This is a genomic window from Steroidobacter sp., from assembly GCF_036406195.1.
Classification (GTDB): domain Bacteria; phylum Pseudomonadota; class Gammaproteobacteria; order Steroidobacterales; family Steroidobacteraceae; genus Steroidobacter.
Genome location: NZ_DASWVW010000007.1, coordinates 57,672 through 115,185, shown reverse-complemented (window position 1 = coordinate 115,185; position 57,514 = coordinate 57,672). Strand labels below are relative to the sequence as shown.

Annotated in this window: 51 protein-coding genes and 2 pseudogenes (2 of these 53 only partly in view); 41 read left to right on the top strand and 12 right to left on the bottom strand. The window is 62.5% G+C overall.

The genetic code is table 11. The annotated features are described in order from the left end of the window. The 8 genes in view from VGE08_RS02620 to VGE08_RS02585 are tightly spaced (at most 39 nt apart) and all read left to right on the top strand, a layout consistent with a single transcriptional unit that may run on beyond the window. Positions 1 to 38, top strand: the final stretch of a protein-coding gene (locus VGE08_RS02620) for a class I SAM-dependent methyltransferase (protein WP_331066296.1). It extends 754 nt beyond the left edge of the window; 38 of the gene's 792 nt are visible here — the last part of the coding sequence; its start codon lies beyond the left edge, outside the window; the stop codon is at positions 36 to 38. A gap of 39 nt (positions 39 to 77) precedes the next feature. Next, a complete protein-coding gene (locus tag VGE08_RS02615; protein ID WP_331066295.1) occupies positions 78 to 1,103 on the top strand; it encodes a radical SAM protein in 1,026 nt (341 codons plus the stop codon). Further along, on the top strand, positions 1,100 to 1,795 hold the full coding sequence (locus tag VGE08_RS02610; protein WP_331066294.1) for a class I SAM-dependent methyltransferase: 696 nt from the start codon (positions 1,100 to 1,102) through the stop codon (positions 1,793 to 1,795). Before VGE08_RS02615 ends, VGE08_RS02610 begins: the two co-directional genes overlap by 4 nt. Further along, positions 1,777 to 2,949: an amidohydrolase family protein gene (locus VGE08_RS02605; protein ID WP_331066293.1), complete on the top strand. Its 1,173-nt coding sequence runs from the start codon at positions 1,777 to 1,779 to the stop codon at positions 2,947 to 2,949. The genes VGE08_RS02610 and VGE08_RS02605 overlap by 19 nt, the downstream gene beginning before the upstream one ends. Beyond that, on the top strand, positions 2,946 to 4,382 hold the full coding sequence (locus VGE08_RS02600; RefSeq protein ID WP_331066292.1) for a B12-binding domain-containing radical SAM protein: 1,437 nt from the start codon (positions 2,946 to 2,948) through the stop codon (positions 4,380 to 4,382). Before VGE08_RS02605 ends, VGE08_RS02600 begins: the two co-directional genes overlap by 4 nt. Beyond that, positions 4,379 to 5,890, top strand: a complete 1,512-nt coding sequence (locus VGE08_RS02595; RefSeq protein ID WP_331066291.1) for a B12-binding domain-containing radical SAM protein — start codon at positions 4,379 to 4,381, stop codon at positions 5,888 to 5,890. Before VGE08_RS02600 ends, VGE08_RS02595 begins: the two co-directional genes overlap by 4 nt. 10 nt (positions 5,891 to 5,900) lie before the next feature. Next, positions 5,901 to 7,037 carry a glycosyltransferase family 4 protein gene (locus VGE08_RS02590; RefSeq protein ID WP_331066290.1) on the top strand — a complete coding sequence of 379 codons (1,137 nt, stop codon included), beginning with the start codon at positions 5,901 to 5,903 and terminating at the stop codon, positions 7,035 to 7,037. Continuing rightward, entirely contained in the window at positions 7,034 to 8,140 is a 1,107-nt protein-coding gene (locus tag VGE08_RS02585; RefSeq protein ID WP_331066289.1) for a glycosyltransferase, read from the top strand. Before VGE08_RS02590 ends, VGE08_RS02585 begins: the two co-directional genes overlap by 4 nt. On the opposite strand, the gene VGE08_RS02580 is transcribed toward VGE08_RS02585, so the two are convergent. The 3 genes from VGE08_RS02580 to VGE08_RS02570 are packed head-to-tail and all read right to left on the bottom strand — an operon-like array spanning position 8,124 to position 12,233. After that, positions 8,124 to 9,374, bottom strand: a complete 1,251-nt coding sequence (locus VGE08_RS02580) for a nucleotidyltransferase family protein (RefSeq protein ID WP_331066288.1) — start codon at positions 9,372 to 9,374, stop codon at positions 8,124 to 8,126. The genes VGE08_RS02585 and VGE08_RS02580 overlap by 17 nt on opposite strands. Positions 9,375 to 9,376: 2 nt before the next feature. Then, entirely contained in the window at positions 9,377 to 10,756 is a 1,380-nt protein-coding gene (locus VGE08_RS02575; protein ID WP_331066287.1) for a B12-binding domain-containing radical SAM protein, read from the bottom strand. Between the two features lie 16 nt (positions 10,757 to 10,772). After that, positions 10,773 to 12,233 (bottom strand): radical SAM protein, encoded by a 1,461-nt coding sequence (locus tag VGE08_RS02570; RefSeq protein WP_331066286.1) that lies wholly within the window; start codon positions 12,231 to 12,233, stop codon positions 10,773 to 10,775. Positions 12,234 to 12,447: 214 nt separating this feature from the next. Between VGE08_RS02570 and VGE08_RS02565 the strand changes: the two genes are divergently transcribed. From VGE08_RS02565 to VGE08_RS02530, 9 genes and pseudogenes are all read left to right on the top strand, one after another. After that, on the top strand, positions 12,448 to 13,386 hold the full coding sequence (locus tag VGE08_RS02565) for a hypothetical protein (protein WP_331066285.1): 939 nt from the start codon (positions 12,448 to 12,450) through the stop codon (positions 13,384 to 13,386). 86 nt (positions 13,387 to 13,472) lie between these two features. Then, positions 13,473 to 13,553 (top strand): annotated as a pseudogene (locus tag VGE08_RS26470) (Fic family protein); the annotation flags it as partial. A gap of 6 nt (positions 13,554 to 13,559) precedes the next feature. Then, on the top strand, positions 13,560 to 14,021 hold the full coding sequence (locus VGE08_RS02560; protein WP_331066284.1) for a hypothetical protein: 462 nt from the start codon (positions 13,560 to 13,562) through the stop codon (positions 14,019 to 14,021). A gap of 151 nt (positions 14,022 to 14,172) precedes the next feature. Then, on the top strand, positions 14,173 to 14,964 hold the full coding sequence (locus VGE08_RS02555; protein WP_331066283.1) for a VIT1/CCC1 transporter family protein: 792 nt from the start codon (positions 14,173 to 14,175) through the stop codon (positions 14,962 to 14,964). A 103-nt stretch (positions 14,965 to 15,067) separates the two neighbouring features. Beyond that, positions 15,068 to 15,541, top strand: a complete 474-nt coding sequence (locus VGE08_RS02550) for an OsmC family protein (RefSeq protein WP_331066282.1) — start codon at positions 15,068 to 15,070, stop codon at positions 15,539 to 15,541. Positions 15,542 to 15,559: 18 nt separating this feature from the next. Beyond that, on the top strand, positions 15,560 to 16,015 hold the full coding sequence (locus VGE08_RS02545) for a universal stress protein (protein ID WP_331066281.1): 456 nt from the start codon (positions 15,560 to 15,562) through the stop codon (positions 16,013 to 16,015). A 17-nt stretch (positions 16,016 to 16,032) separates the two neighbouring features. Continuing rightward, positions 16,033 to 16,551, top strand: a complete 519-nt coding sequence (locus tag VGE08_RS02540) for a beta-lactamase hydrolase domain-containing protein (protein ID WP_331066280.1) — start codon at positions 16,033 to 16,035, stop codon at positions 16,549 to 16,551. A 23-nt stretch (positions 16,552 to 16,574) separates the two neighbouring features. Further along, positions 16,575 to 16,790 (top strand): annotated as a pseudogene (locus tag VGE08_RS02535) (SDR family oxidoreductase); the annotation flags it as partial. A gap of 48 nt (positions 16,791 to 16,838) precedes the next feature. Next, a complete protein-coding gene (locus tag VGE08_RS02530; RefSeq protein WP_331066278.1) occupies positions 16,839 to 17,441 on the top strand; it encodes a DUF6151 family protein in 603 nt (200 codons plus the stop codon). Here the strand turns inward: VGE08_RS02530 and VGE08_RS02525 are convergent. Continuing rightward, positions 17,438 to 18,088: a hypothetical protein gene (locus VGE08_RS02525; protein WP_331066277.1), complete on the bottom strand. Its 651-nt coding sequence runs from the start codon at positions 18,086 to 18,088 to the stop codon at positions 17,438 to 17,440. The genes VGE08_RS02530 and VGE08_RS02525 overlap by 4 nt on opposite strands. Before the next feature lie 238 nt (positions 18,089 to 18,326). On the opposite strand from VGE08_RS02525, the gene VGE08_RS02520 reads away from it, so the two are divergent. Genes VGE08_RS02520 through VGE08_RS02495 form a run of 6 tightly spaced genes read left to right on the top strand, consistent with a single transcriptional unit; the run spans position 18,327 to position 25,720 of the window. Then, positions 18,327 to 19,028, top strand: coding sequence for a c-type cytochrome (locus VGE08_RS02520; protein WP_331066276.1), 702 nt, complete (start codon positions 18,327 to 18,329; stop codon positions 19,026 to 19,028). Next, positions 19,010 to 20,194 carry a cytochrome-c peroxidase gene (locus VGE08_RS02515; RefSeq protein WP_331066275.1) on the top strand — a complete coding sequence of 395 codons (1,185 nt, stop codon included), beginning with the start codon at positions 19,010 to 19,012 and terminating at the stop codon, positions 20,192 to 20,194. Before VGE08_RS02520 ends, VGE08_RS02515 begins: the two co-directional genes overlap by 19 nt. A 29-nt stretch (positions 20,195 to 20,223) precedes the next feature. Then, positions 20,224 to 21,216, top strand: a complete 993-nt coding sequence (locus VGE08_RS02510) for a hypothetical protein (protein ID WP_331066274.1) — start codon at positions 20,224 to 20,226, stop codon at positions 21,214 to 21,216. Position 21,217: 1 nt separating this feature from the next. Further along, positions 21,218 to 22,624, top strand: coding sequence for a parallel beta-helix domain-containing protein (locus VGE08_RS02505; protein ID WP_331066273.1), 1,407 nt, complete (start codon positions 21,218 to 21,220; stop codon positions 22,622 to 22,624). A gap of 33 nt (positions 22,625 to 22,657) precedes the next feature. Then, positions 22,658 to 24,931 carry a TonB-dependent receptor gene (locus VGE08_RS02500; protein ID WP_331066272.1) on the top strand — a complete coding sequence of 758 codons (2,274 nt, stop codon included), beginning with the start codon at positions 22,658 to 22,660 and terminating at the stop codon, positions 24,929 to 24,931. 15 nt (positions 24,932 to 24,946) lie between these two features. Continuing rightward, a complete protein-coding gene (locus tag VGE08_RS02495) occupies positions 24,947 to 25,720 on the top strand; it encodes an SDR family oxidoreductase (RefSeq protein WP_331066271.1) in 774 nt (257 codons plus the stop codon). A gap of 27 nt (positions 25,721 to 25,747) precedes the next feature. Here VGE08_RS02495 and VGE08_RS02490 read toward each other — a convergent pair whose 3' ends face one another. Further along, positions 25,748 to 28,129 (bottom strand): winged helix-turn-helix domain-containing protein, encoded by a 2,382-nt coding sequence (locus VGE08_RS02490; RefSeq protein WP_331066270.1) that lies wholly within the window; start codon positions 28,127 to 28,129, stop codon positions 25,748 to 25,750. A gap of 134 nt (positions 28,130 to 28,263) precedes the next feature. Here VGE08_RS02490 and VGE08_RS02485 point away from each other — a divergent pair, with 134 nt between their 5' ends. After that, positions 28,264 to 28,794 carry a hypothetical protein gene (locus VGE08_RS02485; RefSeq protein WP_331066269.1) on the top strand — a complete coding sequence of 177 codons (531 nt, stop codon included), beginning with the start codon at positions 28,264 to 28,266 and terminating at the stop codon, positions 28,792 to 28,794. A gap of 20 nt (positions 28,795 to 28,814) precedes the next feature. On the opposite strand, the gene VGE08_RS02480 is transcribed toward VGE08_RS02485, so the two are convergent. Further along, positions 28,815 to 30,980 (bottom strand): amylo-alpha-1,6-glucosidase, encoded by a 2,166-nt coding sequence (locus VGE08_RS02480; protein ID WP_331066268.1) that lies wholly within the window; start codon positions 30,978 to 30,980, stop codon positions 28,815 to 28,817. A gap of 9 nt (positions 30,981 to 30,989) precedes the next feature. Then, complete coding sequence (locus tag VGE08_RS02475; RefSeq protein WP_331066267.1) at positions 30,990 to 32,042, bottom strand: glycosyltransferase family 4 protein; 1,053 nt, start codon at positions 32,040 to 32,042, stop codon at positions 30,990 to 30,992. 306 nt (positions 32,043 to 32,348) lie between these two features. Between VGE08_RS02475 and VGE08_RS02470 the strand changes: the two genes are divergently transcribed. After that, complete coding sequence (locus VGE08_RS02470) at positions 32,349 to 32,819, top strand: SET domain-containing protein (RefSeq protein WP_331066266.1); 471 nt, start codon at positions 32,349 to 32,351, stop codon at positions 32,817 to 32,819. 82 nt (positions 32,820 to 32,901) lie between these two features. Here the strand turns inward: VGE08_RS02470 and paaK are convergent, their stop codons facing one another. After that, positions 32,902 to 34,170 carry a phenylacetate--CoA ligase PaaK gene (gene paaK / locus VGE08_RS02465; protein ID WP_349258600.1) on the bottom strand — a complete coding sequence of 423 codons (1,269 nt, stop codon included), beginning with the start codon at positions 34,168 to 34,170 and terminating at the stop codon, positions 32,902 to 32,904. A gap of 262 nt (positions 34,171 to 34,432) precedes the next feature. Between paaK and VGE08_RS02460 the strand changes: the two genes are divergently transcribed. The 6 genes from VGE08_RS02460 to VGE08_RS02435 all read left to right on the top strand — a co-directional run bounded on the left by VGE08_RS02460 (position 34,433) and on the right by VGE08_RS02435 (position 42,369). Then, complete coding sequence (locus VGE08_RS02460) at positions 34,433 to 35,848, top strand: aldehyde dehydrogenase family protein (RefSeq protein ID WP_331066264.1); 1,416 nt, start codon at positions 34,433 to 34,435, stop codon at positions 35,846 to 35,848. Positions 35,849 to 36,008: 160 nt separating this feature from the next. After that, entirely contained in the window at positions 36,009 to 38,273 is a 2,265-nt protein-coding gene (locus VGE08_RS02455; protein ID WP_331066263.1) for a TonB-dependent receptor, read from the top strand. 143 nt (positions 38,274 to 38,416) lie between these two features. Then, a complete protein-coding gene (locus VGE08_RS02450) occupies positions 38,417 to 39,157 on the top strand; it encodes an SDR family NAD(P)-dependent oxidoreductase (protein ID WP_331066262.1) in 741 nt (246 codons plus the stop codon). After that, positions 39,154 to 40,329, top strand: coding sequence for a thiolase family protein (locus tag VGE08_RS02445; protein ID WP_414717441.1), 1,176 nt, complete (start codon positions 39,154 to 39,156; stop codon positions 40,327 to 40,329). Before VGE08_RS02450 ends, VGE08_RS02445 begins: the two co-directional genes overlap by 4 nt. Then, positions 40,326 to 41,570: an SDR family NAD(P)-dependent oxidoreductase gene (locus VGE08_RS02440; protein WP_331066260.1), complete on the top strand. Its 1,245-nt coding sequence runs from the start codon at positions 40,326 to 40,328 to the stop codon at positions 41,568 to 41,570. Before VGE08_RS02445 ends, VGE08_RS02440 begins: the two co-directional genes overlap by 4 nt. 16 nt (positions 41,571 to 41,586) lie before the next feature. Further along, positions 41,587 to 42,369 carry a cyclase family protein gene (locus VGE08_RS02435; RefSeq protein WP_331066259.1) on the top strand — a complete coding sequence of 261 codons (783 nt, stop codon included), beginning with the start codon at positions 41,587 to 41,589 and terminating at the stop codon, positions 42,367 to 42,369. Here the strand turns inward: VGE08_RS02435 and VGE08_RS02430 are convergent. Beyond that, a complete protein-coding gene (locus VGE08_RS02430; protein WP_331066258.1) occupies positions 42,366 to 43,775 on the bottom strand; it encodes an MFS transporter in 1,410 nt (469 codons plus the stop codon). The genes VGE08_RS02435 and VGE08_RS02430 overlap by 4 nt on opposite strands. Before the next feature lie 142 nt (positions 43,776 to 43,917). Continuing rightward, positions 43,918 to 44,454 (bottom strand): MarR family winged helix-turn-helix transcriptional regulator, encoded by a 537-nt coding sequence (locus VGE08_RS02425; protein WP_331066257.1) that lies wholly within the window; start codon positions 44,452 to 44,454, stop codon positions 43,918 to 43,920. Between the two features lie 252 nt (positions 44,455 to 44,706). On the opposite strand from VGE08_RS02425, the gene VGE08_RS02420 reads away from it, so the two are divergent. From VGE08_RS02420 to VGE08_RS02375, 10 genes are all read left to right on the top strand, one after another. Further along, positions 44,707 to 45,633, top strand: a complete 927-nt coding sequence (locus VGE08_RS02420) for a helix-turn-helix domain-containing protein (protein WP_331066256.1) — start codon at positions 44,707 to 44,709, stop codon at positions 45,631 to 45,633. 177 nt (positions 45,634 to 45,810) lie between these two features. Then, on the top strand, positions 45,811 to 46,977 hold the full coding sequence (locus VGE08_RS02415) for an amine dehydrogenase large subunit (protein ID WP_331066255.1): 1,167 nt from the start codon (positions 45,811 to 45,813) through the stop codon (positions 46,975 to 46,977). Positions 46,978 to 46,986: 9 nt separating this feature from the next. Beyond that, positions 46,987 to 47,517 (top strand): MauE/DoxX family redox-associated membrane protein, encoded by a 531-nt coding sequence (locus tag VGE08_RS02410; protein WP_331066254.1) that lies wholly within the window; start codon positions 46,987 to 46,989, stop codon positions 47,515 to 47,517. 3 nt (positions 47,518 to 47,520) lie between these two features. Continuing rightward, positions 47,521 to 48,129, top strand: coding sequence for a methylamine dehydrogenase accessory protein MauD (gene mauD / locus VGE08_RS02405; protein WP_331066253.1), 609 nt, complete (start codon positions 47,521 to 47,523; stop codon positions 48,127 to 48,129). A 7-nt stretch (positions 48,130 to 48,136) separates the two neighbouring features. After that, entirely contained in the window at positions 48,137 to 48,646 is a 510-nt protein-coding gene (locus tag VGE08_RS02400; protein ID WP_331066252.1) for a methylamine dehydrogenase light chain, read from the top strand. Position 48,647: 1 nt separating this feature from the next. Continuing rightward, positions 48,648 to 49,049 (top strand): hypothetical protein, encoded by a 402-nt coding sequence (locus tag VGE08_RS02395; RefSeq protein WP_331066251.1) that lies wholly within the window; start codon positions 48,648 to 48,650, stop codon positions 49,047 to 49,049. Positions 49,050 to 49,333: 284 nt separating this feature from the next. Continuing rightward, on the top strand, positions 49,334 to 50,953 hold the full coding sequence (locus tag VGE08_RS02390) for an AMP-binding protein (protein WP_331066250.1): 1,620 nt from the start codon (positions 49,334 to 49,336) through the stop codon (positions 50,951 to 50,953). 45 nt (positions 50,954 to 50,998) lie between these two features. Then, positions 50,999 to 52,318, top strand: a complete 1,320-nt coding sequence (locus tag VGE08_RS02385; protein WP_331066249.1) for an aromatic ring-hydroxylating dioxygenase subunit alpha — start codon at positions 50,999 to 51,001, stop codon at positions 52,316 to 52,318. Next, positions 52,315 to 52,800: an aromatic-ring-hydroxylating dioxygenase subunit beta gene (locus VGE08_RS02380; RefSeq protein ID WP_331066248.1), complete on the top strand. Its 486-nt coding sequence runs from the start codon at positions 52,315 to 52,317 to the stop codon at positions 52,798 to 52,800. The genes VGE08_RS02385 and VGE08_RS02380 overlap by 4 nt, the downstream gene beginning before the upstream one ends. Before the next feature lie 232 nt (positions 52,801 to 53,032). Next, positions 53,033 to 53,305 (top strand): DUF4351 domain-containing protein, encoded by a 273-nt coding sequence (locus VGE08_RS02375; protein WP_331066247.1) that lies wholly within the window; start codon positions 53,033 to 53,035, stop codon positions 53,303 to 53,305. Between the two features lie 73 nt (positions 53,306 to 53,378). Here the strand turns inward: VGE08_RS02375 and VGE08_RS02370 are convergent, their stop codons facing one another. Together VGE08_RS02370 and VGE08_RS02365 are read right to left on the bottom strand one after the other, a co-directional pair. After that, the gene (locus VGE08_RS02370) at positions 53,379 to 55,136 is read right to left on the bottom strand and encodes an amidohydrolase (protein ID WP_331066246.1); all 1,758 of its coding nucleotides are present in this window, start codon (positions 55,134 to 55,136) and stop codon (positions 53,379 to 53,381) included. A 16-nt stretch (positions 55,137 to 55,152) separates the two neighbouring features. After that, positions 55,153 to 57,514, bottom strand: the 3' portion of a protein-coding gene (locus tag VGE08_RS02365) for a TonB-dependent receptor (RefSeq protein WP_331066245.1). The gene runs 35 nt beyond the window's last position; the window shows 2,362 of its 2,397 coding nt (coding positions 36-2,397); the start codon falls outside the window, past its right edge; its stop codon occupies positions 55,153 to 55,155.

The window sequence follows — 57,514 nt, the reverse complement described above, 5'->3', positions numbered from 1 at the left end:
TTCTGCAGGCCGCTCGTCTGCCCGCGGGGACGAGATGACTGTCATGAGAATCGTCGGCGGAGTCGAGTCTTGTCACGATGGTGACGCCAGAATTGTCACAAGCAGGCCGCCTTCGATCGGTGCCGCTGATCACGCTGCACCTCACGGAGCGCTGCAACTCGCGGTGTGTGAGCTGCGATTACTGGCGTCATGGCCGCGATGATCTGACGCTGGAATCCGTGTCGCGTTTGTTGCCGAGCTTGCATGAGCTGGGCACGCGAGCAGTCTTGATCTCGGGCGGCGAACCGCTGCTCCATGCCCAGTGGGCACAGATCGCTCAGTTGTTGCGAGAACAGCGCCTGCAGCTTTGGCTGCTCACCTCTGGCTTGTCGCTGGCGAAGCATGCCGCCCGAGCTGCCGAGTTGTTTCAGTCTATTACCGTGTCGTTGGATGGCACGGATCGGCGAATGTACGCCGCGATTCGTGGCTTGGACGCCTTCGACAAGGTTTGTGCAGGCATCCGTGCGGCCCGGCGCTCGGGCTCTTTGCTAAGCGCACGAGTGACCGTTCAACGTTCGAACTACAACGCGTTGCCTGCGTTCGTCACGCTGGCTCGGGAGTTGGGCGTTCAGCAGGTTTCATTTCTTGCTGCCGACGTTCGCAATTCGCATGCCTTCGGCAGGACGAATGACATCAATGCCGGCATCGCTTTACAGGCCAGCGATCTGCCTCGGTTCGAGGAGACGTTGCGGCGGATGGAACAGGAGCATGCGGAAGCATTTCGCTCCGGCTTCATTGCCGAGAGTCCGGCAAAGTTGCATCGCCTCCTCGAGTACTACCGTGCTCTATGCGGTCTCGGTCCCTTCCCGGCGGTTCGTTGCAATGCTCCAGAATTCTCCGCGGTGCTTGAAGCGACCGGCCGCGTGAGCCCGTGCTTCTTCATCGCCGGGCCGTCGGCGCCCGTGGCGAGCGATTTCGAGGCCGCGTTGAACAGCGAAGCCATGTTGACGCTGCGCCGGGACATTCGCGCAGGCCGGCGCCCGGAATGCGCTACCTGCGTGTGCTCGTTGTGGCGGGACGTGAGTCATGTTTCCAGGTTGAGCCTGGGGGATCATCGACCGTGACGGTGAACTGCTCATTGTCGACGCTCGAAGCTTACGACCGCTGGGCCGCGAGCTATCCGCCCGAGGCCCACAATCCCTTGATGCGCATCGAGCAGCGAGCGATGTTGGCTCATTGGCCGGATGTGACGGACTGTTGCGCGCTCGATCTTGCTTGCGGCACCGGCCGGTATTCGAGCTTGTTGATGCGGTCCGGTGCGCGTGAAGTGATCGCAGCGGATTTCTCCACTGCCATGTTGCGGCAGGTCTCGGCTGGTACGCCAGTTCGCGCCAACATGGTGCAACTGCCATTCGCTGCCAGTGCGTTCGACGTGGTTGTCTGCGGGCTCGCGCTTGGTCATGCGCCCGATCTACACCGCTGGGTGGGCGAAGTCGCTCGAGTGCTCGATGACGGCGGTGTTCTGCTGTACTCGGATTTTCACCCCGAGGCCGCGCGCGCCGGATTGACACGCTCCTTCAAGGACGAGCACAACCGCAGCGTGGTGCTGCCTCATTGCGACTACGACGTGAGCGAGCAACGCGAAGCGATCGAAGCAGCGAATCTCACGCTTGAAGTCGTGCAGGAGCTGCGAGCCGGAATGGATTGTCAGGAGTCGTTTCCAGGTTCGGACACCTTCTATCGCCAGTGGCACGGTCTGCCGCTGGTGTTGATCGTGCGGGCTCGAAAGTGTGCGCCATGTCAGCGCAAGGCGTGACATTCATCAACGGCGCCATCGAGAGCGGAGCCTCCACATTGCGCATCGTCGGGTCGAGAATGGCGTCGGTGGGCGAGGGACCCGAACCTGGCGATGTGGTCATCGATCTGCACGATGCCCGATTGTTGCCGGGCCTGATCAACGCGCACGATCACCTGCAGTTGAACAATTTTGGCCGTCTCAAGTATCGATCGCATTACACAGCCGTCGGGGACTGGATCGCCGACGTGGCCGCGTACTTGCAAACGAACGCCCAACTGAAGGCGTTCGAGGCGGTACCGCGAGAGCAGCGTGTGCTGCTCGGTGGCATCAAGAACCTGCTCAGTGGCGTCACTACAGTGGCTCACCACGATCCGTTGTATGGATGCCTGATCAGCGATGCATATCCGGTGTCTGTAGTGAGTCAGTATGGCTGGTCACACTCATTGCTAATCGATGGCGAGGAGAGAGTGCGACGCTCGTACCAGGCGACGCCCGCTGCGTGGCCGTGGATCATTCATGCCGCGGAGGGGATCGACGAAACAGCGACTGCCGAGTTCGAGCAGCTCGATGCGCTCGGCTGCATTGCGCAGAATACATTGATCGTTCACGGAATCGCGTTGAAGCGTGTGCAACGTCAGCGTCTGATCGAGGCAGGCGCCGGATTGATCTGGTGCCCTGCATCGAATCTGCATTTGTTCGACCATGCCGCCGAGGTTGGCGATCTCATCGAGCGCGGACGGGTCGCCTTGGGTACCGATTCGCGCCTCAGTGGCTCGCGGGACTTGCTGAACGAACTAAAGGTCGCGCGCGAAATTGCTGGGCTGGACGATAGAACCTTGCAAGCACTGGTGACCACCAACAGCGCGCAACTGCTTCGGCTGACGGATCGGGGCGTGCTGCGTGCAGGTGCCGCCGCCGACATTCTTGTTGTTCCGAGAATGCCCCTTGCGGATGCCAGCCGTGCGGATATTTGCCTCGTCATGAGCAGAGGAAAAATGCTGTACGCGGATCGGCACTATGCCGGCGCTCTGGCGCCGCCTTCGTCGTGGGTCGAAGTGAGCGTGGACGGCCGGCCCAAAGCCATGGACCGGCGGCTTGCGATGCTCTGGGCGCAGTCGGGGCTGCAGGAGCCCGGCTTGGACGTCTCGGCCGCGGGATGGAGAGCCGCATGATCATCACGAGCGGACCATCAGGCAGTCGGTTGAAGGTGGTGCTCTACAACCCACGCGCGGTCTTTTTCACGATGCCGTTGGCATTGCTCGCCATCGGCTCGGAGCTCGATCCGGAGATCTACGAGGTCGTGATCGTCGACGGGCGTCTCGAATCGCAGGATGCGCTTCTTTCTCATCTCGACGGAGCGCTGTGCCTCGGCGTGACCGTGCTCACCGGCGCACCGATCGCAGATGCGTTACGGATTTCGCGTGCTACCAAGCGCGCCCGTCCCGGCTTGCCCATCATCTGGGGCGGGTGGCATCCATCCATGTTCGCTACCGAGTGTCTGAATGAATCTGCGGTTGATGTCACCGTGCAAGGGCAGGGAGAAGCAACGTTCGCGGAGATCGTTGGCCGCCTTGCTGAAGGCCAGTCCCTCGCTGGCGTGGCAGGCTGCACGGCGCGGCTCGCTGATGGCACGATCTGCAGGAATCCACCGCGAGAGTTGCAATCGATCGAGAACTTTCGCGCGCACGATTACGGTTTGATCCCTGTCGAGCGTTATTTTGGGCTCAAGGGCAAGCGGCAGCTCGACTTCATCTCGTCGCAGGGCTGCAACTTCCGCTGCGCATTCTGTTCCGACCCCTTCGTTTACGGTCGCAAATGGGTCGGGCTCGATCCCACGCGTATGGCGCTACGCCTGCAAGAGTTGTGGGAGCGGTACGCATTCGATGACGTGAACTTTCAGGACGAGACTTTTTTTACGCGGCGCGATCGCATCAAGGCGCTGGCCGATCGGATTATCGCCGCCAGGATGAACATCACCTGGGCCGGCACCATGCGCGCGGATCAAGGCGTGCGTCTGCCTGATGAGCTATGGCGACGATGTAAGGAATCCGGTCTGCGCAGGTTGCTGGTCGGAGTCGAGTCCGGTTCCGATGAAATGCTGCGGCGGATTCGCAAGGACATCCGGATCGAGCAAGTCTTCCATACCGCGCAGAAGATGCGCGAGTACGGCATCGCTGGCCAGTTTCCTTTCATCGTCGGCTTCCCCGGCGAGAGCGACGACAGCATCAAGGCGACGCTGGTATGCGCCAAGCGGCTGCGTGCGATGAGCGTCGATTTTCAGACGCCCATCTTCTATTTCAAGCCCTATCCGGGCAGCGACATCGTGAGCGAGGAAGTGGCTCGCGGCTTCCAGTTGCCGCAGACGCTGGCAGCCTGGGCCGGGTTCGACTTCGTCGATGGCCTGCCGGGGCCGTGGGTTTCGCGGGAAAAATTCCAGCTCATCGAGCGCTTCAAGTTCTTCCATGAGCTGGCGTGGCAAAGGGCCTCCGCTGGCAAACGGCTGCTGCAGCAACTGGCGCGCTATCGATGCAGTCGCGACGATTATCGTTGGCCAGTCGAGATGGCGCTCATGCAATGGGGCAGGTCGGAGCCGAAATTGTCATGAGCACGCGACGCCACATTCTGCTGATCAACCCGACCATCACATCTCGGCGCAGCGCGCGCTTTCCGTTGGCAGTCATGAGTCTGGCTGGCGCGCTCGATGGCCGCTACTCGACCAGCATCATCGACGGCAATATCGATCGCGATTTCATCGCGACGACAGTGCGCAAGATCACTGAAGAATGGGTCGATGCGGTCGGAATCACGGTCATGGGCGGGCCTCAGTTACCAACTGCCATTGCGGTGTCGAGCGTCATTCGGGAGAGGTTTCCCAGCGTGCCGATCATTTGGGGCGGCTACTATCCAACGATCTGTGCCACGCCCAGCATCACCTCGCCGTACGTTGATTACGTGGTGCGTGGCCAGGGGGAAGAGACGCTTGCCGAGTTGCTGGAAGCCATCTGCGCGGGCCAGCGCCATGAGCTGAGTGCGATCACGGGCCTTACTTGGAAGCGCGAGGACGAGGTCATGCACAACCAGGATCGTCCGTTCTCCGCTGCGCGCCTCGCCACGATGCTGCCGTTCGACAAGCTCGACAATCCCACGCAGTACTTGAGCAGGACCTATCTGGGCCGCCGCACCGCCGGCTATCAAGCTGCTTTCGGCTGCCGCTTTCGTTGCACGTTCTGTGGCGTTGCGCGGATGTTCAACGGCAAGACGGCGCTGCCCAGCGACGCGCGATTGCAACAGGATCTGCGGTTTCTCAAGCAGCAACTCGGCGTCGACGCCATCCAGTTCTACGACCACAACTTCTTCGACCGCGAAGTCGACATGGTGCCGTTGCTCGAAATACTGGCGAAGTATCAGTTGCCATGGTGGTGCTTCGCTCGCTCCGATGCTTTGTTGAACCTGTCGGAACGATCCTGGGGGCTGGTCGGAAAGAGTCGGCTGCGCATGGCCTATATCGGTGCGGAGTCGCCGAGCGACTGGTTGCTGCACGACATTCGCAAGGGCACACGGCGCGACCAGACGCTGGAAGTGGTGGAGCGATGTCGTAGCCAGGGCGTGATTCCCGAATTGTCTTTCATGCTGGCGCCACCTCAGGACCCCGAAGGTGAAACCGAAAAGACGTTCGACTTCATTCGCCGGATCAAGCGCATGCATCCAGCGACCGAGATCATGCTCTACATCTATACGCCGCTGCCGCCGGGTCACAGCACCCGACAGGTTGCTTCGAGGGCGGCGCTCGATATTCGCGGTCGTGATGGTCGTCCGCTGGAGTTTCCAGTCACCGCGGATGATTGGGCCAGGCCGGAATGGGTGGACTACTGGTGTCACAAGGATGCGCCGTGGCTCACCGAGAAGCTGCGTCGGCGCATTCTCGATTTCACGACCGTGTTGGGTTGCAGGTTTCCAACCGTCACCGACATTCGATCGCCGCCCTGGGCGAAGTCGACGCTGCGTGCGCTCGCGTCCTGGCGCTATCGATATCAAAAGTACCATCGTCCGTGGGAACTGGACCTGTCGAAGAAACTGGTGCGGCTGCGGGACCCGCGCGCTTCGAGCCTGTAGCGGTGCGGACATGCTGCACGTGGCACAAGTGTCGTTCTTTCTGGACCCACGAGGACGCGAGCCCGAACAGCTGCTGCAGGACTGGCCGTCGCTGGTGGATGTCGCCGAGGCGGCGTCGGCCGCTGGTGTTCGCGTCACGGTCATTCAAGCCTGCGCTCGGCGCGGGCAACTGACGCGTAACGGGGTCGACTATCATTTTGTGACGCCCGACGAAGTGGTCCCGACGATCGCGTGCAGCGGGGAGTTCGCCCATCTGGTTGGCGACCTTGGCGCGCAGGTTCATCACGTCCATGGCCTTGGGTTCCCCGAGGATGTGCAGGCGCTGGCGAGATTGGCGCCCCGGACGCCGATCATCGTGCAGGATCATGCGGACCAGCCGCCGCGAATCTGGCGACGACTCTTCTGGCGGCGCGCCTTCTCGGTGCTTTCAGGAGCAGCGTTCTGCGCATCTGCGCAGGCGCAGCCTTTCATGGATGCCGGGCTATTGCAGCCGCAGACCACGATCTATGAGATTCCGGAATCTTCGAGTCGCTTCGTGCCGGGAGATCAAGAGGCGGCGCGCCGCATGACGGGGCTGCACGGCAGTCCCTGCTTGCTGTGGGTGGGGCATTTGAACGACAACAAAGATCCACTCGCGGTGCTGGACGGTGTGAGTGAAGCCGTCGATCAGCTGCCAGAGCTGCAGTTGTGGTGCTGCTTTGTTACGGCGCCGCTGCTCGGCGACGTCCAAGACCGAATTCGCGGGGACTCGCGCTTGCGGGGCAGAGTACACCTGCTGGGGCCAGTGCCTCATCAGAAGATTCAACGGCTCATGCAAGCAGCCGATCTGTTCGTGCTCGGCAGTCATCGCGAGGGTAGCGGCTATTCGGTGATCGAGGCGCTGGCGTGCGGGTTGCCTCCGGTGGTCACGGATATTCCGTCGTTTCGTTCGTTGACCGACCAGGCGAGAGTAGGGCGACTGTGGACGTGCGGCGATGCCCGGAGTTTGCGCGAATCGTTGCTGTCGATCGCCTCCCGACTTGGACCGGAGCTGCGAGTGTTGACGCGCCAGCAATTCGACGCGGAGCTTTCGTTCGCGGCGGTCGGTAGAAAGTTGAAGGCGGCGTATGAGGACCTGGTGGCACGACGGCTGCCGCGCGAGTCATGAAGATCGCACTAGTCGTCCCCGGTGGTGTAGATCGCTCTGGAGAGTACCGGGTGATACCGGCCCTGCTGGCATTGCTTAAGCGGTTGAGCATGCATCACGAGCTTCACGTATTCGCGCTCAGGCAGGAAGCAACGCCTGGCGATTGGATGCTCGCTGGAGCTCATGTTCACAACATCGGTGGCGAGCGTACTCGGCCGCGAACTGTCATTGCCATCATGCGCGAGCATCGTATGGCGCCCTTTCACGTCGTTCACTCCATTTGGTCGGGCGCGTGCGGTGTTGTCGCCGTATCTGCAGCTCGAGTATTGCGGATTCCAAGTGTGGTGCACATCGCCGGTGGAGAGCTCATCGCGCTGCCTGACATCAGCTACGGCGGCCGGCAGAATTGGCAAGGGCGAGTGCGAGAGGCCATGGTGCTGCGAGCCGCCAGTGTCGTTACGGCGCCGAGCGTTCCAATCATTGAGCAGATCGCGGCTCTGGGAGTGTCTGCGCATCGTGTCCCACTCAGTGTCGATCTGAACGAGTGGCCGCCGCGAAAGCCGGTGCGGCGAGATACGCGTGAGCGAGCCAGGTTGATCCACGTGGCCAGTCTGAACCGGATCAAGGATCAGAGCACGTTGCTGCGAGCCATGGCCGTTCTGGTCTCTTGGGGTATGGACGTGCATATGGACATCGTTGGCGAAGATACATTGAACGGTGAGATTCATGCGCTGGCGCGAGCATTGGGCTTGGCAGGTCGTGTCGAATTCCATGGCTTTGTGCCGCAGCGACAGCTCAGGCCGCTGGTGATGAAGGCGCACCTGATGGTCATCTCGTCACGTCACGAAGCGGGACCGATCGCGATGCTGGAGGCTGCCGCGGTTGGCGTCCCCACGGTGGGCACGGCGGTAGGGCATATTGCGGAATGGTCGCCGTCGGCATCCGTTGCCGTTCCCGTGGGTGATTGGAACGAGTTGGCTGCGGCCATCCGGCGCGCGTTGGCGGACGAAGATCTTCGACTGCACGTTGCACACGCGGCGGCTCAGCGGGTGATGGGCGAGGACGCCGACTACACCGCGACGCAGTTGCAGAGCATCTATCGAAGACTTACTGACGTTGGCTGAGTTGCAGATGCGCTTCCGCTTGCGACAAGGCGGCGTAAACGCAAGAGAGTGATTGCGGTCGGGCCTGAGGGTGAAGCATCCAACGCACGATGCGTCGTCCTTGCGAAAGATGCGGCCACGAGAAACCTGCCAGGCCCGAGTACATTCTCAGAGCTTCGCGGCGTGCGACGAGGACGTCCTTGCCTGGCTTCACCCGGTTCATGGCATACCGGACCGCCTCCTGAGTCGAGCTTGCCCATTCGATGCCCGGGAACGCGTGAATCCGTAGATTGGACAAGGAAACATCCGAGAGCCGGCGACGGCGATGCAGTTGCCGCAGTAGCCATCGACAATCCGACTCGGCTCGGCTGATGACGTGAGCGGGAACTGCGTCCGCATGGTAGCGCGCCGTCAACGCGAGTGGCGGGTATATCCAGTCCGCGCCGTTCGCGACCGCTAGCACCGTTTCCCAGTCGCTGCTCGTCATGCGGCGTGAGAGCAGGGCAATGTCATGCAGGTGAAGCAGGCGCAGTACGTTGGTGCAGATATTGCCTGTCGCATGCACGAGCAAATGGAGCATCAGCGCCGTCGGCGACGGATAGCCATTCAGGCCCGGCACTGGCCGGGATGGAATGACCAGCGCCGAGATTTCTCGTTCGACCAGCGGCAGGCGCTCCACCACTCGGGTGTGCAGCTCGATCTTGATGGGATTGCCGACGTTCTCGCCCAACCCGCTCGTCTCCAGTCCCGCCGGCGGCTCGAACACGTCATGCTTGAAGGTGCGGTAGGTCAACCGATAGCCAAGGATCCCCAGCAATCTCGATGTGGCTTGCGCGTGTTCGCTTGTCACCAGCAGATCGATGTCGGACATGGGCCGCTCGCCAGCTTGGTAGATGCCGATCTGGTGGAGCGCAGCGCCTTTCATAGCAAGCATGGGAATGCCTGTACGAGCCGCTCGGCTGCCGATATCGTCCAGCAGTGCATCGATGCGTTGATGCCGCTCGAACGTGTGCTGTCGTTGCTCCCTCAGAAAAGCTTGCCAGCTTTCGGGACCTTGCCAGCGCAGCAAATTGCACAGCAGGGGCGAGATGCCGTGCATGACGGCGGTCGCGCGAGCTATACACCACTCGAAGTCGCTCCAATCCGGCGCAGTATCGCCAGGTGCGGCGAGCTCGCTTGCCAGCACCTCGGTGGTCTTGTTCAGCGCCGCTTGGATTGTTGCCAGCGGCAGGCGAGGGGATTCCGGGTGACTCATGTTTACTCCTGCAGTCGAGCCATTTCCTCTCGGGCTCTTCTCGCCGTGTCGTACAGACGCGCGGCGTGGTCTGGAGCCGTGGCGACAGTGCGATGAGCCTCCACTTCGCTGCGCAGCCAGACATCCGCAAGTCGGTAGTAATCTTTGCTCCGCCGTCCCATGATCACGTAGTCGCGATCGGATGCCTCGGCCCAGTTCAAAGGCAGCACCACCCGGCCGCTGACGCGATCGAAGTAGGCGGTGCCCTTGATCGGATAGGACACCGTGGTGAAGAAAACGTCGGGGTTGGTCCGCTTCACGTGCTCGACAGTCGCCGCGATGTCTTCGATCTCCTCTCCCTCATAGCCCCACATGAGAAACATACCGACTTCAATGCCGTGCTGCTGAGCCAGGCTCACGGCATTGCGCACCTGCTCGACGGTGACGCCGCGTTGCATGGCGTCCAGCACTCGCTGACTGCCGCTCTCGGAGCCGATCCAAATCCGGTAGCAGCCCAGCTCTTGCAGTGTTCGTACTGCCTCGAGGCTTTGCAGACGATCCGCGCGGGTGATCGTTTCGAAGGGCCTGTGCAGCCCTCGCGCCTTCAGCTCGGCGCGGTACTGATGCAGCCAGGGATGGCTGATCGTGAACACATCGTCGGCGTACCAAAGCTGATCGGGATCGTAGCGATCGATGATCCACGCGACTTCCTCGGCGACATTCGACGGACTGCGACGGCGGTGCGAGAACCCGTAGACCGCGTGCGAGCACCATGTACAGCGATAGGGACAGCCGCGTGCGGTGATCAGATTGATGCTGCTGGCGCCGTGGTGCTGTCTCCAGACGTCGAGATATTTCTGATGATCGATGGCTTCTCGATCCGGAAAGGGCAGAGCATCCAGATCCGGAAGCCTGGCACGCTCCGGGGTGCGGATCGGCTCGCCGGCTTCGTTCTTGAAGACGATGCCGAGAATGTCGGAGAGTCGGCCAGGTCCGTTGCGTTCGAGCGCTGGGAGCAACTCCAGCAATGTCGTCTCGCCTTCGCCGATCACAACGACATCCGCGCCTGCGTGGAGATACTCCACGGAGTAGTTTGCGCTTTCCGGCCCGCCCAGGATTACCGTCCAGCCGCAGCGCTTTGCCGCGGCAATGATCTCCAGCACGCTGCGTCGGGTGATGAGATTGGTATAGATGCCCACCACGCCGCCGGGCGATTGCTGCAAGCTCTGCAGCAGTTCGGGACGACTACCGAAGGTGCTGTCGTAGATTTCGACGCCATAGCCACGGGCCTTCAGATGGGCCGAGAGCGACAACAGGCCCAGTGGCGGATAGGGCTTCATGATCTGCTGTTCTTTCTCGTCCTCGGACAGAAAGTATCCATGGGTGAGCAGGATGTCTGCCATGGTCGGAAGCGGCGCCTCAACAGGGCGCGCGCACCTCGGCGCGATAGTTTCGATATTCCTGCTCATCGGCGATCAAGCAGTCCCAGCGTCGTTGCAGCGAACGCCGCGCATGCTGGTAGTCGGCATCGTGCGGTTGGTTGTTGCTGTTGTCGAGCAGCACCTGGTCGTGCAGGAGGTCGCGAATTGAGCGGTAGAACTCGGAGCTGTACGTGCCTTCGAACATCATGTCCAGGTCCTTGCTCTCCTGCCAATGGGTCTTGTGCTGCAGCTGTCGTCGCACCAGTTCGTAGAACTTGGTGCCCGGCAGGGGATAGGAAACGCTGACGCCGATGTCGTCGGGGCGCGTATTCTCGATCAGCGCGCGAGTCGCCAGGATGTCCTCTAGCTCCTCGCCGAGATAGCCGAGTTGGATGAAGAATCCGACGCGAATGTTTGTAGCGGCGAGGCGCTTTCGTGCGAGCGAGATATCCTCGACTGTGGTGCCCTTGTTCATGGCGTTCAATACACGCTGACTGCCGCTCTCGGCTCCGATCCAGACCTCCCGGCAGCCGGCCTCACTGAGGACCCCAGCCATCGCAGTGCTGACCAGATCGGCGCGTGTCTGGATCGTGAACGGCACGGACCCATGGTCCGCATGGAGCGCGGCGGCGAACTTCGAGACCCAATCAACACGGAAACCAAAGATGTCGTCCGCAAACCAGATATGGTCGGGACCAAAATCGCGCTTGAGGTAGCTCATTTCCGCGGCGACCTCGGCCGGATCACGTTGCAGATAGTGGTTGCCCCAGATGGGTTTGGCACACCAGTGGCATCGGAATGAACAGCCGCGCGAGGCGGCCATGTTCAAGCTGAAGAAGCCATGCACGCTGCGCCAGGTCGAGCGGTATCGCTCGATGTCGATCAGATCCCAGGCCGGACGGCTGGACTGCTGCTGATCGAGCGAGTTTGGTTTGGATTTAGGGACGTTCAGCCGTCCGTTCGTGATGGTCACAATACCGCTGATGTCTGCTACCCATTGTGTCGTGGAAAGGGTCGGGTCCGAGTTCAGTCGACGCAGTAAAGCGCGCAGCGCTGACAGTCCTTCTCCGATCAGGACTACTTCGGCACCGGCCGCGAGATAGGAGGCTGGCGCATCCGAAGCATCCGAACCTGCGACGATCACTCGCGCACCACTGCGATGGGCGTTGCCGATCATGTCGCAGGCGGCCTGGCGCATCTTGCCCAGGCACATCTTGCTCAGAAAATTGAAATTGTCCTCGTAGAACAACGCCAGTTGCGGCTGCGAGGCGCGCAGTTGCTGGTCATATTCATCCACGCCGCCGGCCAGCATGGCGTCGAAGACGGCCACCTGGTGGCCGGCTTCTCGCAAGCTCGAGGCCACCTGCAAGGTGGCCAGCGGCGGATAGGGCTTGGCCCGCTCCAGCTGCTTTTGATCAAAGCGCAGAAAATAGGAGTGCGCCACCAGGATGGAGAGCATGGTTCAGCCCGAGTCGTACAACTCGAGTAGTGAGTACCTTCCCGGGCGCTGCAGGTTTCCTGCAAGCGAACATCATTCGTTCGACAGCGACGCGCGCTGGACAATGGGGAGGATCGCCGGCTACCGTCGTTGCATGAAGCCCGCCGCGTCCCTCGATATCGAGAGCGACCCGTTTGGAGAGCGCATCGCCTGCCCGTTGCACGCGCGAGTCGAGGTGCTGGGCGGCATTTTCGAATTCGAAAGTAATGATCTGCCGCTATTGCAGCTGGCGGCTTCCGTCTATGAGGGCCTGCCGCCGCACACGTTCAGTGCAGGACCGTCGCGGTTTCGTATCAGGCTTCTGCTGTCCGGCGATGCGGGGCCGCCTACAAACGAAGAGGCGCCACCCGTGCGACTGCATTCCGGGGGCGGACTCCTGTGTGGAACCATGGACGCCGCGAATTTCGCTGTGTTGTCACCGGTGCAGCGGACGGGGCTCGTCGCCGTCTCCCGAAACATGCTGCGGCACGCGCAGGTGATTCGTTACGAGTTGATTGAATTTGCCGTCTACACTCTTGCGTCGCGCGCTCAGCAGTTAGTGTCGTTGCATGCGGCCTGTGTTGGTCGCGACGACCGAGGGCTGCTGATCATCGGCGAGGGCGGAGCGGGCAAAACGACACTGACCCTGCATTGTCTTTTGCAGGGCATGGAACTGGTCGCGGAGGATGCTGTGTTCGTGGAGCCGCATTCGCTACTGGCCAGTGGCGTCGGCACGTTCCTGCATCTTCGGGAAGACTCGCTGCAGTTTCTGCGGGGGACTAGCGATGATGCCTGGATACGCAAGTCGCCTGTGATTCGTCGACGCAGCGGCGTAAAGAAATTCGCAGTCGACTTGCGACGCTCACCTTACCGCATCGCCTCGACGCCACCACGGATTGCCGCCGTGATCTTCCTTTCCAGCGAGCGCGCCTCCGACGGCATTCCTCTGCTCGCGCCGTTGCATCCGTCAAAGTTCCTGGAGAGGTTGGAAGTTAGCCAGCAGTACGCAGCCAATCGATCGCCCTGGGCCACCTTCTTCCCACACATCTCCGGCATCCAGGCTTTCGAACTGCGCCGCGGACAACATCCGAGCCAGGCTGTCGATGCCTTACGAAGGATCATGGAGACCCATTGACTCGCGCGGCACGCTGATCCACTCGACGTGCCCAAAACGCATTATGATTTGAGCGATTTATTGCACTAATCTCTCATGATGGCCTCGTGCGAGCGGGTGTTGCGCACCTTTGGTTCGAGGTACTCCATCCCTATGAGGATGGTAACGGTCGAGTCGGCAGGGCGGTCCTCGACATGGCTCTTGCCCAGGATGATGGTCGCCCGATGCGCGTATACAGCGTATCGGCCCAGCTCAACCTTGTCCGAGATGACTATTACGCGGCACTGGAGCAAGCCTCGCGTGGGTCCTTGGAGATCACTGCGTGGCTCGACTTCTTTGCGCGCCAGGTGGAATCGGCGGCGAAGGCGAGCGAGGCGACGATCGGCAAAGTCATTGACGAGGCCCGGTTCTGGATGAGCCACGGAGGTCAGCCGTTGAACGACCGCCAGCGCAAGGCTGTAAATCGAATGCTCGACGCGGGGCGCGACGGGTTCGAGGGCGGCATGACAAACGCGAAGTACCAGAATCTCACCGGCGCAAGCGCGGCCACCGCTCAGCGCGATCTGGCCGAGCTCGTCAGCATTGGCGTCCTCGTCCCGTGCGGAGCCGGCCGAGCTGCGCGCTACGAAATCCAGTGGAACGATCCGCTCCCGTAGTACGACTCGCCGAGCCTCCGAGGCTCGACGCGACCGCGCTTACAGGAAGGCTAGTCGAAAAGTTTCTTGATCCAACGCAATAGCTATTGCCGCTGTCTTGCGCGCGTGAGCGTATCCTTCGTCCCGCGCACACTGTGGCCGGAGACGAAGAATGGGCAATTCCTCCAAGCATTCGATACTGCACCAGGATCACACGGTACACGCCATACAACAACGGATCGGCCAGCAAGCGGGGCGTGGCTATCTGTCGGACGCCGTGCTTGGCGCGATTGACGGAGCGGTGACCACATTTGCCGTTGCCGCGGCCGCGGTAGGCGGTGGCTTGTCAGGGACCGTAGTCATCGTGATGGGTTTCGCCAACCTGCTGGCCGACGGGTTCAGCATGGCGGCCAGCAACTATCTGGCGGCCAAGAGCGAGATCGAGGGGGTCGAACGGGCGCGGCGGGAGGAGGAGGACCACATCCATCACGTGCCGTGGGGTGAGCGTGAGGAGGTGCGGCAGATCTTCCAGGGCAAGGGCTTCTCCGGCGATCTGCTCGAACAGATCGTGTCCGTCATCACCGCCAGCAAGGATCTGTGGGTGGACACGATGCTCACCGAGGAGCACGGGCTTTCGCTCGCCACTCCCAATCCGCTGCGGGCAGGCCTGGCCACGTTCGCTGCGTTCATCCTGGTGGGGCTGCTGCCGCTGCTGCCATTCCTGGCGGCTGCCGAGGCCACCACGCGAACCTTCGGCATCAGCCTCGTGGTGACCGCGGCGGCGTTTGGCGGCGTGGGCCTGCTGAAGGGCCGGATCCTACAGCGTTCAATGATCCGATCCGGACTGGAAACGTTGGTCGTCGGCTGTATTGCCGCTGCACTCGCCTACGGTGCGGGCTACGTGCTGCGGCAGATGTATGACAGCGGCTCCGCACAGCTGATGGGTTGGCTCGCGGCGCCGTGACGCGCCGCTGCGCGTCTTCCCGAGAGACGCTAAGCGGCGTTCCCGATATGTCTGGAGCGGCCGTGCCGGTACCGTACACGAAACTCACTGGCCGGATCAAGGCATGGAACCCTTTCCTCATCTCTATTCTGTCGAAGCGGTTGGCAGTGCCGACGGCCACGTCGATGTCGATTCGGCCGGTCTGCCGCAATTGCAGAGTGCACCGCCGCCACAGTTCGGCGGACCGGGGGGCCAGTGGTCACCCGAATCGCTGCTGGCTGCAGCCGCGGCCAGTTGCTTCATCCTGACGTTTCGAGCGATTGCGCGTGCCTCCCATCTGAATTGGACGCGGCTCGAAGCCAAAGTGGATGCGACGCTCGATCGAGTCGATGGCGTAACTCGATTTACCCGCATCGTGACGCGCGCCGCCCTTACCGTGCCGGCCGGCACATCGACGGTGAGTTGCGAACGCGCTTTGACCAAGGCGGAAGCGGGCTGCCTCATCGCGAACTCGCTCCGCGGCGAGCGCGAGCTGCAGATGGAGATCATCAAGAGCACGGACGCCGAGTCCGAGCTCCAGTTGGCTCAATCATCCTGAAGGATCTGGAACGTCACCATGTACAAGAACATTCTCATCGCAGTCGACGGCAGCAGTGCGTCCGAGCGCGGGCTTGCGGAGGGATTGCGTCTTGCCAAGGCCACGGGTGGCAAAGTGATCCTGCTGCACGTGGTCAACGCGTTGCTGCTGGAGTCCGAAGCCGCCTCGACCGCCTACTTTCAGGCGCTGGCGGAGTCATTCCAGAAGCAAGGCGAGGAGATTCTCGGCAAGGCCGCCGCGGCGGCCCGCGAGGCCGGCGTTGCATTCGAGCAGAAGCTGGTCGTGAAGATTGGCGCGCTCGCCTCGGACGAGATCGTTGCGGTCGCCAAGAGCTCGAAGGTGGACCTGATCGTGATCGGCACGCACGGGCGTCGTGGGCTGAAGCGTGTGGTCATGGGCAGCGACGCCGAGCTGGTGCTGCGCCAATCGCCCGTGCCCGTGTTGATGGTTAGAGAGCAGGCGGATAGCAAATAGTCTGATCAGGACGCTGCATGATTCCGCGCGTTCTGGTTCTATTGATGATGGTGACCACAGTGGCATTTGTGAATGAAGCCGGGGTGCGCCTCGACCTGCCGAACATGCAGCATCCGCAGGAGCACCGCATCGTCAGCGGCGCGATCGGCGCTGCTGATCTCGGGCGGTTGCATGCGGCCGGTGTCAAGCACCTGGTCAACTTGCGAACTGCCGAGGAGAGCCCGGGCTTCGACGAGGCGCTCGTCGCCGGCGGCTTGGGAATCCACTATCACCACATTCCGATCGACGGACCGGCGTCGCTTACGTTGGACAATGCTCGAAAGCTCGACGCGGCGCTCGCGGCGGCGGGCGATGAGCTCACTCTGGTTCACTGTGGCAGCGGCAATCGTGTGGGCGCTCTGATCGCGGTACGCGAAGCCTTGCTTCGGGGCCGTTCGCTGGAGGAGGCGATCGCAGAGGGCAAGCGATGGGGGCTCGCCTCGCTGGAAGACTCGGTTCGTAGCCTGTTGCAGGAGAGTGGTAAAGCGAAGCCCTGAGCGGCCACCCTGAGCGGCCATCGTCCAATGTGATCGCGCCTACCTTCATCGAGACGCCGCTGACCCGGCCCTATTTACAAGACCAGGCATTCAAGGCCAGCGTGCTCGGCAAGATCAAGTTGGGCCGCCTCGGTAGCGTCGAGGATCTGATGGGCGCCTGCCTCTATCTCGCCTGCGACGCGTCGGCCCTGGTCACCGGAGCGAGCCTGGTGGTCGATGGCGGATGGACTATCGATTAGAGCGCGGCGCGGCGTTAGACTCCATGCGAAGAATCAAGAGAAATCGCCATGGAGATTCAGTGCGAGTGCGGCGCGTTCCGTGCGCAGCTGGGGAACTTTCCGCGCAATACGCCGGGACGACTAGCCTGTTATTGTGACGACTGCCAGGTCTTCGCTCAGCAATTGCAGCGGGCGGATCTGTTGGATTCGGCCGGCGGTACGGAAGTCATCCCGGTGTACCCGGCGGACCTCGAGATCGTCGCAGGCCGCGAAGTCCTGAAATGTCTGAGGCTGTCTCCCAATGGGCTGTATCGCTGGTACGCCGGTTGTTGCAACACGCCGCTGGCGAACGTGAAGCCCGGCTTTCCCTGGGTCGGGTTGGTGCATCGGGTGTTCACCGTCGAGGATTCAGGCTATCTCGAGCGGACCTTCGGCGCCGTTCGGGCTCGCGTCATGGGTCGATATGCAAGGGGCACAGCGCCGAGCGGCACCGCTGACAAGGTCGATTTCAAGGGGTTCATGGCGGCGTTTCCGTTCATCTTGAAGGGCCTGGTGACGGGCAAAGCCAGGCCATCGCCGTTTTTCGCCGAGGACGGCCAGACTCCGATCGTGTCGCCCATCGTGCTGTCGCTGCAGGAGAGGAACGCGATTCGACAGCAGCTCGGATTCTAGTCGCTGCGGCGGGCGGGGCGCGGCTTCAAGTCGCCAAAATGCGCTTCGAACGCAGCCAACGAACAACGCTTCGCCTGCCGAACCCACCAAGGGGTAACTTCTCCGCACTCCCGGAACGAGAGCATGAACGCCGTATCCACGACCTCGATCGCATAGTAGGCAACACGTTCGTTGTCCCGGTGCGGCGGCAATAGGAAATACTCGTCGAGCTTCCTCAGCACGAATCGTGCGCGCTTCCAATCCGCGTCGCGGTCCAGCCGCTTGATCTCCGGCGGCATGTGACCGCCGATGGTCAGCTTCGCGCACACCGGGTTGTTATTCTGAAAGCGGGCTGACCGGGCGATCAGGGTTCCGAGCAGCGCCTGCAATGACTGCGTCGCCTTGCCGCGAAGTGGCCGCTCGATCTCCTCGTCATGACGCTTGCCCAGCTCGCCGAGCAGCCCGCGCAGCAGGGCCAGCATATCGGGATAGAAATATCTGGCCGAGCCGTGCGGTATGCCGGCCTTCTCGCATACTGCGACGAAAGTGACGTCGGGAAAATCCCGCGTCTCCAGCAGCGTCATCGCCGCCTGCAGCAGTTGCTCGCGCCGGGCGTCACCGCGTCGCTGCGTGGCCCGGGCTTCCGTGCTCTTGACTTGGATGTTCATTGGGTCATGCGTTCACTGGTCATGTATTCACTGGGTCATGCATTGGGGGGCGATTCTAGCAAGCCGGCGGCGGGTTCCGCATTGCAATCAGGCCGCCGATGGCCACCGATGTACAAGATGTCAAACTCGCCATATGGCGAGTATCAAACTCGCTATTTGGCGAGTTTGCTCTTGCAAAAGGTTCCTGTCCACGCGTAGTCTTTCGCGAAAGCGGCGGTTCTGCCGCGCGGGGGGCTTGGTGACGACCTTCAACGCAGGATGGGTGCCGGGACTGGCAACCGGCTTTCTGTTTGCAGTTGCGCTGGCCGGCGCGTCGGGGGCGGAGGCGGCTGCGCCGCGCCGTCCCGTCGAATTCGACATCTGTCAGGGTTGTCACGGCGTGAGCGGCCAAGGCAATGCTGAACTGGGCGCGCCTCGCATCGCCGGTCTCGATCCACAGTACATCGGACAGCAGCTGTCGAACTTTCGTGACGGGCGGCGCGGCGGCGGTGACGAGCTCGGTGCGCAGATGATTGCAATCTCATCCACGTTGGACGACACGACGATCGGACGGTTGGCCGCCTACATCGGCGCAATGCCAGAAACTGCGGTGTCTCCGACGCTCAAGGCCGATCCGCGGGCGGGACAGTCGACGTACGCAACTTGCGCCGCATGTCATGGGGCGCATGGCGAAGGAAACGTGGCCTTGGGAGGACCTCGACTCGCGGGCATGTCGGATTGGTATCTGGTGCGGCAATTCTCTGCGTTTGTTTCGGGGAAACGTGGTGCGGCAGCCGGTGATGATCGTGGCGCGGCGATGCGCGGCATCGCTCAGAGTCTGAAAAGCGAGCGCACCGTACGAGATGTCATTGCGTACGCTGTCTCATTACAGATACCGGCAGTCGCTGCCTCGGAGAAGTGTGTCGATGGAGCGGAAGGCACATGCGGCTCCTCGCATTGACAGCACTCGTGTTGCTTCGGGCGAGCGCCGTGAGCGCGGATTCATTCGTGCTCGCCGAGCATTGTCCACCGAGCTTCGATCGGGGCGAAGACGGCCGTTGTCATCTGGCCAGCTTGTATCAGTTGTATGTGGCCGCGCCGGGGCAGGGCGGGTTGCGGGTACCGCTGCCGGAGATGAAAGGCAGCTTCACGCCGCAGCAGATTGATCTCGGCCGGCTGCTGTTCTTCGATCCTGCGCTCTCGGGCGATGGGCGCGTGTCCTGTGCGCACTGCCATCATCCGGATCTCGGTTATGCCGACGGACGAAGAACGGCCATGGGCGGGCCGGCGAGCGGCATCGGGCCGGCACGCGATGGCGGTGTGGAACTGCCGCGCAATTCGCCGACGCTTTGGAACGTCGGCTTTCTCGGCCGGTTGTTCTGGGATGGGCGGGCCGCATCGCTGCAGGAGCAGGCCGCCGGGCCGCTGTTTGCCGCCGACGAGATGGCGAGCACGCCCGAGCACGTACGCCGCACGCTTTCAGCCAACGCCACGTATCGACAGCTGTTCGCGCAGGCATTCGATCGCAGCTCGAACCAACAGATCACAGTGGACGAGGTCACGACTGCGTTGGCGGCATTTCAATCGTCACTGATTTCTCTCAACAGCCGCTTCGACCGATACGCGCATGGCGATGAGCGCGCCCTGAGCGAAGCGGAATTGCGCGGCTGGAATGTCTTTCGGGGCTTCGTTGGCCGCTGCGCTCAATGTCACATTCCGCCGTTGTTCAGCAGTGACGATCTCGCCGTGGTCGGTGCGCCGCCCGTACCAGGGCAACCCTACGATCAAGGTGCGGGCGCGCTGGCGCCGATGAATGCAGCGCTGAAAGGTGCGTTCAAAGTACCGACGCTGCGCAATGTGACGCTCACGGCACCTTATTTCCAGGCCGGACAGTTTGCGACGTTGAGCGAGGTCCTGGACTTCTACAACTCGCCTCGCGGTCACGCCCTGCCGGCGGGTGCGGGCGTGGAGCTGCATTGGCACATCCACATGAAGGAGTCCGAGTTGTCGGCAGCGGATGTGGCGGACGTGCTCGAGTTTCTCAATGCGCTGACCGATACGTCGATGGCGCCGCAGGTTCCGGCCGCGGTGCCCTCGGGACTGCCGGTCGTTCCCAGGCTCCACTGATGATTTCACCGACCAAAGGAAACAAAACCATGGGACCTGACCGCAGGCTTGCAGGGCCGCGTGTTCGTGCCGCGCTCTTGCTGCTCCTTGGCTCTATATCGTTGCACGCTCTGGGGCAGTCCCGTGTCGAGGACTCGGCCGCGGACGCGGTGTATGAATGTGAGCAACCGGCACCGGAGCAGTTCGAGGCGCGGGTGACCGAGTTGTCCACCGCCACGTGGGACAAGAACAGCTTGGGTTGCGCAGCCGATCTGTTATCCGCCGCCGCCGAGGGAGCGCCTGCAGACATGACGCTGCAAGTCCAGGCGCTGCTCGCCAACATCGCCTATATCTCGCACGTAAATTTGCTGTGGGACTTCGATCTGTACGGCACCCGTGTGCCGGAGTGGTCGGCCCGCCTGCAGCACGCGATCGAGCATGCCAAGGCAATCGACGAGCGTCTGGCAGCGGCTGCCGCCGGCGATCCGGATGTGCTGTCGGCGCGCGCGCTGTACAAGTTGACCTGGCCAGTCAAAGTGGCCGACACAAAAACAGTAATGGTCGAGACGCGCGCCGCTAAAGAGTTGCTCGAAACGGCGACAGCGAAAGATCCTGCCGCGCTGGGCGGGAACGCATTGTGGATACTGGCGCGCGTGTACTTCGATCTGCCCGAGTTCGCCGGCGGCGATGGTGTGAAGGCGTTGAAGCTGCTGGATCAGGCGTATGCGCAGACGCCCAAGAACATCTCCTTGTTGAGGTACTCCGCCTACGTTCATGCGCAGGACCGCAACCCGAACATGGCGAAGAGCCGCCTGGCGGAGATTCTCACCGTCGAGCCAGATCCGGCGGACCTGCAGACCACGGCGGATGAGCTGAAGAACGCACGCGACCTCGCGACGCGCCTGGCGGATGAGTCCCTCGCGCAGCAGTTGACCGCTAAGCGCGACGCATTGCTGAAGGAGCATCCGCAGTTGCTTGCCCGAAAGCCCACGGCCGCGAACATGCACGGCGGCGTCGATCCCATCACTGGCAAGGAGTATTGATATGCGCCGGAGCGAGCCAATGTTCGTCGGCCCCAAGTTCGTCGCGAGCTGTGCGCTGCTGATGCTGGTCACCGTGGCGGCCAATGCCGCCACCTTGACCGTGAAAGCCGGTGAATCCATTCAAGCCGCCGTCAAGCGGGCCGCCCCCGGCGATCACATCGAGGTGGAGCCGGGTCTCTACAAAGAAACGGTGTTCATCGACAAGGACGGCATCCAGCTGCGCGGCCTCGTGCGCGAGGGTGCATGGCCGGTGCTGGACGGCGAAAGCAAGCTCAACGACGGCGTGCTCGTCGCGGGCCACGGCGTCAGCGTCGAACGCCTCTGGGTGAAGCGCTTCAAAGGCAACGGCATCATGACCCAGGGCGCGAACAACTACCGCATCGCCTACAACGTGGTCGAGGGCCCGACGTTCTATGCCATCTTTCCGCAGTTCGGCAAGAACGGACTGGTTGCGCACAACATCGCCTTCGGCTCCGACGATGCCGCCATCTACGTCGGCATGTCGCAGAACGTAGATGTGGTTCACAACGAGGTGTACGCGAGCGTCATCGGCATCGAAAGCGAGAACTCGCACGACATCCTGATCGAGAACAACTACGTCCACGACAACACCATGGGCATCGCGACCACGATGCTGCCGGGCTTGCCGGTCAAGGCGTCGGAGCGCCTGATCGTTCGAAACAACGTGGTCGCGCGCAACAACATGAAGAACACGGCACCGCCCGGCGCGATCACCGCAGGCGCGCCTCCGGGACTCGGCATCCTGGTGCTCGGCACGGATCACACGACGGTGGAAGGAAACCTCATCCGCGACAACGACGGCATCGGCGTGATGGTTTCGGAAACGAATTTCCTGGTGACCACGCCCGACGACCGCATGGATCCGTTCCCGGATGGCACCCAGGTGCTGCGCAATGTGTTCGTCGACAACGGTCGCAAGCCGCAGGGCACGCTCAAGGATCTGCTCGATGTTGCGGGGGTGGAGCGCGGAGTGGATGTGCTCGCGACCGGCAAAGGCCGCGACAATTGCATCGCAGAGCGCGAGGCCGTCAAGACGCTCGGAACTCGCAACTTTGCCGATTGCGCTCCCGGCGCCACGTCTGCAGCGATTGCTTCCCTGCAGACCGCTACGCCGGTTGTTGCCGCTCCCTACACGGCCGACCAGAAGGGCAGACTGACCTACCTCGCCGTTTGCACCGGTTGTCACACCTACAACTCGAAGCTGATCGGCCCGCCGATGGTGGTGATCAAGGCGCTCTACGGCAAGGACGCACGCAAGCTCGCCGACTGGATCGCGAAGCCGACGCACAAGCGCCCCGATTATCCAGAGATGCCATCACAGGACTATCTGCCCGAGGAAGTACGCATGTCGGTGGCGCGCTACATCCTCAATGAACTCAGTCACTGACGCACACACAATGAATGGGGAGGCCTGGGAACTATGAGCTCGGTCGTGAAATCGCGCAGCGCGCTGACCATTGCGGTAGCCGTCGCAGCTGTATTGGAGACTGCGTCCGCGCAGGACGCCCCGCCAGCAACGGGGATTCTGGAGGAAATTACCGTCACTGCCACGCGGCGTGAGGAATCCATTCAGTCGGTGCCCATCTCCATCACTGCAATCAGTGGGGAAGCGCTTGCGGACGCCGGCGTGAAAGACACGCGCGACCTCGTCAACTTTACGCCCAATCTGTCGCAACAAGGCTCGTTTGCGAATATCTCGCCCGGCTTCTTCATCCGCGGCGTCGGCTCCACACAGTTCAATCCCAACGCAAACGCGAAAGTCGGCATTTATCTGGACGACGTCTACCTGTCTTCGCTGGCCGTGCATGGCTCGCAGATCTTCGACGTCGACTCGGTCGAGATTGCGCGCGGTCCGCAGGGCACATTGTTCGGGCAGAACACGACCGGGGGTCTGGTGCGAATGATCACGGCGCGGCCCGACGTCGGCGGTGGCACAACGGCCGACGCGAGCTTGACGGTTGGCCGCTTTGGCCAGCTCGATCCAGAAGCGGCGATTGGATTTGAAACCGGCGGCAACAGCGCTGCGCGAATCAGCGTGAAGTATCAGTCACGGGATGGGCTGCAACGCAATCGCTTGCTCGGTACCGACGATGGCGAAGTCGACTCGCTGGGTTGGCGCGGACAATGGCTTTGGAAGGGCAGCGACGTGTCGTTGCGCGTGCTGGTGCACGGCAGCCGCGATAGCGGTCAACTGATGCCGTACAAACAAGTCGGCCTCATCGACCCGGAGACGTTCGAGCCGTGTGCGACACCACGCGCGGGCAGTGGCTGTTCGGACTTCTTCGGCTATTCCGACGACTCCGACTTTCACCGAGGCGCATGGGACGTGCGCGATCAGTTCGCGGATGTGAAATCGATCGGCGGCAATGTCACCGTCGACTGGAAGTTGCCGGCGTTCACGTTGACGTCCGTGACTGCATACGAGGAGAACGAATCCCGCGTGCACGAGGATACGGACGCCAGCCCGAACTACGTGATGACCGGCAACTACTACGGCAAACCTCGTCAGATCAGTCAGGAATTCCGTCTGACCTCGCCGCAGGGTGATCTGAGCTGGATCGCCGGCGCGTACTACTTTCACGAGACCAACGACACCAGCATCGGCTTTCCCATTCCGGGATTCGGACCGGGCGCCTTGTCCGGGCTGACCGACGTAGTCGAAGGCTTGGGACAGGTCTCGTCGATGGACACCGACAGTTATGCGCTGTTCGGCAATCTCGACCTGGTGGTCAGCGAGCGGATGAAGCTGAGCCTCGGCATACGTTTCACCCACGAAACCAAAGACGTCGACTATGGCGCGTGGCTCGTCGATGCGACCGACGTGAGCAACTCCCTGTTCTTCGTGGGCCGGCAGATCACGGACCGGGCGCTGTTCCAGACGATCGACTTCCACGAGGACGAGTCCTGGGACGATGTTTCGGGCCGGGTGTCGCTGTCATACGCATTCACGGACGACGTGCTCGGCTATGCCACGGTCTCGCGCGGCTTCAACAGCGGCAACTACAACGGCGGTGCCTTTTCGAATCAGGCCGAAGCCACGCTGGTCGATCCGGAGACACTGCTGAGCTACGAGGTCGGCCTAAAGTCCGAGCTGGCCGGCCAGCTGCGCCTCAACTTGAGCGCGTTCTATTACGACTTCACCGACCAGCAGGTGTTCGTGCTGGCATCGGGCGACGCAGACGTGCCGATCCAGCAGCTGTCCAACGCTGCCGCATCGACATTGTATGGACTGGAGATGGAGGCGACGTGGCGGCCGCTCGATGCGCTGGTGATCCAGCTTGGCGCCGGCTACACCCGCTCCGAGTTCGATGAATTCGCTACGCCGCTCGGCGAGGATTTGAGCGGCCGCAGGCTGCCCAGCGCACCGGAAACCAACGTCAACGCCATGGTGACCTATACCATTCCGAGCGCGGTGGGCGCCTGGGCGTTCGAAGTGGATGGCAAGTACCAGAGCAAGCAGTACTTCTCGGTGAACAACGATCCGATCCTGAGCCAGGGCTCTTATTCGCTGGCGAACGCGCACGTCTCGTGGACTTCGCCGAACGAGCACGCGAGCGTGACCGCATGGGTGCGCAATCTCGCCGATAAGGAATATCTGGTCGGGGCGTACGATCTCGCTTCATTCGGTTGGAATCAGTGGGTGGTGGGCGAGCCGCGCACTTACGGAATCACGTTCGCATATCACACCCGCTGAGCGGGGAGGGAAACGATGTTTTCTCTGAGCGGGATGACGGCTGCCATCACCGGCGGCACCTCGGGCATTGGCGAGGCCGTGGCTGCAAGATTCGCCGCCGCCGGCGCACGCGTGGTGATCATCGGACGCCGTGACGGCCGTGACATTGCCCGAAGGTCCGGCGCGATTGCGGCTATCCGCGCCGACTGCGCCTCGGAGGATCAAGTAGCTCGCGCCTTGAATGAGGCACGCGACGTGCTCGGCCAGGAGCTCGACGTGCTGGTCAACAACGCCGGTGTGGAAAACACCGGCCCGATGATTGCCGATGCAACCGCCACAGAACTGCAGCGCGTTTTCGACATCAACACGTTCGCGGTGTTCTACGGCCTCAAATATGGACCCCTGGTATTGAAGGACGGCGGCTCGATCATCAATACGGCCTCGGTCGCAGCGTTGATGGGCATTCCGGGTTATAGCCAGTACTCCGCGTCCAAGGCGGCGGTCATCAGCCTGACACGTTCGGCAGCAGTGGAGCTGGCACCGCGCGGTATCCGTGTGAATGCAGTGTGCCCGGGCAGCGTGTTCACGCCCATGCTGCCGCCGGATCATCCGGAGGTGCCGCTTGCGATGCAGATGTGTCCGCTCGGCCGCGTCGGCACCACCGATGAGGTCGTCGGTGCCTATCACTTTCTCGCGGCTGCCGAGAGCCGCTACATCACGGGCCAGGCGCTGGCCGTGGATGGAGGAATAGTCGCGGGCGTGAGTCTCGGGACGCTGGAAGCGGTCGCGACCAAGGCAGCGGCGGGCTAGAACAGGCGATTGGACAGCGGCTGACTGTCAACTTCGCGTAGGAACTTCGCCGCTGGCCCGCATCTTATCGAGCAGCGCTCGTTGCCGATCGCGGTGAGCGCGGGCTCGAGCGGCGAGCGCTTGGAAACGAGCATCGTTGCGAACGCTCGAATAGATAGGATCGAGCTCGGCGGTGTACCACCAACCGGCATAGCGACCGTTCTTCTGGCTGGCGGCCAGCTCGGTCAGTGCTCGGTCATCCTCGCCGAGCATCGCGAACGCGGCCGCGCGTTCCCAGGCAAACATATGTGGCGGACGTCCGACTTGTTCGGCATCCAGTTGTTGTAGCAGCGATGTCAGAAGCTCGCGCCCGCGGCGCGTCTCCCGGGCGAGCATCAATGAATGAGCATACGTGAGTACGAGGCCGCGGTTGCGCATCAGAGTAGACCCGGAGAACAGCTGCGTCGTGCGCTCGATGAGATCGAGGGCGGAGCGGATGTCGCCCGTCTGAATGGCTTCATCCCGAAGCGCGTTGGCGCTAGGCCAGTACCAGCCGACCAACTCCTGCTGGACTGCGTGGACCCGCATGCCATCGCTGAGGCGGCTCGGTTCCGCAGCAGGCGGCAACCACTCCTGCATGACGCTGCGAGCCATGTCCGCTGCCCGCGCGATGTCGCGTTGATAGATCGGCATGGAGATCCACGAGAATTTCGCACCCAACATCATTGGATGCTGGGTATCGCGCATCAGTGCTGAAGCGGCAGTCACGTCGCCCACTTCGAGATACAACTCGGCGAGAGTTGCATCGGCCCAATGCGAGCTCGGGTCGACCCGCTTCGCGCGCTCCATCAAGCGGATGGCTTCGGCGAAATTCCCATGCCACATATGTTCGGCATTGGCCAGATCACGCAGCGCCGTCGGGAAGTCAGGTCGGAGCTGCAGCGCTTCGTGCAGCAATTGCTTCATGGCGTCGACATCGCTGCGCGTCGCCAGGACCAGTTGCGCCTGGCGCCAGCACAAGGACGCGGAGAGTGGGTCGATACGCCGCGCGCGGCTGATGAGATCCAGAGCCTCGCCTCGACGGCCATGGCTGTACAGAAAGTCCGAGTAGCGAATGTAGTTTTCGTCGTAACTCGGAGCGAGTTGCAGAGCGCGCCGATACATCTGCTCGGCTTGGATAGGATCGGACGTCAGTCGTGCGCGCTGCGCCCAGGCGGGACCCAGCGCGGGGTTCAGCTCGATCGCGCGATCGATTGCCTGGCTCACCTGCCGGGTCAGCTCCTCCGTGATCTTTCCGCCCCCTAGATCCGCGGCGAGCAACAGAGCTTGGCCGTACGAGAAATAGCCGCGCGCGAAAGAGGGGTCGAGCGTCGTGACGCGAGAGAAGATGACTGCGGCCTGGTCGACGTCGGAGGATCGAAACGTCGACATGAGTTTCTGCCCGCGCAAGTACAACTCGTAGGTCGACAGGTCGCTGGGAATGTCTGTGGAGGCCGCGCCGCCAGGCCGCTCCATCGCGACCTGAAGCGACTTCGCCGTTTGTTCGACGATGGCTTCGTTGATGGCGGCGAGTTGCTCGGCGGGCCGCTCGAATGTTCTCGACCATAACGGTGAGCCGGACTCGACGTCCACCAGCTGGACGCTCATCCGTACTCGATTCGGTGCGCTCGTCACGTCACCGCGTAGTAGATAACGCGCGTGCACTTTACGAGCGGCCGCATTGAAACTCTGTTCGGACTGGATGGCACTGTCGATCGAGCCGCTGGCGATGACTACCAGATCTTGCAACGCCGCCAGTCGCGTGCGCAGCAGGTCGGTGACGATCGGGGCGAGCGATTGGGTATCGGAGTCTTGCGTCGCGGGCGCCAGGGGCGCTACCAGAATCGCCCGGCTATCGAGCGGGGCGGCCAGGACGGAAATCCCTGCCGTTTGCGACGGCTGCGAATCCCGCACGACGAACCAAGCCACCATGCCGACGGCGACAGTAATAAGGAGTGCGGCAAGGCCCCAGCGCAGATGGGCGGAGCCTCCGGGTTCCGGGGTGGGTTGGCTGCGAAGGGGCTGAGGCTCGGCGGCTACACCTGCAATGCGTTCAACGGGCGCAACGAGTCGGTAGCCCTTACGCGGGACGGTGGCGATGAACGTCGGCTCGGGATCAGTGTCGCCGAGCAACTTTCGCAACTGCGAAATGGCCTGGTAGACGGAGGCGGGGCCGACGACCACGCCGGCCCACACCGTGTCGAGCAATTCCCGTGAGCTCACCACCTGCCCGGGTGTTTCGGCCAGCCGCACCAGCAACCTCATGGTGCGTGGCTCGATCCGGACAATGTCCCGACCCCGCGAGATCTGATCCAGCGAGGGGTCGACCAGCCACTCGCCTACCCGGAAAGAGGCGCCGGTCACTTCCTTGGGGAGCCGATCAGCGGACATGCGCCGAGTATACGGCGGCCTGCGCATTCTCAGGGATGTCTCAACGCCGCCCTTAGAAATCCTTTCGCCAATCCTCAGGAAATCCTCGAGGACCTTTGAGGACTCGCCGATGCCTCGGGCCGCACAAGTGCGTCATGAACATCGCACGTGTGTCCCTGGCCGTCGGCCTGATTGTGATCTCGCTCTGTTCCGGTCCGCAGAGCGGGGCGTCCGAATGTTTGCGCGAAGAGGTCGAAGCGCATGTCCGGGAACAATTCAGTATCTACGGACCGAGATCCGCCGAGCACGAATACTTCGGGTTCGTGTACGTGCAGGACGGGATCATCGGCAGCGCCGTGGCCCGCAGCCGGCCCTGCCGCGGGGTCAAGTGCGTGGTAGACAGTGCCAAGGCCCTGCGCTCGATGCCGCCATCGGCGAAGGTACTCGGCGAGTGGCACACCCATCCGCATCATGGCTCGCGAAACCTGTCCAAGGAGGATGTTCGGGGTGCCCACAACAACCGTCACATCCGTTGCTATCGGGCCTTCTACGGTACGCCTTCCGGTGAGATGTACGCGTGGGACCCGCAGCACGTGTCCGTGCCAGTCGCGATGGCATCGCGAACGTTGCTGGGTAACTACCGCGAGACGCAGGCAGCCGCCGCTTTGGCGTCGTCATCGCGGTGAGGCCGTTGCAGGTCTTCAGGTCAAAGCTGCACGGCCACCTCGACACCGCCTTCCTTGTTCAGCACATTGACGGCGACATCGGCATCGTGTCGACGCAGCAGCACGTCGAGGCGCGCATCGCCAACCGCGAGTCGGCGTATGCGCAGCCATTCGATCGATGCTGGCAATCTTGGATGCCGCAAGCGTAGGACGCGCGCCCCCGCGTCGATCTCCAGGCCGAGGCAGGCTTGCAGCAATCCGAAAGGGGTTGCGGCTGCCCAGGCTTGGGGCGCGCATGCGACCGGATACAAGATCGGCCCTTTGTCACGCCGCCGCGGCATGCCGCAGAACAGCTCCGGCAACCGTCGCAGGTCCATGCGCGCCGCTGCATCCAGGATGGCGTTGGTAATGTGCACCGCCTCTGCAAAATGCCCGTACTTCGCCAGCCCCATCGCAATCAGGGCATTGTCGTGTGGCCAGACCGAGCCGTTGTGGTACGAGGTCGGGTTGAACCTTCGCTCACGATTGCTGAGGGTTCTGAGTCCCCAGCCAGTGAAGAATTCGCGATCCAGCAGCACGCGCGCCATGCGAGCCGCGCGCTCGGGGAATGCGATGCCTGTGAGCAGCACCTGACCGGCATTCGAGCTGCGCACGCAGCACGGCCGCTTCTCACGATCCAGCGCGAGTGCATACATGCCGAGTTGATCATCCCAGAACGCTTCATCGAATCGCTCCCGAAGCTGCGCGGCGCGATCACGATGTAACGTAGCCAGGGCGTGTTCTCCCATCGCCTCGGCCAACTGCGCCGCCAGCATGCGAGCCAGGTAAACATAGCCCTGCACCTCGCATAGCGCGATCGGTGCCTCGGCAATGGTGCCATCGCTGTGAAACACGGCGTCGCCGGAGTCCTTCCATCCTTGATTGACGAGCCCCGAGCCGGTGCGACGGGAATATTCGACGAAGCCGTCGCCGTCGATATCGCCGTAGCGGTCGATCCAGGCCAGCGCCTGCTTCACGTTCGGCCAGATGGTTCTCAGCGTCGCCAGGTCCCTGGTGTACTGCCAATAGCGTCCGGCCAGCACGACGAAGAGCGGTGTCGCATCGACAGATCCGTAGTACCGCTCGAACGGCACCTCGCCGAGTCGCGCGAGCTCTCCGCGACGCGTCTCATGCAATATCTTGCCCGGCTCCGCGTCGCGCGCCGGCTCGTTCGAGTGCGCCTGGGTTGCTGCCAGAAACTGCAGCACTCCCTTGGCGAGCGAGGGATATACCCAAAGCATCTGCAATGCCGTAATCAAGCCATCACGACCGAAGGCGGTCGAGAACCACGGCACACCGGCATATGGATACGCGCCATGTTCGGTATCCGTTACCAGCATGCTGATGTCGGCCATCGAGCGGCACAGAATGTCGTTTGCAGAGTTGCTCGATGTTTCAAGCGTCGATGCCCGCCGGGTCACGGCGCGCAGTTCCCGACGAGCCAGTCGAAGCGCTACGAAAGGGTGACGTTCGATAGCTTGCTCGTGAGTACGGCAGTGGACGGTCACGAAGATCGCGCGGCGCTGCTTGGGGGCGATATCGACTGCGAACACCGCACGCTGGGTCGTGAGCTCGAACGGCTGCGGCGAGAAATAGATTTCCGTCGATCTGGGGACGCCGTCCAGCGAGGAGTACACGAGTTGCACATGGTCCGGTGCGCACACGGTTTTCCGCACGCGACCCTGCGAGTGACGCTCGAATCCGCGCACTTCGAAGACATCCTTGAAATCACCATCGAACTCCAGGCCGACGCGTACTTTGCGCGCCCTCTCGTCGAAGTTCCGGATCGCCAGCACTTCATAGCAGGCGGCGTTCCACAGAAACTTCATGCGCGAGACGTGGATGGTGTCTTTCGGTAGATCGATGACTTCGCCGCACCGAAGATCGGGATTGACGAGATCCGCATCCAGCATCGCGTTGTTGCTTTGAACCGTGGAGCTCAGCAGCAGCGGCGTATGGCCTTCGATCGTGAAGCGCAACCAGGATAGAAATCGAATGTCCTCGTGGTACAGCCCCTCGGCGCTGCTGGGACCCGAAGACAGATCGCCGAAGCGGTCGAACAACGCGAACGTATCGCCGTGCTTGAGCGTGCGAGGCCGAAGCTCTGCCAGCGATGCCTGTGCGGAGATGTAGTAGGCCTGGTTCGAATCTTCGTTCTGATCGGACATGAGGGCACCTCATGCCGCCAGGCCCGCAAGCTCGCCTTTGGCGAGCTGCGAGTAGATTTGCACGTAGCTTCGAGCCATCTGTTCGACCGAGAAGCGTTGCTCGAACCGGGCGCGCACCTTATGCCGATCGAGCAGCGACAAGCGCCGTGTGGCCTCGACCCCGCCGGCAATGGAGTCGACGATCCAGCCGCTGACGCCATCGTCCACCACCTCGGGCACGGAGCCTGTGCGCCACGCGATGCACGGCGTGCCGCAGGACATCGCTTCGATCATGGCCAGGCCGAACGGCTCGGGCCAGTCGATGGGGAACAGCAATGCGCGAGCGTTGCCTAGGAAGTCTGCCTTCTCGGCCTCGGAGATCTCACCGATATACTCGACGTGCGGCTGGGTCAGAAGTGGCTGGATGCGCGTGCGGAAATACTCGCGATCCACTTCATCGACTTTCGCGGCGATGCGCAACGTCATGCCGGCGCGTGCCGCGATCTCGATCGCTCGATCGGGCCGTTTTTCCGGAGAAATGCGCCCCAGAAAGGCGAGATAGTTCCCGCGCGGATGCGCTTGGAACTTGCAGACGTTCGTGGGCAAGCCGTGGTACACCGTGCCAACCCAATTGGCGTTCGGCAGCGGCCGGCGTTGGTCATTGGAGATGGACACCAGCGGCGTGTCGCTAAATTCGCTGAACAAGAGCCGATAGTCCGACAGGTCCAGCCGGCCATGCATGGTGGTCACTGCCCGGTTGTCGAGCAGGCCCCGTGCGAACGGCAGATGAATGTAGTCACTGTGGAAATGCACCACATCGAACTCGTCGATGCGCTGGCGCAGGTGCTCCAATTGCAGAACGGTGTAGGGCAGCGTGTCCTTGACGGTCGGGTCCAGCCGCAGGGCCTTCGGCACCGACGCGACCAGCCTGGCCGCGGTTTGCGAATCGCCACTCGCAAACAGGGTGATGTCATGGCCCTGACGAACCAGTTCCTCTGTCAGGTACGACACGACACGTTCGGTGCCGCCGTAGAGCAGCGGTGGAACGCTTTCGATGAGTGGGGCGACTTGCGCAATCTTCATAGGCGTTTCTCCTCTGGGGCTGGCGCGCTATCGATGCGAAAGCTTGGAAGATTCTGGGCCCGCCATCACCCTCGGAATACCGCGGCCGGCATGCGAGCCGATGCAGGTTGGAGGCGGGAATGCTGGCGATGACTACTAAGGATGAGTTGCAGAAATTCAAGAAGGGCCAGCTTCGAGAGCTACCCTCCTGCAAATTTTATCGGGGGCACGGACCTGCCCGAGTGGCCCGACCTGTTGCTCGGGCCGCGCTTCCCGATATCATTCGCCGCTTTGTTCGGGCACGTCCCGGGTTACCGACGAGAACAGATGGGCGATAAGGCACTCAAGATCGAAGCACGACGATCGAGCATTCACGGCACCGGGGTTTATGTCGTCGCGCCCATTCGCGCCGGCGAGACCATCGTGGAGGTCGTCGGTGAACGTATATCCAGTGGAGAGTCGGACCGTCGCTATCGGGAAAGGGACAGCGACCCCAGTCACACGTTCATGTTCTACGTGGATGAAGACACCGTGATCGACTGCGGGGTCGACGGCAATGTCTCCCGCTTCATCAACCATAGCTGCGAGCCGAACTGCGAAGCCGTCGATGATGACGGCCGGATCTTCGTGGAGGCGCTGCGCGACATCCAGGTAGGCGAGGAACTGGTCTACGACTATCGCCTCACCTGGGAGAGCAGCGACGATCCCGAGGATCTGAAGGTCTACCGGTGCCGGTGCGGAACGCGGTCGTGCCGGGGAACGATGCTGGACGTGGAACCGCTGCCGGCAGCCAGCTAGTGCGTACAGAGCGCCGATGGCCGCGGGCCGCCTTTGCCTGTCGGCCCTACACCTCGAAGTAGACGACTCCTGAGCTTTTCCTCTAGCGCTCGCGCCGATCGACAATACGCTTGGCTTTGCCCGCGGAGCGTTCGATCAAGCCGGGTGCCACGAGATTGATCTCGACGCTGATGCCGATCATGGCCTTGATGCGGTGTCTGAGCTCCCGGCCGGCGGTGTCCGTGTCCGCCGCCGGGTGGTGTTCCACATGCACCGTCAGTTCATCGAGGTGACGTACGCGGGCGATCTCCAAATAGTAGTGTGGCGTCAGGCCCTGGCATTGCAGGAGCAATTCCTCGATCTGACTGGGGAACACATTGACGCCACGGATGATGAGCATGTCGTCGGAGCGCCCGGTGATCTTGGCCATGCGGCGCATCGAGCGCGACGTCGGCGGCAGCAGCGCGGTCAGGTCGCGCGTTCGATAGCGCACGACTGGCAATGCTTGTTTGGTGAGCGAGGTGAACACCAGCTCGCCGGGTTGGCCGTCTTCGAGAACCTGGCCGGTTTGCGGATCGATGATCTCGGGATAAAAGTGATCTTCCCAGATGCACGGACCATCCTTGCTTTCGATACATTCCTGAGCCACGCCCGGGCCCATCACTTCCGACAAGCCATAGATGTCCACGGCGTCCAGGTCGAACTGTTGCTCGATGGCAGCGCGCATCGCGTCGGTCCAGGGTTCCGCGCCGAAGATGCCGATTTGCAGCGATGAGGCGCGGGGATCGAGCCCCTGGCGCACGAATTCATCGGCGATGGCCAGCATGTAGGAGGGCGTTACCATGATGACGCGAGGCTTGAAGTCCTGGATCAGCTGGACTTGTTTCTCGGTCTGGCCGCCTGACATGGGAATGACGGTGCAGCCGAGTTTCTCCGCGCCGTAGTGTGCACCGAGGCCGCCGGTAAACAGGCCGTAGCCATACGCCACGTGGACTATATCGCCGGGGCGGCCGCCCGCGGCGCGAATCGAACGGGCGACCAGGCTGGCCCAGTTCTCGATGTCTTCGGCGGTATAGCCGACAACCGTGGGCTTACCCGTCGTACCCGAGGACGCATGCACGCGCACGACACGCTCGCGGGGCACGGCAAACAGGCCGAATGGATACTCGGTACGAAAGTCCTGTTTGGTGAGAAACGGAAAGTGCCGTAGATCGTCGAGGGTACGAAGGTCGCCCGGATGCACGCCGGCCGCATCGAAACTGCGCCGGTAGTGCGGCACGTTGGCATAGGCATGCTGCAGCGTCCATCGCAATCGCTGTAGCTGCAAGGCCCGCAACTCGTCGATTGACGCGCGCTCGATCGGCTCCAGCATTTGCTGGCGTATGTTGACCACCCCCACGATCGAATCCCCCGATTCAGAAGTCGTGCGATTCCACCGCACTCCAGCGCCCGAGTCTTGGCGTTCAGCGCAGCGCGCTTGTACGAGGCTGCAGTCGCGGCGCTCGGGAGGCTCAGCCAGCCGGAAAAGCGGCCCCGGGTTGCGCGCTGGTACAAACCGGCTGCACCGTTTGCCAATACGCACCTGCGGTTCGAGCTAACAATTCTCGCCAGCGATCCAATGGGGGGAGACAGTCATGGCGCGGACGTTCGAAATGACGATCAACGGTCAGCGTGTGCCCGCTGACAGTTACGTGGAGATCAAAAACCCGGCGAATCGTAGCCTCGTAGGTCTTTGCCCGATCGGCACTCGTGAGCATCTGGAAGCAGCCGTGGCTGCTGCGAAGCAAGCCTTCGTATCCTGGCGCGCAGTCAGCGACGAGCGTAGAGCCGAGGCTTGCCGAGCCATCGCGGCCACGCTCATCGAGCACACGCCGGAGCTGGCCACCTTACTGACCCAGGAGCAGGGCAAGCCGCTGAAAGGCTTGGGATCGGAGTTCGAGTTGGGCGGCTGCGTGGGCTGGACCAGCTTCGTCGCCGGACAATCCTTGCCGGTGAAGGTGCTCGAGGACGGCCCGAAGAGCCGGATCGAACAGCACCGTATGCCGATCGGGGTGGTGGGTTCCATCACGCCCTGGAACTGGCCGTTGATGATTGCGATCTGGCACATCATTCCGGCGGTTCGTACCGGCAATACCGTGGTCATCAAGCCCTCGCCGTTCACCCCGCTGGGCACGCTGCGCATGATCGAGCTGATCAGTGCGGTGCTGCCTCCCGGTGTGGTGAACGTCGTGACGGGGGAGGATCAGTTGGGCGCGGAACTGAGCTCGCATCCGGATGTGGGCAAGATCGTTTTCACCGGCTCCATTCCCACGGGCAAGAAAGTCATGGCCAGCGCGGCGGCGTCCTTGAAGGCGCTGACGCTCGAGCTTGGTGGCAATGACGCGGCCATCGTGCTGCCCGATGCCGACGTGGAACGGCTCGCCGAGGGCCTGTTCTGGGGCGCCTTCATCAACTCGGGCCAGACCTGCGGCGCACTCAAGCGCCTGTATGTGCACGATCGCGTATTCGATCGTACTTGCGCCGCGCTTGCCAATTTCGCCAGCAGGATTCCGATGGGTGATGGCTCGGAGCCCGGCAATCTGCTCGGCCCGCTGCAGAACGAGCGCCAGTATCGGCGCGTGATCGAGCTGGTCGAGGATGCCAAATCGCACGGCGGCCGCACGTTGTTGGGTGGCACGCCGCTGGCAGGGGAAGGATATTTCTATCCCATCACGCTGGTCACCGATGTCGAAGACGGTACGCGGCTGGTGGATGAGGAGCAGTTCGGTCCGGCGCTGCCGATCGTGCGTTACTCCGATCTGGACGATGCGATCCAGCGGGCCAACGGCACGCAGTTCGGGCTGTGCGCCTCCGTGTGGGGCTCGGATCGCAAGACGTTGCGGGAGGTGGCCGAGAGACTCGAGGCGGGTACCGTGTTCATCAACAAGCACGCCGAGATCGCGCCGCACGTGCCCTTCGGCGGAATCAAACAATCGGGCCTCGGCGTGGAGTTCGGGCAGGAAGGCATCGAGGCGTACACGACGATCAAGATCATCAACGAGCCCGTTTGATGCTTCGGGTTGGGGCGTCCACGCGTTGTATCTGCATCGGTCGCGAGCAAGAGATGATTCGATAGGAACGGTTGGCAGCCGGCTATAAAGTCTATGTGGGGCGCGAGCAGTTGCCGTCCGCTGTATGTCGAGCATCGTTTATAAATGGGAGGGTGGTCAAATGAGTCACAATCGAGCGCGTCTGGTTCGTGTAAGTGTCTGTGCCGTGCTGGCCAACGCCGCCGTGGGCGTGGGCAGCGTCTGGGCTCAATCGCCAGATCGGGCGGTTCTGGAAGAAGTGACGGTCACTGCCCAGAAGCGCGAGCAGGCACTGCAGGATGTCGGTATCTCGGTAGCCGCTTTCAGTGGTGACCAGATGGACCGGCTCGGCATGGACAACACGACGGCCATTGCTTCGCAGGTGCCGGCACTGCGCATTTCGACGTTCTCGCCTGGATTGACCATCTTCAGCTTGCGCGGCGTCTCGCAGAACAATTTCCAGGACAACCTCGAAGCGCCGGTGGCGGTGTACATGGACGGTGCGTATGTCGCGACCATGAATGCCATCAACGCCCAGATGTTCGACATGGAACGCGTGGAAGTGCTGCGCGGTCCGCAGGGTACTCTGTTCGGTAGAAACGCCACCGGCGGTCTCGTCCATTTCATCACGCGGCGCGCCGATGAGGATGATCTCAATGGTTACGCTGAAGTGAGCTTCTCGGAGTTCGCCACTCGCAGCGCCGAAGCTGCGCTTGGCGGTGGCTTCTCGGATGCCGTGCGTGGTCGTCTGGCGGCTCGCTTCGAAGAATCCGATGGCTACATCGAGCCGGGCACGGCCTTCGGCGTGCGGGCCACGGGAGGCCGGGCCGCAGGGGCGGATGGTTATGCAGTGCGTGGGTCGATTCAGGCCGATCTCAGCGAGCGAGTTCTTCTCGATGTGACTGGGGCCTACTCTCGGGATGACGATGTGCCCACGGGCCAATATGTGGTGACGCTTGCTGGCTTCGACCCCAACACGGGCCTGGGAGCGTTCAACAACGCCGTGGATCCTGCCGATCCGGACGCGGGTCCGGTCGCCAACTTCACTCGCACACCGATCACCGGGAGTGGCTGGCGCCACTGGTCCAACGAGTTCACCGGCTTCGACCGCGAGGTGAAATCGTTGAACGTGCAGCTGACCGCGGATCTGTCGGATGACGTGCAGCTGGTCTCGATCACGAACGGCATGCAGATGGACAAGTCGTACCTCGAGGATGCCGGCGGCGGATTCGGCTATTTCCCTTATCGGACCGAGAACGACTACGAACAGTGGTCGCAAGAGATCCGTCTCAGCGGGGGCACGGAGCCGCTGCGCTGGCAGATCGGTGGGTACTACCTGGATATGACGGCTGACACGACGCAGTCGGTCGCAGGCGCGCTGATCCTTGGCGGAACCAGCGACGCCCAGATCATGACGACGTTCGGTAAGGTGCGCTCGAAGAACTGGTCGGCCTTCGGTCAGGTGGAGTACGACATCGCGCCGCAGTGGACGGTCATTGGCGGCTTGCGCTGGTCGCAGGACGACAAGAGCCTGGACATGAGCCGGTTCTACGAGGACTCGCTCAACGCCATTCCGCGGCAGCTGGTGTTCGACATCCGCGATAGCGGCGTGCCAGGCATCGATGACATAGACTACGGCGACTATGCCGCGCGCGCCCAGCTGAACTGGAAGGCTCAGGAAGACGTGCTGGTGTTCCTGGCGTACAACCGCGGAATCAAGGGCGGCAACTGGTCGTTGGACCCGCTGGGCGGCGTGGCCATCGAGAACCTGAAGCACGACTCGGAAAAACTCAACTCGTATGAGTTGGGCATCAAGGCCGATCTGCTCGACAGCCAGCTGCGAGTGAACGCTACGGCGTTCTACTACGACTACAAGGACTATCAGGCGTTCTCGCTGTTGGGCGTCACGCCGCAGGTGTCGAATTCGGATGCCGAGGCGAAGGGCGGTGAGATCGAGATCACGGCCACGCCGTTCGTCGGGCTGACGCTGTCGCTGGGCGCTGCGTTCATCGATTCCGAAGTGGACGCAGTGCCGGACGTGTTCGGTGGCACCGTGCGCGCCGAGCTGCCGCTCGCGCCAGCGACCAGCGTGAATGTGCTTGCGCAGTACGAATGGCCCATGTTCGGCGGCTTGATGGCGCTGCAGTTGGATGGTCGATGGACCGATGACCAGTTCCTCGAAGGCACCAATTCGGAAGTCTCGGCCGAGCCCGCGTATTCGGTGTGGAATGGCAGCCTGCAGTACCGCACTGCCAATGACCGTGTGCGTGCCAGCGTATGGGTGAAGAACTTCACGGACGAGGAGTATCGCCTCTACAACCTCGATCTCGGATTGCTCGGCTTCATCGAGCAGGTTTACGGGCCGCCTCGGCAGGCGGGCATCACGCTCTCGTACCATTTCAACTGAGCGTACCACCGGTCGGTCGGCGTGCGCCTACAGGGGCGCAACTCAAACCGCGTGCCGGGCGGCGGCACGCGGTTGACCGAGCGGAAAGTCGCGGGCAGTATACTTGCAAATTCAAGTAACGCCGTCCGCGCTCCGGGAACTTCATGAGTACCGACATCCATCCGCAACGGGTCGTCATCACTGGCGGCAGTTCCGGTATCGGCGCCGCCACTTGCCAGGCGCTGCTCGCGGCAGGCTACGAGGTGATCAACGTTTCCCGCCGGCCTGCCAACATTCAATCGCCTCGGCTGCGCTCGGTGTCCGTGGATCTGACCGACGCGGCGGCCACGCGAGAGGTCCTGTTCGATCTGGCCAGGGAAACGCCGGCCACGACGTTGATTCATTGTGCCGGCGTGACGCGTGAGAAAGTGCTGGAGGAGGCGAGCCTCGAGGATCTCGATGCGTTGGCTCGCCTGCATCTGGGTGCCGCTCTGTCGCTGGTGCAAGCCAACTTGCAGGCCATGAAAGCGGCGCATTTCGGACGTATCGTCCTGGTATCGACCCGCGCGGTGCTTGGACTGGCGAAGCGCACGGTGTACTCGGCAACCAAAGCTGGCATGATCAGCCTGGCTCGCACCTGGGCGCTGGAGCTCGCCCCGCATGGCATTACTGCCAACGTCGTGGCTCCGGGTCCCATCGCCGACACCGAAATGTTTCATCAGATCATTCCACGCGACAGCGCCAAGTTCGATGCCGTCACCAAGTCGATTCCGGTAGGTCGTGCCGGCGTGCCGGCGGATGTGGCGCGCGCCATCCTGTTCTTCGCCAGCGCCGATGCCTCGTTTATTACGGGCCAGACGCTGTTTGTCTGTGGTGGCACGTCCGTGGGGAGCATCAGCTTTTGAGCGTGGCCGAGCACGTGTATGGGGACGTGGTTGTTACCGCGCCCATCACTGTACCTTACGTGCGTCATTCGCTTCGCTCGGCCCACTGGTTTGCGGCCAAGGCGCTGTCGGCGCTGTTGCAGGCTTCGGGTATTCGTAAAGATCAGATCGACGGATTGTGTGTCGGCAGCTTCACGCTCGCGCCGGATACTACTGTCGGGTTGACACAGCACCTCGGTCTCAGCGTGCGCTGGCTGGATCATCTGCCGATCGGCGGTATGAGCGGCATCACGGCGCTGCGCCGCGCGCTACGGGCGGTACAGTGTGGCGATGCGGAGGTCGTCGCGTGCATCGGTGCAGATACCAATCACGTCGATTCATTTCGCATGAGCCTTGGCAGCTTCAGTGTGTTTGCCCGCGACGCCGTGTTTCCCTACGGCTCCGGCGGACCGAACGCAAGCTTCGCCTTTCTCACGTCCTACTACATGCGAACTTTCGGTGCGACGGCTGAAGACTTCGGCAAGCTCTGCGTCGCGCAGCGCCAGAACGCGCTCACGTTTCCGCATGCGTTGTTCAAGAAGCCGCTGACCATGGAGGACTATCTGACCGCGCGGCCGATTGCCGATCCGCTGCGCCTGTTCGATTGCGTGATGCCGTGTGCTGGGGCAGAAGGGTTTCTGGTGATGAGTCGCAAACGCGCCGAGGCGCTCGGCTTGCCGTACGTGCGTGTGTTATCGACCTGCGAGCGCTATAACGCTTTCGCCGACGATCCGATTCAGATGCGGGGCGGGTGGGTTCTGGATCGCGATCGCCTTTATGCCGATGCCGGCATCGAGCCGGCCGACATCGATCTGGTGCAGACCTATGACGATTATCCGGTGATGTCGCTGATTCAGCTCGAAGACCTGGGCTTCTGCGCCAAGGGCGAGGGACCGGCCTTCGTCAGGCAGCATGAATTCACGAGCACGGGCTCGTTTCCGCTGAACACCAGCGGCGGACAATTGTCGGTGGGGCAGGCGGGCTGCGCCGGCGGGTTTCTCGGTCTGGTCGAAGCCATTCGTCAGTTGAGCGGGCAAAACCTTGCGCGGGCCGTGCCTGACGCGCGCATCGCATTGGCGCTCGGGTTTGGCATGATCACTTACGACCGCGGCCTGTGCTCCGGGGCGGCCATCCTGGGCCGGAGCGATCTATGATTCCGCCACTGCAACGACCCAAACGGAAGAATCCGATTCTGCGAACGCGCCAGGCGGTGCTGCCGCCGGGTTCGCGCTCGCGAGCTGCATTGGGTCTCACCGCGGCGGCGGCACTTGGAAGATTCGAGCTGCAAGTGTGTGCTGCCTGCAAGGCGGTGCAGTATCCGCCGCGCGAGATATGTCACAACTGTTTGGGTGAAAAGTTGCTCTGGACCGAGCAAGACGGCGCCGGCGAGCTGTTGGCAGCGACGGCCGTGCACGTCAGTCATGATTTGTTTTTTCGGGAGCGAGCGCCTTGGCAACTGGCGATGGTTCGTTTGGATTGCGGGCCAACGGTTGTCGCGCATTTGCACGCAGAATGTCCGCCCGCGCCCGCGCGTGTTCGAGTTGGTGCGCGGCTGGACAAGGCAGGGCAAGGCGTATTGGTGGCGTTCCCGCTCAACGAGGTCACGAACATGGCAGATGATCGCCAGCTGCGCGAAATGACATGCGACCCGCGCTTTCGCAAAGTGCTCATCACCGACGGTAAGACGGCGCTCGGGCAGGCCTTGGCGAAGGCGCTCGTGAAGGCCGGCGCCGACATCGTGTGGGTCGGGCAAGCCGAACCATGGAAGAAATCGCCGGGACTCGATGCGCTCACCGCCGAGCCGAAGGTCACGGTGGTGCCGCTGGACGTCACCGACTCCCGATCGGTCGCGCAGCTGGCCGGTGAGATCGGCGGCCGCGTCGACATTCTGATCAACAACGCCGAAGTTCATCGCTCGCAAGGAATCGCCAGTCGCTCGGGAGTCGATGTCGCGCGAGCGGAGATGGATGTGAATTATTTCGGTCTGCTGCGCCTGGCGCAGGAGTTCGGCCCGGCGCTCAGAGGTCGCAGCGCGGACGGTCAGTCGAGCGCGACTGCATGGGTCAACATTCTGTCGGTGTTCGCGCTCAGCAATTTCCCCGCGCACGGCACCTTCTCAGCGTCCAAGGCGGCGGCGTTGTCGTTGTCACAATGTTTGCGTGCGGAGATGCGGCCGGCGGGTCTGCGCGTCATCAATGCCTTCCCCGGGCCGATCGATGACGAATGGAACCAGACATTGCCACCGCCGAAGCTCACGCCGGAAGCCCTGGCCAAGGCCGTGGTCGGCGCGCTATGCGACGGAGTGGAAGATATTTATCCCGGTGAGGTGGCGCAGGAGTGGCTGGCGCGCTGGCGGGAGAATCCCAAGGTGCTGGAGCGCGAGCTTGCGCTTTGATCGTCAGGAGTTCCCCATGACCGATACACTTGCCGCGCTGGTTCAGGGGTTGCTCACCAGGCGCATCGAGGTCGTCGATCTCACTCAGACGCTCGCGCCGGAGTTCCCGCAAATCGTATTGCCGCCGGAATTCGGTCAGTGCTGGCCCTTTCGGATCGAAGAAGTGTCTCGCTACGACGAGCGCGGCCCGGGCTGGTACTGGAACAACTTTTCGTGCGGGGAGCACACCGGCACGCATTTCGATGCGCCCATCCATTGGATCTCCGGCCGCGATCTGCCGAACAACGCGACCGACAGCGTGCCCGTCCAGCAACTGGTCGGCGCTGCATGTGTAGTCGATTGTTCCAAACAAGCGGCCGAGGACGCCGACTACCTGTTGACGGTCGATGACCTGCGCGCATGGGAGCAGCAGCACGGACGCATTCCGGCGCGCTCCTGGGTGCTGATGCGCACCGACTGGTCGAAGCGGACCGATCCGGTGGACTATCAGAACTTCGACGAGACCGGTCAACATACGCCGGGACCGAGCGTGGAGGCCGTCAGGTTTCTGATCGAGGAGCGGGACATCATCGGCTTCGGGTCCGAGGCAATCGGCACCGATGCGGGCCAGGCATTTCACTTGCGGCCGCCCTATCCCTGTCACTCGATGATGCACGGCGCGGGGCGCTATGGATTGCAGTGCTTGACCAACCTCGATGTCTTGCCGGCGACCGGCGCGGTGATCTTCGCGGCGCCGCTGAAGATCAAGAACGGTTCGGGTAGTCCGCTGCGCGTTCTCGCTCTCGTCGCAAGAGGCTAGCTCACGCCGGCGCGAGCGCGCTCGCTATGACGAGCTTGCCGCGGCACCGGTGGAATGTGCCGGCCGAAAGTGCCAATCGACACTGCCATCACTACCACGACGGCGGCGATACCGCCGAAGAATGGCGCGACCCCGCCGCCCGGAGTTGACACTAAAGCGCCGGCAAACGCGCTGAGGATGCCGCCCAGGCGCCCCACACCCAAGGCCGCGCCCACGCCAGTGGCTCGAGCCGATGTCGGATAGGCGTGGGCCGAGACGGAATACAGGCCGGTTTGTACGCCCAGGATGGCCGCACCAATGCCCGCCATGATGATCAACAACGCAGTGAGATCGCTGGGATCGAACAGGGCGCGTTGGAATGTAGCGAGCGTGATGGCGAGCAGCGCCCCCATGACACTGAAGGCGAGCAGCACCTTGCGCGAACCGATGCGATTCATGCCGCTCGCCATGACGAACGCACCCAGCACTCCGCCGAGATTGACGACGAGCGCGCAGCGCAAGGCGATGGGCATCGGCAAGCCGACACCCGACAGCACCGTGGGCAGCCAGTTGAACAGGGCATACACGCCGAAAATACTGGCCAGGAACGACATCCACAGCAGCAACGTGTCGGCCCGATAGCCCGGCGCGAACAGCGCGCCCAGTCCTTCCCGACGTTTATCGAGCGCCTGCTCCGCGATCACGAAGGTATCGTGCGCATGGTAGCGATCGGTGTGACTGAGGCGATTGAGCAATTGAGCGAGCTCACCGCTGCGCTTGGCATGGCGAGCGAGATACCGTGGAGATTCCGGCATCCACAACCACATGGCCAGCGCGAGCAGCAGGGGTAGCAGGGCGCCCGCCATGAACACCGAGCGCCAGCCGAAGGTCGGCAGCAGATGGGCCGCGACTTCGGCACCGACCATGCCGCCGATGGGAACGCCGACGATGGTGCTGGTCACCAACAGGTTGCGTACCACCAAGGGCGCGAACTCGACCATGAGCGAGGTGGCGTTCGGCAAGCTGCCTCCCAGCCCCAGCCCGGTAATGAAACGAAATAACGCGAGCTCGCCCGGTGTGCGTGCGTATGCGCTCAATAATGCGCCTGCTGCGACGACCATCATGGACACGATGAGAGCGGTGCGACGTCCCCAGCTGTCGCCGAGCCGGCCGATGAACATTGCACCCGCGGCCATGCCCACCAGTGCCGCGGCGAGCACCGGAGAAAGCTCGGCCCGCGTGATGCCCCATTCGCCGAGCAGCGCGGGTGCAACGAACCCGACGGCCTGGATGTCGAAACCGTCGAACACCAGGGTCAACAGCGTGAAGAGGAATACGTGCAGGGACACGCCGCGAAATTCGCAACCATCGATGACCTGAGTGACCGGGACGCTGGCGGCAGGCGGTGCGATGGCGGATTCGGTCATGCAGCTGAACCTCGAATGGCGGGCCGGGCGCCGCTGAGGTTGCGACAGTTTTAAGCCCGAAACAATACCCGCGGGAGCCGCCTGCCTGCCGAAAACTTGAACAATCAGCAATTCAGCGGCGCGGCTCGCTGGCGGCGCCGGCCTACGGTGCGGCGGCTTTCAGCGGCTCGCGCCTGGGCGCGCGTCTCAGGGTGAGCAGGCTACTCTCCAGATTCCCGAGCAGTGCATTCAGCGTCTCGATGTCATCGACGGAGAACGGAGCCGTCACCTTTTCGTACACATCGGCGGCTACCTTTCTCACCAGACTCAGGCTCTTGCGCCCTCGAGCGGTGATACTCACTTCGGTCACGCGCTGGTCGGAGAGTCTCGCCCCGGTGCGAACCAGGCCTTCCTCTTCCATGCGCCGCACCACCTTGAGCAGCGTCGGCAGCTTCATTACGGCAAGCTCGGCAATCAGGCCCATCGCGGCGGGATCGTGCTCGTTCAGAATCATGAGCACGCGCCATCGCGGCTGGTCCATGCCGCGCGGCTTCAGCTCGCGATCCAGGCATTCGGTGTACAGCGCTGCCACCCGGCTGAGGCGGTAGAAGGGATAGTCGGCGATCTGGAACGTCTCACTGGCGGGGCTGGTGCGGGCGCGGGCGGAGTCCGTGGAAGCGCGAGGTCGGGAGGTTGGCATGGTTCCTCAATGATGCCGGGACGGCGCCCGGTTCGGGCCCGCCAGGTTGTCTGCAGGCGCAACGGCCGCGAGCATTATGGCAGGTCCGGAAGACCCCATGGCAACCGGCCGCGTTCCTGTGTATAACTTGAAGAATAAAATGCTCTGGATACCAAGCTGCCTCGAGGCGGCTGGTCGGTCGGCCTCGGCGCCGGCCAATTCCGACACACGGGGGTGGGGTCGCCAGATATGTATCACCGCTATCCAATAGCGTTGCGTGAACGGCACGAGCGCTTCGACGTGTTCCAGGGGCTCGTCACGCAACTGTTCTGTCCCATGCAGATGGACATGGAACGGGGGATGCGAGAGTCCTTCAGCGCGAATCTGGAAACCGTCGCGCTCGAAACCACCCACATCGTCCGGGTGTCCACCAGTGCACTGGTCGTGCGCCGCCGCTCGGAGGACATCGCGCGCATCGACGATCCTCCTTATCTGGTGAAGTTTCAGATGAAGGGGGAGTCGTTGTGGAGTCAGCGGGGCCGCGAGGTCCATCTCAGGCCCGGCGACTTTGTCATCGCCTCGACCGCCGAACCCTATTCGCTGACCTTCAAGAACTACTACGAAATGCCGGTGCTGGTGGTGCCTCGCTCGGTCATGCGCCGCCTGACCCCCGAGCCCGATCGATTCCTCGGCTTCAAGCTGTCCGGCGAGGATGCCGACTGCGGCTTGTTGAGCAGCTTCGTCGGCCAGGCGGTGGCGCGCATGAGTCAATTGTCGGGGCACATGGCGCGGCGCGTGGAGGTGAACATCCTCGACTTGCTCGGCGGGGTGCTCAGCGAGCGCGCGCAGCGCGGGCCGCTGACCCGGGCCCAGCAGCTGGCTCAGATCAAACAATATATCGCCGATCATCTGCACGATCGGGAACTGACGCCCGCGTCGATCGCGGCCCACTTCGGGCTCAGCACCCGGTCGGTGCATGCGATCTTCGAGTCCGAGGAGCTTTCGATCGGCAAGTACATCCGCAAGCTGCGCGTGGAAGGCTGTCGCAAAGCGGTCGAGAGCGCGGAATCCGGGCGTTGGTCGCTGACCGATCTGGCGCTGGTGTGGGGCTTTTACGATCTTTCCCACATGACGAGGTGCTTTCGAGAAGAGTACGGCGCGCCTCCGGGAAAATTCGTGCCACGCTCGCGGACCGCTTGATTCCGCCAAGCGGTCCGCCGCAGATGCACGGTGGTACATGCCGCCTTCGCTCTGTGCCAAGTTCGCGTGGTAACGTTCGCCTACACTCCTCATGACTGCAATTGCAAACAACGAGGCTGAAGCCTCCAGCTTGCGCAGGCATCCTGCGCATGCGCCATTGGATCGCGAGGTTGGGCAGTGAAAGATGGTCGCAGCGGGCGCAACTACGCCCGATTCTTGATGCCGGTTCTGCTGTTCGCGCAATTTCTTGGCGTGGCAGCCGCGGCCGAAGTGGCGGTGGACCCGCTGGCGGTGACGCAACTGCCGGAACGGCCGAGCCCGCACTGGGTGTGGGTGAACGACATCGTCTTCCACCACATGGCGGACGGGAAGGCATTCCTGGTCGACGGCGACAGCGGTTCCATGCTCGGCATGCTCAGCACCGGCTTCGGTTTCGGCGGTGTGATACGGCCCAAGAACACACCGGTCATCTACGCACCCGAGACCTATTTCTCCAGAGGGACGCGCGGCACGCGGACCGACGTGGTCACCATTTACGATGGCCGCACCCTCATGCCTCTGTCTGAAATCGAGATCCCGCCGAAGCGAGTGTCGGCGATCCCCGAGCTCGCCTTTGCGCGCCTCAGCGATGACGAGCGTTTCCTGTGGATCTACAACTTCACGCCGGCTCAATCCGTGACAGTCGTCGATACGGCGGCACGCAAGACCGCTGGCGAGATCGAAATTGCCGGCTGCGCGCTGATCTATCCGACCGGGCCGCGCGGGTTCTTCTCTCTGTGCAGCGACGCCACGCTGTTGCAAGTACAGACCGATGACAGCGGCCAGGCCGTTACCAAGACTCGCACCAAGCCGCTGTTCAAAGTCTCGGAGGATCCGGTCACGGAGAAAGCCGTGCGCGATGGCTCGACGTGGCTGTTCACCACGTTTTCAGGCACGGTGCTGCCCATCGATGGCTCCGGGAAAGTTCCCCAGGCCCGGCCGACATGGTCTCTGCTCGATGATGCCGCTCGCAAGGAATCCTGGCTGCCCGGGGGCATTCAACACCTGGCCCTGCACGAGCCGACGCGTCGTCTTTATAGTTTGATGCACGTCGGTGGCGCGGACACGCACAAGGATCCGGGCACCGAGGTCTGGGTCTATGACGTTGCCAAGCGCAAGCGCATTCAACGTATCGTGCTGCAGGACATGGCGACCTCGATCGCCGTGACCCAGGACGCCGAACCGCTGTTGTTCACCACGTTCATCGGTGCCGCCAAGGTCATGGTCTACGACGCCAACTCCGGCGAGCATCGGCGCACGATCGAGGAGATCGGTTTCACTCCTACCACGCTCGTGACTTACTGAGACGCGGCCATGTTCGCTTTGGAACCACTCGTACAAGCGACCATCACGAGCGGCTTGGCGCTCCTGTTCGTCAACGCCGCCGTACACAAGGTGCGCGACCTGTCCCGCTTTCGAGAGACCTTGAATCGCTATGACTTGTTGCCGCGTGTGCTCGTTCCAGTCGCGGCGGCGTTGATCATCGCCGCAGAGATCGCGGTGGTCGTCGCCGCGTTCATGCCAGCAGGCCGGCCATTTGCTGCGGCTTCCGGGGCTGCGCTGTTGTTGCTGTATGCCGCGGCAATGAGCATCAACCTGCGGCGTGGGCGAGTGCTGATGGATTGCGGTTGTGGTGGAGTCAGCGAGCGGCAACCGCTCGAGTGGTGGATGGTACGACGCAATCTGCTGCTTGCCGCGGTGGCACTCGTTGCGACATTGCCGGTATCCGCACGAGAGCTTGGCTGGTCCGATTTGTTTGTCATGAGTTGTGCAACGGCGTCGGCGGCGGGGTTGTACCTCGCACATGCAACGCTGGCCGTCGCTCGTAGCCGGGTGGGGAGGTAAGCCATGTCGGGTGCTGCGTGGACCGTGATCGGTGTGCTGTGGCTGGTGGTCGTGGGGCTGATTTTTGTCGTGGTGGCACTGGCACGGCAGGTGGGGATTCTGCACGAGCGCATTCGACCGGCCGGTGCTTTGCATATTGCCAAGGGGTTGAAGGTCGGCGAGTCCGCGCCGGTGATCGAGACGCCGGACATCACCGGGCGGCCCCAGCGTATTGGCGTGACCAACCCGAACGGCCGCTCGACGCTGATCGCATTCGTCTCGCCCACCTGTCCCGTGTGCAAATCCTTGCTGCCGGTTCTGCGCTCCATGCGTAGAAGCGAGCGCGCCAATGTGGATGTCATTCTCGCCAGCGATGGCGCCGCGGACGAGCATCAGGCCTTCATCGCCGCCGAGTCGCTCGAGGAGTTTCCGTATGTCCTGTCCGAACAACTCGGCATGACGTATGGAGCCAGCAAGCTTCCTTACGCGGTGTTGCTCGATAGCAATGGTGTCGTTCGCGCGAATGGATTGGTGAATACCCGCGAACACCTCGAAAGCTTGTTCGAGGCGCAGGCGCTTGGAGTCGCGAACATTCAAGAGTTCGCGGCCCGCAAGCAACGTGATGTCGCATGAGAACGCTATGAACCGATACGACAGATTGATTGAACGCTGGAGCCGGTCCCTGGCCAAGGGTGTCTCTCGCCGCAGCATCGTGCGTTCGCTCGGGACGCTGCTGGTCGGCGGGGCCGCGATGCCGCTGTTGCCGGTGGCTCGCGGCCAGGAGTCAGCCAACGCGCCGAACGATGGGGATTCGACATCGTGTGACTACTGGCGCTACTGCGCGATCGACGGCTTTCTATGCGCCTGCTGCGGTGGCTCGGTGACGACGTGTCCTCCCGGCACCGAAGCAGCGCCGATCACCTGGGTGGGAACGTGCCGCCATGCGACGGACGGCAAGGACTACATCATTTCTTACAACGATTGCTGCGGTAAGAGCAGCTGCGGGCGGTGTAGTTGCGTTCGCAACGAACGGGATCGGCCCACCTACGTGCCATACCTCTCCAATGACTATAACTGGTGCGTCGGCAGCAACTCGAACGTCGCGTACCACTGCACGGTCTCGCGCATCGTTGGCATTGCCGAGGGCTGAGATGAAGGCGCGCCTGGTCGCAGCGTTGCTCATTGGATCACTCGCAGCTACTGCGGCTGCGGGCGACCAGGTCGACCGCCGGGCGCATGAAGATTACCTTCTGCACTGCATGGGCTGTCACGGCGAGCAGGGGCGCGGACTTGCCGGCAAGGTGCCCTCGTTTCCAGACGATCTCGGACGCCTGCTCACGTCGCCCGGCGGGCGGGAGTTCATCCAGCGCGTGCCGGGCGTTACTCAGTCGGCGCTCCCTTCCGATCGGCTCGCGGCAGTGCTCAATTGGATCGTGCGTAATTTCACGCCAGCTGGCGTGAGCGAGCGGATTGCTCCATTCACCGCGGCCGAAGTCGAACGGCTGCGCACCCAAACGCTCATGGAAGTAGCACGCGAACGGCCCGAGCTGTAAGCCAGCGTCGCGCTGCGCGCTCGATCGAGCTTCGCGCCACTCTACCGATGTGCCTCGAGTTCCGCGGTTGTCGCGGAACCGCCTCTTCCTGTCGCTGTAGTCAATTGCCTGGTGGCACCAGGTCATCTGCAGGGTTGGTGCGCGGGAAATGCTGGAAATAAAGCCTCGAACAGAGATAGTTGACAAGTAAAGTAATCGTCCATAGCATCGAATGGCGCGTTTGTTTCAGCGTGGCTGGCGCAGGCGTGAGGGGCGCGACCGAGTGGGCGCGGGGGTCGACTTGGATGAGCAACATCAACAGCAAACTCTCGCCGCGTATGCCATGGAGCGCCTTCGATGCCACGTCACTGGCATATGGCGCCAATGACTTTTTGCACGTGATCCCGGGCGAGAATGCGGCGCCGGTGACGTTGACTTACCGCGAAGCACGGGATCAGGTCGACAGTCTCAGTTCACGGCTTCATGCCGCCGGGTTCGCGCCTGGTCATCGCGTGGCGCTCGCACTCGACAATACCGCCGCGTTCTTCCTGTATTTCCTCGCACTGAATCGCATCGGGTGCAGCATCGTTCCGATCAACGCAACCATGAGCCGGGAGGAGTTGCGTTATGTGCTGGCGCACGCGGACATATCCGCCGTGTTTACGCACTCAGGGCACGTGCGGGCGCTGGGCGAGGCGGTGCCGTCGAATTGCCCGTTGGTCGACATAGAAAACGTCGCAGGCCCTTTTGCCGCGCCTCATGGTGCTCCCAGCGCTAGATTGGATGAAGCCGCGCTGCTTTATACCTCCGGCACGACGGGAACGCCGAAGGGCTGTGTTCTGAACGACAGCTACTTCCGCCAGATCGGTGCTCATTACATCGGGCTCGGAGGGTACTGTCAGTTCCGCATGGGCGAGGAACGCTTGCTCACGCCGCTGCCTGTGACCCATATGAACGCGCTGGCTTGTTCCTTCATGGCCATGCTGCTGACCGGCGGATGTTTGATTCAATTGGATCGCTTCCATCCCTCGTCGTGGTGGCGCACGGTGCGTGGATCCCGGGCCACCTGCTTCCATTACCTGGGAGTGATGCCGGCCATGCTGCTGGGCGCGCCGCCGGCGGCGGAGGACGATGTTTCTTCGCAGGTGCGCTTTGCATTCGGCGCGGGCGTGGATCCGAAACATCACGCTGCCTTCGAGCGGCGCTTCGGTGTGCCATTGATCGAAGCGTGGGCCATGACGGAAACCGGCGGCGGCGCCTGGATTACCGCAAATGTCGACCCGCGCCACGTGGGTGAGCGTTGTTTCGGGCTGCCGCCCGAGGGGCTGGAGTGGCGGATCGTTCAGGAATCGGGCGAGGACGCCGAGCACGGCGAGCCAGGAGAGTTATGGGTACGCCGCGCGGGTGATCAGCCAAGGCTGGGTTTCTTCGACGGCTACTACAAGGACGAGCAGGCCAGCGCCGCAGCTTGGGCGGAAGGTTGGTTTCACACCGGCGATATCGTGCGTCGGGGCCCGGACGGCAGTTTCTTCTTCGTGGATCGGCTGAAGAACATCATTCGACGCAGCGGCGAGAACATCGCCGCCGTGGAAGTCGAGAGCGTGCTGATGCAGTCGAACATGATTCGCGCCTGCGCGGTGACAGCGGTGCCCGATGAAATGCGCGGAGAAGAAGTGTTCGCTTTCGTTGTGACGAAGGACACGGGCAGCGAGGCTTCGCAGGCGGACCGACTACAGAGGCATTGCCTCGAACACTTGGTCTATTTCAAGGCGCCGGGCTACATCGCCTTCGTGCCCGACTTGCCACAGACCGCGTCTCAAAAGGTCGCTCGCGGCGAGGTCAAACGGCTGGCGGCTCAATATCTCAGCAGTGGCAAGGCGATCGATCTGCGCCAGGGCAAGAAGCGCTCGGCGCAGCGCTCGTGATGATTGGTTTGGATCGGCAGGTAATGTTTTCGCGAGGATCCCTTTATGGGCAAATACGCGGACGATAACGCACGCATCAGCTCGCTCATCCGTCCCGACGAGGTTCATCGGGATGTTTATTGCGATCAGGAGCTGTTCGAGCTCGAAATGCAGCGCCTCTGGGGGCGCGCATGGATTTACGTGGGCCATGATAGTCAGGTCCCCAAGCCGGGGGACTACTACACGGCGGACATCGCTGGTCAGCCCGTCGTCATGGTTCGCGCGGCCGACGGCGCAGTCCATGTGCTGCTGAACCGCTGCGCTCACAAGGGCGCGAAGGTGGTGAGTACAAGCTCCGGGAACTGCCGGGGGCAGCTGCGCTGTCCGTATCACGGCTGGACATTTCGCACCGACGGCTCGCTACGCACGGTGCCGCTGAAGGCCGGATACAACGACACCGGGTTTGCGGAGTCGAATGCCGCCAAGGGCATGACTCGACTGGATAGCGCGAGTCATCGCGGCTTTGTGTTCACACGCCTGAGCAAGGACGGTCCGTCCTTTCATGAATACTTCGGCGACTCGTTGTCCTCCATCGACAACATGGCGGATCGATCGCCGGAAGGTAAGCTCGAAGTGACCGGCGGCGTGTTGCGCTACATGCACAACTGCAACTGGAAAATGTTCATCGAGAATCTCAACGACACCATGCACCCCATGGTTGCGCATGAGTCCTCGGCCGGCACGGCTCGCGATCTGTGGAAAGGGCAGCCGCCGGAGACCCCGGTGCCGATGGTCATCGAGCAGTTCGTGCCGTTCGTTTCGAGCTATGAGTTCTTCGACCGCATGGGCGTGCAGATCTACGACAACGGGCACAGCTACACCGGAGTGAACTTCTCCATTCATTCCAAGTACTCCAGCGTGCCCGAGTACGAGCGGCAGATGGAGCAGGCGTATGGCTCCGAGCGTGCGCACGCGATTCTTGGCGAGGCGCGTCACAACACGGTCTACTACCCCAGCCTGACGATCAAGGGCGCCATTCAAACGATTCGAGTCGTGCGCCCGTTGGCGGTCGACAAGACGCTGATCGAAAGCTACACGCTGCGCCTGGTGGGCGCACCGGATGAGCTGTTGGCCCGTAGCGTCCTGTACACGCGGCTCATCAACGCCCCCACGTCGGTCGTCGGTCACGATGACCTGCATTGTTATCGCGCCATCCAGGAAGGTCTCGCCGCCAATGCGAACCCGTGGGTGAGCTTGCATAGAGACTACAAGCCCTCCGAGCAGACTGGTATCGCGGGACGCTACAACGGCACCAGCGAGATCTCCATGCGAGGGCAGTTCCGAGCCTGGCTGGCGGCCATGACACGCACCGAGGGCACGAAATGAGCGCCATACCTCACGATGGGATGCTGATCGACTTCGTCTATCACGAAGCGCGGCTGCTCGACGAGAAGCGGCTCGACGAGTGGTATGAGCTATTCACCGAGGATGGCCTGTACTGGATGCCATTGACACGGGGGCAGACGGAAGGGCGCACGCAAACGTCGCTATTCCACGAGGATCGGCTGTTGCTGAGCGTGCGCATCAAGCGGCTGAGCAGCCCCAATGCGTTCTCGCAGAACGAGCCGAGTTGGTGTCAACACGTGCTGCAGGCGCCGCGCATCGAGTCGAGGGACGACGCTGCTGGCACCTGGGTGCTGCGCACTCCTTTCATGTATCTGGAAGTGCAACGCGATGATCAGCAGGTCTATGCCGGCGTGGCCTGGCACCATCTGAAGATGCAGGACGGGCAACTGCGCATGCAGATGAAGAAGATCGATCTGCTCAACCGGGAGTCCGCGCTGCCGTCGCTTCAGCTCCTGCTCTGACCCAATCCGCCGCGTCAGCAATGCGGATCGGATGAGTGGTTGGAGCAGCTGCGCTGTTGGAGTTGTTTCGGGGCCGACCGGAGCTGGCGCCTGAGTTGGTGCAGACGGTGCTGCGCGTCCAACTGCCGCGCTACGCCGACGCGCGCATTCACGCGGCTGATCTCACGGAGATACGACCCGTGGAGTATCGCGCGGATCTTGTGGTGCTGCCGCCCAGCGGGCGTTACAAGAAATGCTGCCAGCGAACTACGAATATCAAAGTGATTTTGCGCGGAAATACTATGGCCAGGGAAAGACCGAAGGTAGTCGTGAGAGGCTGATCAGTCTCATCGCCAAGCTGCTGAGCCTGCGCTTCGGCCCGCTCGATGAAGCGACGCTATCGCGCATTGCCGCCACACCCAGCGCCGAACTGGAGAAGGTTGCCGAACGTTTGCTAAGCGCACCCACACTCGATGCCACGCTGGGTATCGCTGCCGATCAGCCCCAGGTCAACACGCCCGAATGATCGACGCACGAGGGTCTGAACTTCTTCGCGCGGCAACGTAAGGGGCTGACGCTGGTCAGCCCCTTTACGAACCTCAGGTGGCAGGACGCTCGAACACCACCTTGCCCTCGAACACGGTCGTACGAACCTGGGTCTCGCCGACATCCTCGATGGGCACCTTGAACAGGTGGCGGTCGAGCACGATCAAGTCGGCGGACTTGCCCACTTCGATGGAGCCGGTCTGGTCGCGTAGCTTCAGGGCCTCCGCGCCGTTGAGCGTATAGATGCGTAGCGCTTCATCGAGCGTGATGGCTTCTTCCTTCCACAGCTCGCCGTCAACCTCGCCGCGCGGATCGCGACGAGTCACGAATGCCTCGACGCCGACCCAGGGATTCTCATCCGGTACGGCAGCAGGCCAGTCCGAACCGGGCACGATCAGCGCCTTCGAATCCAACAGCGAGCGTGTCGGCCAATATTCCCGACCGCGCTTCTCACCGACCGCGCTCACCACTGCTTCAATGATGGAAGAGGGATGCCACAGGATGGGGCAGAAGTCGGCCGCCGCGTCGAGCTGCGCGAAGCGAGGGATATCGGACGGGTCGACATAGCCGGCGTGTGCCAGCTCATGATGCAGGCCGCTGTCGCCGTTGGCCTTGCGTGCCGCTTCGATCGCATCCAGACCGACGCGCACCGATCGATCACCGGCCGCGTGCATCTTCACGGTAAAGCCGCGCTTGTCGAGCTCGGTCACATCGGCTGCCAGTTGTTTCGGGTCGATGTGCGTGTCGCCGCCCGTGAAATGATCGCCGTGCTGTTCGTCCGGAACGTACGGATGAATCATCGCGGCCGTACGCGCGGGCGTGGGCACGCCGTCGAGAAACAGCTTCACGAAGTCGGTGTTCACGTGCCGGGACTTGTATGCTTTGCGCTCCGCCTCTATGGCATCGAAGTCGAGCGGGCCGGTACGAGGCCCGTAGGGTGTTCTGATGCAAGCTGCGACATGCAAGGACAGCTCATTCGCCTGATCGAGCGCATGGAACGCCTTTGGCGAGGGATGAAACGCGCCGGCATCCTTGATGCCAGTGATGCCGTATGCGTTCGCGATGCGCATGGCTTCGCGTGCTGCATTGACCATCTGCTCATCGGTCCAGTCCGGAATCACGGTGTCGAACAAGCGAGCGGCCGTTTCCAACAGCAGGCCCGTGGGCTCTCCGCGGGCGTCGCGCACGATCGTGCCGTTTTCGGGATTCCTGGTCTTCGCATCGATCTTCGCAGCCTGCAGCGCCGGTGTGTTCACCCAGCCGTTGTGGCCGGAGTCGTCGTTGAGGAAGATCGGATGTTTGGTCGTGATCGCGTCGAGGAAGCCTCGCGGTGAGGAGATCTTGCTCGCGTTGATCTCGAAGAAGCTGCTGCCCCACTGCCCACCTCGGATCCACGTGCCTTCCGGCGTCTTCTCGGCGCAACCCTTGAGCGTCGCGGCCACTTCCTCGGGCGTTGCCGTGAAACTGAAGTTGCATTCGTACAGTGCCTTGAGGCCACCCATCAACGGATGCACGTGCGCGTCGTTCAGGCCGGGCATGGCCATCGTGTCGCCAACCTCTATGACCTTGGTCTGAGGGCCGATGTACTGCCTGGCATCGGCGGCGGCGCCGACGAATACATAGCGGCCATCGTCGATGGCCACTGCATCGACCCAGGGCTGGTTGGCATCCAAGGTGTAGATGCCGCCGGTCGAGGTGACGACCAGGTCGGCGGCTGTTTGCGGCGACGCCGCTTCCTTGCTAGAGCAAGCCGCCAGCAGCAACGCCAGCGTCACGCTCGTGGCAATAGAAACATTTGCAGATCGAGCCATGGCTGAACCCCGTGGACTACTGAAGGTTGTATTGGAAGGTCACGCCCCAGGTGCGCGGCATGCCCATCGTGCGCGTATACGTGAAGTTGCCGCCTGTCTGGCCGCTCAGGTAGTACTGCTCGTCCGTCAGGTTGCGCACCCACAGTTGCGTGCTCCACGGTGACTTCTCGGCCAGGCCGATGCTCACGCGCACGCCCGTCAAGGTGTACTCCTCGCGAAAGTTCTCGGCCGTGATGTCGCCGCTGCTGGAACCGCGATGGATCACATCCACCGCCGGCGTGACGACGAGCGGCCCCGCCGGGATTTCGTACGCGAGCATCAGGTTGCCCGAGAACTCGGGCGCGTTCGGCAGCTCGAGGCCCGAGGCATCCTTGCGCACCACCGTCGGATAGGCGCTGGCAAGGTCGTCGACCGGATTCCATTCCTTGACCTCGGTATCGAGCACGCTGACACCCAGATTCGCGGTAAAGGCGGAGGTGGGCCGCCAGGTCAATTCGACTTCCGCGCCCAGGATTTCGGACTTGGGAATGTTGGAGATGCCGGAGATGTTGCCCACCGGCGTGACTGCCGGCTCGCGCTCCTGCTTGTCACGATAGTCGTAGAAGAACACTGAGCCATTCAGTTGCAGCGTGCGCTCGAACAATGTCGATTTGGCGCCCACTTCGTAGGCGCGCAAAGTCTCGATCTTGTACGGCAACAGCTGGCTATGCGTGTTGGAGTTCGCGCCGTTGAAGCCGCCGGACTTGAAACCTTCGGAGATCGTGCCGAACAGCATGACGTCGTCGTTGGGACGGAAGTTGAGGCCCACCTTCCACATCGGCTCGTTGGCGGAAATCTTGCGGGCGAACTCGCCGAACTGGCCGGCGCCCGGAGTGCCTGGCAGATCGTTGAAGGTGCCGCATCCATTCGGTGCCAGGGGAACCACCTCGGGCAATCCGTTCGGGAAGTTGAAGCCGTCGTTCAACAGTCCGTTCGGTGTGAGCACGCCGGGCCCGTTGATGATGTTGTTCAGGAATACGTTGAGCGGCAAGCCAGCCACCGGCAGATCGGTCGGCGTCTGGTCGTAGCTGCAGCCACGCCACTTGCGGTCTTCGCTGGTGTAACGCACGCCGGCGATGGCTTCGAGCTGGTCGGTGAGCTTGTACTCCAGATGGGCGAACGCCGCGACCGCGTCGGTTTCCTGCCGATACTGCGTGTTCAGCTGATTCAGGCCGAAGCGGCCCTCGCCCATGAAATAGTTGTAGTCCTCGTCCAGGTCGTCGGTGGAGTAGTACGCGCCGACGATCCAGTTCACGCGCTCGCCGGTGCGGCTCAGGCGGATTTCCTGCGAGAACGATTCGATGTCCGTGACGTTGATGTTGCTCGAATCCAGCAGCGCGATGCCGTCCCAATCGTTGGCTTCAGTACGCTCGAACTCATCGTAGCCGGTGACCGAGACCAGCTCGATATCGTTGCCCAGATCGAAGCTCAAGCGAGCAACGGCGCTGCGCAGCTGGTTGTCGCGCTGCGGGCGCAGCGCGTTGCCCGGCCCGTTGGTCCAGTCGGCATATTCGTTCTTGCCGTTAGTGAACGCGACGGCGGACTCCAGCTCGCCGTTGGCATTGAACGGCGTGCCGTGCAAGGTCGCGAACGGCAGACCCACCTCACGGCCGTCGAACGCGGTCGGTGCAACGTTGTCGGATTGATCGTCGTTCAACTGCAATTTCAGCAGCAGGTTGGTGCGCTCGCCCAGATCCCAATCGAGCATGCCACGGACCGCGACCCGGTCGATCTCGCCCAGCCGGTCATCGGGCCGCGTGGCACTGCGCTGCCAGCCTTTGCCCGATTGTGTGGTGGCCACTGCGAGTCGACCCCGGAGCGAGTCGGTGAATGGACCGCTCAGGAAGCCTTCGAAGTCCACGGTTTCATAACGCGCGAAGCCGAGCGAGGCGCCGACCTCGAAGGTGTCGGTGGGCTTGCGGCTCACGATGCTTACCTGACCGGCGGTGGTGTTGCGGCCGAACAGATCGCCCTGCGGACCTTTGATGACCTCGACCCGATCGACGTCGAAGAACACGCCGGTGGACATCACGGGGTAGGGGATTGCGACCTCATCGACGTACACGCCCACCGTTGACGATGCAGCGGTGGAGTAGTCGCTGAAGCCCACGCCGCGGATGGTCCATACCTTGGTGCCGACGCCGCCGCTGCTGCTGACTTCCAGCCCGGGCGTGAGCATCTGCAGGTCTTCGGCCGAACGCACACCCAACTCGCGCACCAGATCGCCAGTGTAGGCCGAGATGCTGATTGGAACGTCGTTCGCCGACTGCTCGCGGCGTTGCGCCGTGACGACAATTTCCTCCACCTGCGCCTGCGCCGCCAGACTGAAGGTCACGGCG

Coding starts and splice junctions, on each gene's coding strand:
- VGE08_RS02595 (WP_331066291.1), top strand. CDS start 4,379: ATGAGCACGCGACGCCACATTCTGCTGATCAACCCGACCATCACATCT.
- VGE08_RS02380 (WP_331066248.1), top strand. CDS start 52,315: ATGAGCGCCATACCTCACGATGGGATGCTGATCGACTTCGTCTATCAC.
- VGE08_RS02515 (WP_331066275.1), top strand. CDS start 19,010: ATGCGGCTCCTCGCATTGACAGCACTCGTGTTGCTTCGGGCGAGCGCC.
- VGE08_RS02560 (WP_331066284.1), top strand. CDS start 13,560: ATGGCTCTTGCCCAGGATGATGGTCGCCCGATGCGCGTATACAGCGTA.
- VGE08_RS02540 (WP_331066280.1), top strand. CDS start 16,033: ATGATTCCGCGCGTTCTGGTTCTATTGATGATGGTGACCACAGTGGCA.
- VGE08_RS02580 (WP_331066288.1), bottom strand. CDS start 9,374: ATGAGTCACCCGGAATCCCCTCGCCTGCCGCTGGCAACAATCCAAGCG.
- VGE08_RS02455 (WP_331066263.1), top strand. CDS start 36,009: ATGAGTCACAATCGAGCGCGTCTGGTTCGTGTAAGTGTCTGTGCCGTG.
- VGE08_RS02370 (WP_331066246.1), bottom strand. CDS start 55,136: ATGGCTCGATCTGCAAATGTTTCTATTGCCACGAGCGTGACGCTGGCG.
- VGE08_RS02430 (WP_331066258.1), bottom strand. CDS start 43,775: ATGACCGAATCCGCCATCGCACCGCCTGCCGCCAGCGTCCCGGTCACT.
- mauD (WP_331066253.1), top strand. CDS start 47,521: ATGTCGGGTGCTGCGTGGACCGTGATCGGTGTGCTGTGGCTGGTGGTC.
- VGE08_RS02395 (WP_331066251.1), top strand. CDS start 48,648: ATGAAGGCGCGCCTGGTCGCAGCGTTGCTCATTGGATCACTCGCAGCT.
- VGE08_RS02375 (WP_331066247.1), top strand. CDS start 53,033: ATGCTGCCAGCGAACTACGAATATCAAAGTGATTTTGCGCGGAAATAC.
- VGE08_RS02585 (WP_331066289.1), top strand. CDS start 7,034: ATGAAGATCGCACTAGTCGTCCCCGGTGGTGTAGATCGCTCTGGAGAG.
- VGE08_RS02435 (WP_331066259.1), top strand. CDS start 41,587: ATGACCGATACACTTGCCGCGCTGGTTCAGGGGTTGCTCACCAGGCGC.
- VGE08_RS02385 (WP_331066249.1), top strand. CDS start 50,999: ATGGGCAAATACGCGGACGATAACGCACGCATCAGCTCGCTCATCCGT.
- VGE08_RS02590 (WP_331066290.1), top strand. CDS start 5,901: ATGCTGCACGTGGCACAAGTGTCGTTCTTTCTGGACCCACGAGGACGC.
- VGE08_RS02615 (WP_331066295.1), top strand. CDS start 78: ATGGTGACGCCAGAATTGTCACAAGCAGGCCGCCTTCGATCGGTGCCG.
- paaK (WP_349258600.1), bottom strand. CDS start 34,170: ATGCTGGAGCCGATCGAGCGCGCGTCAATCGACGAGTTGCGGGCCTTG.
- VGE08_RS02485 (WP_331066269.1), top strand. CDS start 28,264: ATGAACATCGCACGTGTGTCCCTGGCCGTCGGCCTGATTGTGATCTCG.
- VGE08_RS02460 (WP_331066264.1), top strand. CDS start 34,433: ATGGCGCGGACGTTCGAAATGACGATCAACGGTCAGCGTGTGCCCGCT.
- VGE08_RS02600 (WP_331066292.1), top strand. CDS start 2,946: ATGATCATCACGAGCGGACCATCAGGCAGTCGGTTGAAGGTGGTGCTC.
- VGE08_RS02570 (WP_331066286.1), bottom strand. CDS start 12,233: ATGCTCTCCATCCTGGTGGCGCACTCCTATTTTCTGCGCTTTGATCAA.
- VGE08_RS02605 (WP_331066293.1), top strand. CDS start 1,777: ATGTCAGCGCAAGGCGTGACATTCATCAACGGCGCCATCGAGAGCGGA.
- VGE08_RS02400 (WP_331066252.1), top strand. CDS start 48,137: ATGAACCGATACGACAGATTGATTGAACGCTGGAGCCGGTCCCTGGCC.
- VGE08_RS02440 (WP_331066260.1), top strand. CDS start 40,326: ATGATTCCGCCACTGCAACGACCCAAACGGAAGAATCCGATTCTGCGA.
- VGE08_RS02510 (WP_331066274.1), top strand. CDS start 20,224: ATGGGACCTGACCGCAGGCTTGCAGGGCCGCGTGTTCGTGCCGCGCTC.
- VGE08_RS02475 (WP_331066267.1), bottom strand. CDS start 32,042: ATGAAGATTGCGCAAGTCGCCCCACTCATCGAAAGCGTTCCACCGCTG.
- VGE08_RS02480 (WP_331066268.1), bottom strand. CDS start 30,980: ATGTCCGATCAGAACGAAGATTCGAACCAGGCCTACTACATCTCCGCA.
- VGE08_RS02530 (WP_331066278.1), top strand. CDS start 16,839: ATGGAGATTCAGTGCGAGTGCGGCGCGTTCCGTGCGCAGCTGGGGAAC.
- VGE08_RS02495 (WP_331066271.1), top strand. CDS start 24,947: ATGTTTTCTCTGAGCGGGATGACGGCTGCCATCACCGGCGGCACCTCG.
- VGE08_RS02555 (WP_331066283.1), top strand. CDS start 14,173: ATGGGCAATTCCTCCAAGCATTCGATACTGCACCAGGATCACACGGTA.
- VGE08_RS02425 (WP_331066257.1), bottom strand. CDS start 44,454: ATGCCAACCTCCCGACCTCGCGCTTCCACGGACTCCGCCCGCGCCCGC.
- VGE08_RS02550 (WP_331066282.1), top strand. CDS start 15,068: ATGGAACCCTTTCCTCATCTCTATTCTGTCGAAGCGGTTGGCAGTGCC.
- VGE08_RS02575 (WP_331066287.1), bottom strand. CDS start 10,756: ATGGCAGACATCCTGCTCACCCATGGATACTTTCTGTCCGAGGACGAG.
- VGE08_RS02390 (WP_331066250.1), top strand. CDS start 49,334: ATGAGCAACATCAACAGCAAACTCTCGCCGCGTATGCCATGGAGCGCC.
- VGE08_RS02490 (WP_331066270.1), bottom strand. CDS start 28,129: ATGTCCGCTGATCGGCTCCCCAAGGAAGTGACCGGCGCCTCTTTCCGG.
- VGE08_RS02505 (WP_331066273.1), top strand. CDS start 21,218: ATGCGCCGGAGCGAGCCAATGTTCGTCGGCCCCAAGTTCGTCGCGAGC.
- VGE08_RS02525 (WP_331066277.1), bottom strand. CDS start 18,088: ATGAACATCCAAGTCAAGAGCACGGAAGCCCGGGCCACGCAGCGACGC.
- VGE08_RS02410 (WP_331066254.1), top strand. CDS start 46,987: ATGTTCGCTTTGGAACCACTCGTACAAGCGACCATCACGAGCGGCTTG.
- VGE08_RS02545 (WP_331066281.1), top strand. CDS start 15,560: ATGTACAAGAACATTCTCATCGCAGTCGACGGCAGCAGTGCGTCCGAG.
- VGE08_RS02450 (WP_331066262.1), top strand. CDS start 38,417: ATGAGTACCGACATCCATCCGCAACGGGTCGTCATCACTGGCGGCAGT.
- VGE08_RS02500 (WP_331066272.1), top strand. CDS start 22,658: ATGAGCTCGGTCGTGAAATCGCGCAGCGCGCTGACCATTGCGGTAGCC.
- VGE08_RS02470 (WP_331066266.1), top strand. CDS start 32,349: ATGGGCGATAAGGCACTCAAGATCGAAGCACGACGATCGAGCATTCAC.